General features: G+C 53.5%; 57 protein-coding genes (2 of these 57 running past the window's edge). 24 read left to right on the top strand and 33 right to left on the bottom strand.

Annotated elements, in window-relative coordinates:
- The 4 genes in view from MCP_RS09135 to MCP_RS09150 are tightly spaced (at most 54 nt apart) and all read right to left on the bottom strand, a layout consistent with a single transcriptional unit that may run on beyond the window.
- A protein-coding gene (locus tag MCP_RS09135; protein ID WP_012900555.1) for a magnesium transporter crosses the window boundary here: on the bottom strand, nt 1-1,237 show its 5' portion. Its footprint begins 128 nt before the window's first position; 1,237 of the gene's 1,365 nt are visible here — the first part of the coding sequence; the start codon lies at nt 1,235-1,237; its stop codon lies beyond the left edge, outside the window.
- A gap of 51 nt (nt 1,238-1,288) precedes the next feature.
- Nucleotides 1,289-2,290 (bottom strand): SWIM zinc finger family protein, encoded by a 1,002-nt coding sequence (locus tag MCP_RS09140; protein WP_012900556.1) that lies wholly within the window; start codon nt 2,288-2,290, stop codon nt 1,289-1,291.
- A gap of 54 nt (nt 2,291-2,344) precedes the next feature.
- Complete coding sequence (locus MCP_RS09145) at nt 2,345-2,563, bottom strand: DUF2769 domain-containing protein (protein ID WP_012900557.1); 219 nt, start codon at nt 2,561-2,563, stop codon at nt 2,345-2,347.
- A gap of 50 nt (nt 2,564-2,613) precedes the next feature.
- On the bottom strand, nt 2,614-3,624 hold the full coding sequence (locus MCP_RS09150; protein WP_128567132.1) for a radical SAM protein: 1,011 nt from the start codon (nt 3,622-3,624) through the stop codon (nt 2,614-2,616).
- A gap of 259 nt (nt 3,625-3,883) precedes the next feature.
- Here MCP_RS09150 and MCP_RS09155 point away from each other — a divergent pair, with 259 nt between their 5' ends.
- A complete protein-coding gene (locus MCP_RS09155) occupies nt 3,884-6,586 on the top strand; it encodes a PAS domain S-box protein (RefSeq protein ID WP_012900559.1) in 2,703 nt (900 codons plus the stop codon).
- A 57-nt stretch (nt 6,587-6,643) separates the two neighbouring features.
- Here the strand turns inward: MCP_RS09155 and MCP_RS09160 are convergent, their stop codons facing one another.
- A complete protein-coding gene (locus MCP_RS09160) occupies nt 6,644-7,300 on the bottom strand; it encodes a DUF2284 domain-containing protein (protein WP_012900560.1) in 657 nt (218 codons plus the stop codon).
- 368 nt (nt 7,301-7,668) lie between these two features.
- Between MCP_RS09160 and MCP_RS09165 the strand changes: the two genes are divergently transcribed.
- Together MCP_RS09165 and MCP_RS09170 are read left to right on the top strand one after the other, a co-directional pair.
- The gene (locus tag MCP_RS09165) at nt 7,669-7,833 is read left to right on the top strand and encodes a hypothetical protein (RefSeq protein WP_012900561.1); all 165 of its coding nucleotides are present in this window, start codon (nt 7,669-7,671) and stop codon (nt 7,831-7,833) included.
- 172 nt (nt 7,834-8,005) lie between these two features.
- Nucleotides 8,006-9,271: an MDR family MFS transporter gene (locus MCP_RS09170; protein ID WP_012900562.1), complete on the top strand. Its 1,266-nt coding sequence runs from the start codon at nt 8,006-8,008 to the stop codon at nt 9,269-9,271.
- A gap of 63 nt (nt 9,272-9,334) precedes the next feature.
- On the opposite strand, the gene MCP_RS09175 is transcribed toward MCP_RS09170, so the two are convergent.
- On the bottom strand, nt 9,335-9,670 hold the full coding sequence (locus MCP_RS09175; protein WP_012900563.1) for a rhodanese-like domain-containing protein: 336 nt from the start codon (nt 9,668-9,670) through the stop codon (nt 9,335-9,337).
- Nucleotides 9,671-9,887: 217 nt separating this feature from the next.
- Here MCP_RS09175 and MCP_RS09180 point away from each other — a divergent pair, with 217 nt between their 5' ends.
- On the top strand, nt 9,888-10,079 hold the full coding sequence (locus MCP_RS09180; protein ID WP_231845049.1) for a DUF2769 domain-containing protein: 192 nt from the start codon (nt 9,888-9,890) through the stop codon (nt 10,077-10,079).
- A 9-nt stretch (nt 10,080-10,088) separates the two neighbouring features.
- On the opposite strand, the gene MCP_RS09185 is transcribed toward MCP_RS09180, so the two are convergent.
- The 8 genes from MCP_RS09185 to MCP_RS09220 all read right to left on the bottom strand — a co-directional run bounded on the left by MCP_RS09185 (nt 10,089) and on the right by MCP_RS09220 (nt 17,222).
- Nucleotides 10,089-10,856, bottom strand: coding sequence for an SPL family radical SAM protein (locus MCP_RS09185; protein WP_231845205.1), 768 nt, complete (start codon nt 10,854-10,856; stop codon nt 10,089-10,091).
- Nucleotides 10,857-10,896: 40 nt separating this feature from the next.
- The gene (locus MCP_RS09190) at nt 10,897-12,183 is read right to left on the bottom strand and encodes an Nre family DNA repair protein (protein WP_128860016.1); all 1,287 of its coding nucleotides are present in this window, start codon (nt 12,181-12,183) and stop codon (nt 10,897-10,899) included.
- A gap of 572 nt (nt 12,184-12,755) precedes the next feature.
- Entirely contained in the window at nt 12,756-13,733 is a 978-nt protein-coding gene (gene uppS, locus MCP_RS09195; RefSeq protein ID WP_012900567.1) for a polyprenyl diphosphate synthase, read from the bottom strand.
- A gap of 21 nt (nt 13,734-13,754) precedes the next feature.
- Nucleotides 13,755-14,072 carry a DUF2551 domain-containing protein gene (locus MCP_RS09200; RefSeq protein WP_231845050.1) on the bottom strand — a complete coding sequence of 106 codons (318 nt, stop codon included), beginning with the start codon at nt 14,070-14,072 and terminating at the stop codon, nt 13,755-13,757.
- A complete protein-coding gene (locus MCP_RS09205) occupies nt 14,056-15,126 on the bottom strand; it encodes a radical SAM protein (RefSeq protein ID WP_012900569.1) in 1,071 nt (356 codons plus the stop codon). Before MCP_RS09205 ends, MCP_RS09200 begins: the two co-directional genes overlap by 17 nt.
- A 56-nt stretch (nt 15,127-15,182) precedes the next feature.
- A complete protein-coding gene (locus MCP_RS09210; RefSeq protein ID WP_012900570.1) occupies nt 15,183-15,659 on the bottom strand; it encodes a hypothetical protein in 477 nt (158 codons plus the stop codon).
- A 12-nt stretch (nt 15,660-15,671) separates the two neighbouring features.
- Nucleotides 15,672-16,517 (bottom strand): S-methyl-5'-thioadenosine phosphorylase, encoded by an 846-nt coding sequence (mtnP, locus tag MCP_RS09215; RefSeq protein WP_012900571.1) that lies wholly within the window; start codon nt 16,515-16,517, stop codon nt 15,672-15,674.
- A gap of 9 nt (nt 16,518-16,526) precedes the next feature.
- Nucleotides 16,527-17,222, bottom strand: a complete 696-nt coding sequence (locus MCP_RS09220) for a phosphoribosyltransferase (RefSeq protein WP_012900572.1) — start codon at nt 17,220-17,222, stop codon at nt 16,527-16,529.
- A 303-nt stretch (nt 17,223-17,525) separates the two neighbouring features.
- Here MCP_RS09220 and MCP_RS09225 point away from each other — a divergent pair, with 303 nt between their 5' ends.
- The 6 genes from MCP_RS09225 (at nt 17,526) to MCP_RS09250 (ending at nt 27,169) form a co-directional block, all read left to right on the top strand.
- Nucleotides 17,526-21,920, top strand: coding sequence for an ABC transporter substrate-binding protein (locus MCP_RS09225; protein ID WP_158301478.1), 4,395 nt, complete (start codon nt 17,526-17,528; stop codon nt 21,918-21,920).
- A 1-nt stretch (nt 21,921) separates the two neighbouring features.
- On the top strand, nt 21,922-22,506 hold the full coding sequence (locus MCP_RS15955; RefSeq protein ID WP_012900574.1) for a carboxypeptidase regulatory-like domain-containing protein: 585 nt from the start codon (nt 21,922-21,924) through the stop codon (nt 22,504-22,506).
- 46 nt (nt 22,507-22,552) lie between these two features.
- Nucleotides 22,553-24,715, top strand: a complete 2,163-nt coding sequence (locus MCP_RS09235; protein WP_012900575.1) for a Calx-beta domain-containing protein — start codon at nt 22,553-22,555, stop codon at nt 24,713-24,715.
- A gap of 98 nt (nt 24,716-24,813) precedes the next feature.
- Nucleotides 24,814-25,104, top strand: a complete 291-nt coding sequence (locus MCP_RS09240) for a DUF211 domain-containing protein (protein ID WP_012900576.1) — start codon at nt 24,814-24,816, stop codon at nt 25,102-25,104.
- A 3-nt stretch (nt 25,105-25,107) separates the two neighbouring features.
- Nucleotides 25,108-25,644, top strand: coding sequence for a VIT1/CCC1 transporter family protein (locus tag MCP_RS09245; RefSeq protein ID WP_012900577.1), 537 nt, complete (start codon nt 25,108-25,110; stop codon nt 25,642-25,644).
- Between the two features lie 379 nt (nt 25,645-26,023).
- A complete protein-coding gene (locus MCP_RS09250; RefSeq protein WP_128859930.1) occupies nt 26,024-27,169 on the top strand; it encodes an IS256 family transposase in 1,146 nt (381 codons plus the stop codon).
- Nucleotides 27,170-27,555: 386 nt separating this feature from the next.
- Here the strand turns inward: MCP_RS09250 and MCP_RS09255 are convergent, their stop codons facing one another.
- Nucleotides 27,556-28,062, bottom strand: coding sequence for a DUF6789 family protein (locus tag MCP_RS09255; protein ID WP_012900578.1), 507 nt, complete (start codon nt 28,060-28,062; stop codon nt 27,556-27,558).
- Between the two features lie 93 nt (nt 28,063-28,155).
- Between MCP_RS09255 and MCP_RS09260 the strand changes: the two genes are divergently transcribed.
- Nucleotides 28,156-29,154, top strand: a complete 999-nt coding sequence (locus MCP_RS09260; protein WP_012900579.1) for a replication factor C small subunit — start codon at nt 28,156-28,158, stop codon at nt 29,152-29,154.
- A 2-nt stretch (nt 29,155-29,156) separates the two neighbouring features.
- Here the strand turns inward: MCP_RS09260 and MCP_RS09265 are convergent, their stop codons facing one another.
- From MCP_RS09265 to MCP_RS09275, 3 genes are read right to left on the bottom strand one after another with little or no spacing between them, the layout of a single operon-like run.
- Nucleotides 29,157-29,621 carry a DUF2240 family protein gene (locus MCP_RS09265; protein WP_012900580.1) on the bottom strand — a complete coding sequence of 155 codons (465 nt, stop codon included), beginning with the start codon at nt 29,619-29,621 and terminating at the stop codon, nt 29,157-29,159.
- Nucleotides 29,618-31,234: a transglutaminase domain-containing protein gene (locus MCP_RS09270; protein ID WP_012900581.1), complete on the bottom strand. Its 1,617-nt coding sequence runs from the start codon at nt 31,232-31,234 to the stop codon at nt 29,618-29,620. Before MCP_RS09270 ends, MCP_RS09265 begins: the two co-directional genes overlap by 4 nt.
- Nucleotides 31,235-31,252: 18 nt before the next feature.
- Nucleotides 31,253-31,738: a hypothetical protein gene (locus tag MCP_RS09275; RefSeq protein ID WP_012900582.1), complete on the bottom strand. Its 486-nt coding sequence runs from the start codon at nt 31,736-31,738 to the stop codon at nt 31,253-31,255.
- Between the two features lie 182 nt (nt 31,739-31,920).
- Here MCP_RS09275 and MCP_RS09280 point away from each other — a divergent pair, with 182 nt between their 5' ends.
- On the top strand, nt 31,921-32,175 hold the full coding sequence (locus MCP_RS09280) for a hypothetical protein (RefSeq protein WP_012900583.1): 255 nt from the start codon (nt 31,921-31,923) through the stop codon (nt 32,173-32,175).
- Nucleotides 32,176-32,226: 51 nt separating this feature from the next.
- On the opposite strand, the gene MCP_RS09285 is transcribed toward MCP_RS09280, so the two are convergent.
- From MCP_RS09285 to MCP_RS15870, 4 genes are all read right to left on the bottom strand, one after another.
- Nucleotides 32,227-33,363: an SPFH domain-containing protein gene (locus MCP_RS09285; protein ID WP_128567279.1), complete on the bottom strand. Its 1,137-nt coding sequence runs from the start codon at nt 33,361-33,363 to the stop codon at nt 32,227-32,229.
- Between the two features lie 84 nt (nt 33,364-33,447).
- Nucleotides 33,448-33,888, bottom strand: a complete 441-nt coding sequence (locus MCP_RS09290) for an NfeD family protein (protein WP_231845207.1) — start codon at nt 33,886-33,888, stop codon at nt 33,448-33,450.
- 44 nt (nt 33,889-33,932) lie between these two features.
- Complete coding sequence (locus MCP_RS09295; RefSeq protein WP_231845052.1) at nt 33,933-34,553, bottom strand: CRISPR-associated protein Cas4; 621 nt, start codon at nt 34,551-34,553, stop codon at nt 33,933-33,935.
- A 219-nt stretch (nt 34,554-34,772) separates the two neighbouring features.
- Nucleotides 34,773-34,946, bottom strand: coding sequence for a hypothetical protein (locus MCP_RS15870; protein WP_173332320.1), 174 nt, complete (start codon nt 34,944-34,946; stop codon nt 34,773-34,775).
- A gap of 249 nt (nt 34,947-35,195) precedes the next feature.
- Here MCP_RS15870 and MCP_RS09300 point away from each other — a divergent pair, with 249 nt between their 5' ends.
- Complete coding sequence (locus MCP_RS09300; protein ID WP_012900588.1) at nt 35,196-35,546, top strand: NifB/NifX family molybdenum-iron cluster-binding protein; 351 nt, start codon at nt 35,196-35,198, stop codon at nt 35,544-35,546.
- Between the two features lie 69 nt (nt 35,547-35,615).
- A complete protein-coding gene (locus MCP_RS09305; RefSeq protein WP_012900589.1) occupies nt 35,616-36,767 on the top strand; it encodes a TIGR04083 family peptide-modifying radical SAM enzyme in 1,152 nt (383 codons plus the stop codon).
- A gap of 38 nt (nt 36,768-36,805) precedes the next feature.
- Here the strand turns inward: MCP_RS09305 and MCP_RS09310 are convergent, their stop codons facing one another.
- Together MCP_RS09310 and MCP_RS16165 are read right to left on the bottom strand one after the other, a co-directional pair.
- Nucleotides 36,806-37,945 (bottom strand): pyridoxal phosphate-dependent aminotransferase, encoded by a 1,140-nt coding sequence (locus MCP_RS09310; protein WP_012900590.1) that lies wholly within the window; start codon nt 37,943-37,945, stop codon nt 36,806-36,808.
- Nucleotides 37,946-38,067: 122 nt separating this feature from the next.
- Nucleotides 38,068-38,193 carry a hypothetical protein gene (locus MCP_RS16165; protein WP_269445981.1) on the bottom strand — a complete coding sequence of 42 codons (126 nt, stop codon included), beginning with the start codon at nt 38,191-38,193 and terminating at the stop codon, nt 38,068-38,070.
- Nucleotides 38,194-38,439: 246 nt separating this feature from the next.
- Between MCP_RS16165 and MCP_RS09315 the strand changes: the two genes are divergently transcribed.
- Both MCP_RS09315 and MCP_RS09320 read left to right on the top strand, forming a co-directional pair.
- A complete protein-coding gene (locus tag MCP_RS09315) occupies nt 38,440-38,898 on the top strand; it encodes a GNAT family N-acetyltransferase (protein ID WP_012900591.1) in 459 nt (152 codons plus the stop codon).
- 18 nt (nt 38,899-38,916) lie between these two features.
- The gene (locus tag MCP_RS09320; protein ID WP_012900592.1) at nt 38,917-39,471 is read left to right on the top strand and encodes a nitroreductase family protein; all 555 of its coding nucleotides are present in this window, start codon (nt 38,917-38,919) and stop codon (nt 39,469-39,471) included.
- Here MCP_RS09320 and MCP_RS15960 read toward each other — a convergent pair.
- Nucleotides 39,468-39,749, bottom strand: a complete 282-nt coding sequence (locus tag MCP_RS15960; RefSeq protein ID WP_128860018.1) for a hypothetical protein — start codon at nt 39,747-39,749, stop codon at nt 39,468-39,470. The genes MCP_RS09320 and MCP_RS15960 overlap by 4 nt on opposite strands.
- Nucleotides 39,750-39,897: 148 nt before the next feature.
- On the opposite strand from MCP_RS15960, the gene MCP_RS15700 reads away from it, so the two are divergent.
- The gene (locus MCP_RS15700) at nt 39,898-40,089 is read left to right on the top strand and encodes a hypothetical protein (protein ID WP_012900594.1); all 192 of its coding nucleotides are present in this window, start codon (nt 39,898-39,900) and stop codon (nt 40,087-40,089) included.
- Between the two features lie 64 nt (nt 40,090-40,153).
- Here MCP_RS15700 and MCP_RS09330 read toward each other — a convergent pair whose 3' ends face one another.
- Nucleotides 40,154-40,960: an ABC transporter permease subunit gene (locus MCP_RS09330; protein ID WP_012900595.1), complete on the bottom strand. Its 807-nt coding sequence runs from the start codon at nt 40,958-40,960 to the stop codon at nt 40,154-40,156.
- A complete protein-coding gene (locus tag MCP_RS09335) occupies nt 40,957-41,880 on the bottom strand; it encodes an ABC transporter ATP-binding protein (protein ID WP_012900596.1) in 924 nt (307 codons plus the stop codon). Before MCP_RS09335 ends, MCP_RS09330 begins: the two co-directional genes overlap by 4 nt.
- Before the next feature lie 70 nt (nt 41,881-41,950).
- Here MCP_RS09335 and MCP_RS09340 point away from each other — a divergent pair, with 70 nt between their 5' ends.
- Entirely contained in the window at nt 41,951-42,760 is an 810-nt protein-coding gene (locus tag MCP_RS09340; protein ID WP_231845053.1) for a hypothetical protein, read from the top strand.
- A 42-nt stretch (nt 42,761-42,802) separates the two neighbouring features.
- Here MCP_RS09340 and MCP_RS09345 read toward each other — a convergent pair whose 3' ends face one another.
- A complete protein-coding gene (locus tag MCP_RS09345) occupies nt 42,803-43,183 on the bottom strand; it encodes a 30S ribosomal protein S8e (protein WP_012900598.1) in 381 nt (126 codons plus the stop codon).
- A 167-nt stretch (nt 43,184-43,350) separates the two neighbouring features.
- Between MCP_RS09345 and MCP_RS09350 the strand changes: the two genes are divergently transcribed.
- From MCP_RS09350 to MCP_RS09360, 3 genes are read left to right on the top strand one after another with little or no spacing between them, the layout of a single operon-like run.
- Nucleotides 43,351-43,824 carry a peroxiredoxin family protein gene (locus MCP_RS09350; protein WP_012900599.1) on the top strand — a complete coding sequence of 158 codons (474 nt, stop codon included), beginning with the start codon at nt 43,351-43,353 and terminating at the stop codon, nt 43,822-43,824.
- A gap of 44 nt (nt 43,825-43,868) precedes the next feature.
- Nucleotides 43,869-44,402 (top strand): redoxin domain-containing protein, encoded by a 534-nt coding sequence (locus tag MCP_RS09355; RefSeq protein ID WP_012900600.1) that lies wholly within the window; start codon nt 43,869-43,871, stop codon nt 44,400-44,402.
- Nucleotides 44,403-44,445: 43 nt separating this feature from the next.
- Entirely contained in the window at nt 44,446-44,991 is a 546-nt protein-coding gene (locus tag MCP_RS09360; protein ID WP_012900601.1) for a DUF531 domain-containing protein, read from the top strand.
- A gap of 651 nt (nt 44,992-45,642) precedes the next feature.
- Here the strand turns inward: MCP_RS09360 and proS are convergent.
- The 4 genes from proS to MCP_RS09380 form a co-directional block, all read right to left on the bottom strand.
- The gene (gene proS / locus MCP_RS09365) at nt 45,643-47,067 is read right to left on the bottom strand and encodes a proline--tRNA ligase (RefSeq protein ID WP_012900602.1); all 1,425 of its coding nucleotides are present in this window, start codon (nt 47,065-47,067) and stop codon (nt 45,643-45,645) included.
- 59 nt (nt 47,068-47,126) lie between these two features.
- Nucleotides 47,127-48,104: an aminopeptidase gene (locus tag MCP_RS09370; RefSeq protein WP_012900603.1), complete on the bottom strand. Its 978-nt coding sequence runs from the start codon at nt 48,102-48,104 to the stop codon at nt 47,127-47,129.
- A gap of 1 nt (nt 48,105) precedes the next feature.
- Nucleotides 48,106-49,596, bottom strand: a complete 1,491-nt coding sequence (locus tag MCP_RS09375) for a hypothetical protein (RefSeq protein ID WP_012900604.1) — start codon at nt 49,594-49,596, stop codon at nt 48,106-48,108.
- A gap of 211 nt (nt 49,597-49,807) precedes the next feature.
- Nucleotides 49,808-52,207 (bottom strand): PAS domain S-box protein, encoded by a 2,400-nt coding sequence (locus MCP_RS09380; protein ID WP_012900605.1) that lies wholly within the window; start codon nt 52,205-52,207, stop codon nt 49,808-49,810.
- Between the two features lie 637 nt (nt 52,208-52,844).
- On the opposite strand from MCP_RS09380, the gene MCP_RS09390 reads away from it, so the two are divergent.
- The 3 genes from MCP_RS09390 (at nt 52,845) to MCP_RS09400 (ending at nt 56,327) form a co-directional block, all read left to right on the top strand.
- Complete coding sequence (locus MCP_RS09390; RefSeq protein WP_128567139.1) at nt 52,845-54,803, top strand: PAS domain-containing protein; 1,959 nt, start codon at nt 52,845-52,847, stop codon at nt 54,801-54,803.
- Between the two features lie 364 nt (nt 54,804-55,167).
- Complete coding sequence (locus tag MCP_RS09395; RefSeq protein WP_128860019.1) at nt 55,168-55,761, top strand: DUF1214 domain-containing protein; 594 nt, start codon at nt 55,168-55,170, stop codon at nt 55,759-55,761.
- A complete protein-coding gene (locus MCP_RS09400) occupies nt 55,761-56,327 on the top strand; it encodes a DUF1254 domain-containing protein (protein WP_012900609.1) in 567 nt (188 codons plus the stop codon). The genes MCP_RS09395 and MCP_RS09400 overlap by 1 nt, the downstream gene beginning before the upstream one ends.
- 224 nt (nt 56,328-56,551) lie before the next feature.
- Here MCP_RS09400 and MCP_RS09405 read toward each other — a convergent pair whose 3' ends face one another.
- Nucleotides 56,552-56,648, bottom strand: partial view of an ATP-binding cassette domain-containing protein gene (locus tag MCP_RS09405; protein ID WP_012900610.1) — the final stretch only. The gene runs 593 nt beyond the window's last position; only the last 97 of its 690 coding nucleotides appear in the window; its start codon lies beyond the right edge, outside the window; it ends in the stop codon at nt 56,552-56,554.

The raw sequence follows: 56,648 nt of genomic DNA on the forward strand, positions 1-56,648 counted from the left end.
CCACCGGGAGCGCCAGCAGGTCGTAGCGGGACATGACGTTAGCGACCTCCTCCCGGGAAGACGTAGGGAGGACCGTGATGACCTCGGCGAGCATGATGTCTTTTACCAGCTGCTGAGGGTCGGCAAGCAGTAAGTCCCTTAAAGAGAAGACGCCCAGCAAGCGCTCTTTCTCGTCGAGGACATACAGGTAGTATATCATGTCGATGTCCCGGCCTTCCGCCCGAAGCTTCGCAAAAGCGTCCGAAACCTTCTGGTCACGATGAATATGGATGAATTCGGTGTTCATCATGCCGCCTGCCGAGTTCTCCCGATACTTCATAAGGTCGCGGATATCGCTGGCATGCTCTTTACTGACGGTGCATAACTGCCTGAGGACCTCGGTCGCGCGGTCTTTGGGCATCGTGATAAGAATGTCAGCGGCATCGTCCGGGTTCATGTTATCCATGATCTCGGCCACTTCCTTCTCCGACATCTGGCGCAGCATGATCGTACGGATGTCGGGCTCGACCATCTCCAGCGTTTCGGCGGCCGTCTCCTCGTCCAGGGACTGCAGGATCGTGAACCGGCCCTTGTTGTCCAGTTCTTCGATGATGTCCGCGATGTCGGCCGGATGCAGGTCGTTCACGTTCTTCCTCGGTATCCGGAGGTGGACCTTCCGGAGCGCCGGGTTCAGCGGGTCGATGTATGACCAGGAGATGATATGCTCTGGAAATTTTAAAATATTTAAGCGCCGGGGCACCCACGTGAGGCCCAGGCGGCGCATGATGCCGTTGAAGCCCACGTCCACGCCCACAAGGCAGAGCGAGCTCTTGATCCATGCCAGCAGCACGTCGTTCACCCGCACGACCTTCAGGTCGTCGATATCAACGATCTGTTTGTCGAGGATCGTATCCGTGATGAGCATCTCGTTCTCCGAGAGCCTTCCGGGCGGTATGTCTTCCCTGGCGACCTTGAGCTTGATCTCGCCATCAATAGAGCTGACATTGGCCATGCCCACGATGACGTCATGGCCCAGCACCTCGCTCAAGAGGCCTTCCCCGTAGACGACACCGGAGACTTCCAGTAATGACTCTCCGGGCTTGATGCTGAAGTCCTTTAGCCTGCCCAGTATATGGCCGTCCTTATCGACCACATTCCTTCCAAGGAACAGGCTAAAGAATGTGGCGCGGCCGCTCTTCAGCAGCCCGGATAATTCCTGCCTGGTGCCATCGTTCCTGGCGCCCTTCGCCTCGCTCATCGTAGTTGATTTTTCAAAGAATGAAAATAAATAGGGTACTGCTAATTAATGCTAAATATGCCCCTTGATGTCCGCACGAAGCCCCTCGAGCCGCTCCAGCCGCTCTTCCACGTATTCGTACTCCTCCGAGTACTTAGGGCCCATGGTGATGAAGCTCTTCTTGTAGTCGGCCAGCCGTAATTCCACGGAGTTGACCATGAACTTTTGTTCCTTGAGGCGCTCGGTCTCTTTCCTTATGAAGTTCCGCAGCACTCGCTCAAGCCCCCACTCGGCCAGCATGTACCATTCCAGGGCCTGGTTCATGAACCGGCGACGCTCGCCTTCCATGCGGTAATTTGGTATGATGTCGCCGTACAGGTCCATGACCGCGGCGAAGAAGTTGCGCATGAGGCCGTCAGTATCGTCTAAATTCGTATAGTTATCGATGATGGCCTCGATTACCGGGCGCAGCACGACCATGGCCGTCCCGATATCGCCTTCCTGGTATATGTCCGAGGCGTACTCCCTGAATATATCGAGCTTCTTCACGATCTCCCGGACGTTGAGGTAATCGACGAACTCCTCCGAAAAAATGTTCTTCATTTCCCGCTCCACGAAGCCCGGCAGCTCGGGCCGGGGCAGCAGGCGCAGGTTAATGACATAAACGACGTCCGGGTCATACTTGATCATGTCGATGATGGTCTCGACCAGCGGGCCCTTATCCATCTTTTTTAACAAGTCCTCCGACTGCCCGAGGTCCTTGAACATGCCCGGCTTCTTGAGCCAGCCGTACAGCACGGCGGCGATGTGCTTGCAGTAGCCTAAAGCATAGGGGCAGGTACAGGAGGCCACCATATTGCCGCCACGCAGGTCGACGCGTATATAATAATTCTCGGGGAGCGTGCCCTGGCACTCGGCCATGATGCTGTCCCGGTAGACGAAAGGCCGCAGTATCCGGCCCTGCTCAAAATACTTGATGCCCCGCTCCATTATCCGGTCCTCAAAGAGCTCGCTGACCTGCTCGTCGGTCAGGCTTTTGAGGTCCCTCAGGGCGGGCGGAGCACTCGCTGGCATGATTGAGAGTATTAGCCGGGAAAATATAACGTTAAGCAGAAAAATATATTGTTTTTACTTCGCCTGCCCGTAGACGCAATAATACATTTCTTTGAGCTTGTATTTTTTATATACCGGACAGCCGGCCGGGCAGATACAGCCCTCCATGTTCACCTTCAGCGGGCTCTTACCGTGGCCGCAGTACTGCTTCTTATCGCCCTGGCCGGGGTAGCTCGGGCAGCCGTCGCAGATGCATTCGCTCGTGTTCTCGTCATTTACGGGTGGTGTCGTCATAGGCTATCAATAATAAATCGCTTTTTTATTATAAAAATGTGCTTTCGCTTTTAGACAAGGTTCGTGAGCCCCGCCTCTTTTGCTATCTCCCGGGCCCGGGTTATTTCGGCGCCAGTGAGCATGCGGTCGATCTCCGGGAAAGTGTGAGCCCGGTACTCGGGGAAATACTGGAACATCATGTTAAACCGCACGTCTTTTTCTAAATTTTTTGCGCACCATTCCACGATGGGCTTCGTGCAGCACTCCACATGGCCGGGAAGCACGAGCTGCCGGACCAGGACGTCGGCCTGGGCTTTAGCTGCCAGGAAGGCCCTCGTGGTGACGGCCCAGTAGTTGGCGCCGCTCGAATACCGGGAAGCGTGCTCATCGTTGCCGTATCTAAAATCGCCCAGGTATACGTCCACCACACCCTCCAGCAGCCGCATGGACTCAGGCGTCATGTACATGTTCGAGTTCCAGACGACCGGAATATTGGAGGTCAGGTAATTGACGATCTGGAGTATGGTATGCAGGTGAGGGGTCGGGTCGCCGCCCACCAGGTTCACGTTCTTGCTGCCCTCCTTATGGCGTATTTCGATGACCTCGGCGAGCTCCCGGGGATCGACCAGATGGCCCCTGATCTCTGTGGCGATGGTCCAGTTCTGGCAGTAGGCGCAGGCGAAGGTGCAGCCCTCGAAAAAGATGGTGTGCGAGGGGATCAGCTCGGGCTCTTCGCCCCGGTGTAAGAATTCTGAATAGTAATGGGAGGTGGCGTCGACGCCGCAGGCTCCAGGGCGCTTATACCGGTTCGCGCCGCACCGGATCTCACAGAAGTAGCAGTGCTCCATGATGCGGGCGGCCAGCTCGGCTTTTACGTCAAGCAGTGAGGGCTTTTTTCCCGTAGGGAGCGTATTATTTTTATCATATTGCTCGTTTAGCTTACGATAATCGGCCATTCGCTCATCGTGCAACTCCCATAACGCCCTGGCCCCGAGCGAGCTGTAATCAGAAGGCACCGCTATGCTCTTGAGCAGGATATGCCTCGACGGCGCCCCTTTTAATATTTGCCTGTAACGCTCCATCTCTTTACAATAATATGAAAACAATCAAATCATATACTTTTGGCGTTGGCTTCACGCACGGCCTTTTGATGGGGGCCCATCGCGCCGGGCGAAGCAACTATCCGGGTTTTGATGAGTTGACCGGCCGAACATTAAGGGAGAATTACGCTAATATAAATATAAAATTATGCAAGCTATGGCCTCGCTTTGGATAGCCCTGAAAATTTTTATATTTACACATCCCAGAATACTAATAAGAAGTTTTTTGGTCAGGAAGGGCATGCCGGGAAAAAAAGAGAAAGCTCCATCGAAGCGATCGAAAAAAAATGAGGGCATTAAGTTACCGGATGCTGATGCCAAAGAGCGTAAGCAGGACGAGGAAAAGCAATTTTTCAACGAGTATTTGGTAGATCAACTCAGGGATATGGCTTTTTGGACGTGGGCCGATGGGCGCATTTTTTTCGTGAACGAGGAGGCCTGTCGATCCCTGGGGTATACCAGGTGTGAGCTATTATCGATGAATATACCGGATATTGACGTGGATTTTACGGCGGAAAAACTATCTGAGTTCATAGAAAGGAATAAACATTTAGGCAAAATATTAGTGGAGTCGAGGTTTAAAACAAAGGACGGCAAGGTTTTTCCCGTAGAAATAAGCTCCAATTATTTCCACGCTGATGGTAAGGAGTATATGGTTTCCCTGTGTCGGGATATCAGCGAGCGTAAGAAGACTGATGAGGCCCTGCGGGAGAGCGAGCGCCGCTTGAAACGGACCGAGCGCATATTATACCGGTCCCAGGAGGCAGGGAAGGTCGGGAGCTGGCACCTCGACCTCCGGAATAACGATCTGTGGTGGTCTCCGGAAACGTACCGGATTTTCGGGCTTCCCCCGAACACGGGGCTCTCTTATGAGGACTTCCTGGCGATCGTGTACGAAGAGGATAGGGCCGGAGTGGACCGTGCATGGAAGGAGGCCCTTGCCGGTAAGCCATACGAGATCGAGCACCGGGTCTTCGCCAACGGCCAGGTTAAATGGGTGTACGAGAAAGCGATCATCGACTTCGACGCGCATGGCACCCCCATGTTCGGGATTGGAACTGTTGTGGATATCACCGAGCGCAAGCGGGCCGAGAATGCGATCGTTCAATCGAAAATAATACTACAGCTAGTCATGGATAACGTTCCCCAGGCGATCTTCTGGAAGGATCGGAATTCAACCTACCTGGGATGTAACAAGATCTTTGCCAGGGCAGCGGGCCTGAAAACTCCGGAGGACATACGGGGGAAGACGGACTACGACCTCCCCTGGTCCCGGGAGCAAGCCGACTCCTTCCGTGAGCACGACTTCAGGGTGATGGAGAGCGATACGCCGGAGTATCATATCATTGAGCAACAGCGGGAAGCCAGTGGAAGGGTCGCCTGGCTCGAGACCAGCAAGGTCCCCCTGCACGATCTCGAAGGCAATGTGACGGGCATCCTCTGCACATACGAGGATATCACCGAGCGCAAGCTGGCTGAAGAAGCCGTCAGGCTGGCAAGTGCGTATAACCGCAGCCTCATCGAAGCAAGCCTGGACCCGCTCGTGACCATCTCCCCGGCCGGGGTGATCACTGACGTGAACAAGGCCACAGAGATGGTAACCGGCTTCGCGAGGGAGGAGCTGATAAACACCGATTTTTGCGATTATTTCACCGAGCCGGATAGGGCGAAAGAGGGATACCGGACTGCGTTCGAACGGGGGTCGGTCACGGATTATGCGCTGGAGATATGGCATAAGGACGGGCATATTACTCCCGTCATATACAATGCTTCGGTCTATCGGGATGATACCGGCGAGGTCATCGGTGTCTTCGCGGCCGCCCGGGATATCACGGAGCGCAGACAGGCCGAAGAAGCCTTGAAGAAGAGCGAAGCCAATCTCGAGCGGGCTCAAAGGATCGCTGCACTGGGGAACTGGGAATGGGACCTGAAGACAGACCAGCTCTCCGGCTCCCGGGAATATTTCCGTATGTTCGGCCTCGACCATCAGGAGGCGGTCCCCTTTGAAAAATTTGCCCGCATGCTCCACCCGGATGACCGCAAGTGGGTGAACGAGGCCATAAAAGACATCCGTTATGATAATCTTCCACGTGACTACGAGTTCAGGATACTACTCCCGGATGGGAAGGAAAGGTACATACACTCCATCGTGGAGGTCATTTTAGACGAGAACGGCAGGCCCATAAAGGTCTTCGGCACGATGCAGGATATTTCGGAGAGAAAGCGGGCCCAGAATGCATTGCAGGATGCCAAAGACCAGGTTGAACTGTACGTAGACTTGATGGGCCATGACATCAACAACATGAACCAGATCAGCCTGGGGTTCCTGGAACTAGCCCACAATATCATCGAGATGGAGGGCAAGCTCGGCGAGGACAACATCGTTTTACTGGACAGGGCGATGGATTCGCTGAATAACAGCTCGCAGCTCATCGATAGCGTGCGGAAGCTCCAGCGGGAGAAGATGGGGCTGTATGAGCCCGAGGTGCTCAGCGTCGGCAGCATCATCGAGGACACCATAAAACAGTTTAAACGCATCCCGGGCCGGGACGTCAAGATCACTTGCAATGCCCCCGGCGATTACCGCGTCCGGGCCAATGTCCTGTTGAAGGACGTGTTCACCAACCTCGTGGGCAACGCGGTGAAGCACTCTAAGGGCGCTCTCGTGGTCAACATCGGGGTGAGCCGGGTCATCGATAACGGTAAAATATATTGCCGCATCGACGTGGAGGACGATGGCCCCGGCATCCCTGACACTCTTAAGAGCACCTTGTTCGACCGGCTAAGCCTTACGACGACGAGGGCGAAGGGTAAAGGCTTCGGCCTATGCTTGATCAAGATGCTCGTAGATGACTACCGGGGAAAATTCTGGGTCGAGGACCGCGTGGCGGGCGACTATACCCGCGGAGCCAGGTTTGTGGTCATGCTTCCTGCCGTCGAGTGATCATCTTAAAAAGGTAAAGCTCTCTCAATATTACCTGGCCTATCATGCTTATCTGATTTATCGTATGAGCAGTAGCCCGTAGGAGTCGAAGCGCGAGTGCATGAACTTCCCGTACTCGTTCTTCCTGCAAGGGATGACCTCTATGGGAAGGCCCTGCCCCCTTACCGTAGTGAACACGTCGATGCCCACGGCCTCCATGGAGGTGCGCACCTTCTCTGCATGCCTGCACTCCCTCTTCATACTCACGTCAACGACGCCTTTAGCCTGCTCGGCCACGCACTCCTCACAGAAGTAGCACGGGTATGCGCCGAACGCCAGTGCCTTATAGTACCCCGAATAAAAGGCGTGCTGCTCCAGCTCATAAACGGTATTGTGTATCCACAATATCAGCCCCGAGAGGAAGGCATGCCAGTTCGCGGGCACCCTGTCCGGGTCAAGCTCCGTCATTCCGGGAATGCCCTTGAAGTGGACCAAATAGGCTTTTTGATATTCTTTCAGCAGTTTCCTGGTGTCCTCTGGCCCCGGAACATAAGGCGGACAGCTCAAATGCTTACCATAGCCCTTACAGCCGAACATGCACTTCCAGCGCACCCACTCGCTCACCACTATGTCGTCCGGCGATACCGGGTATATTTCCACCTTGTTTTTCTTCGCCAGTTCCTTGAGCTCTTTTTCTAGCTTTCCATAATCCTTTTCCACATGATGCAGGGCCATAACACAAAATATATTTTATAAGGGCTTATAATATTTGCCCAGGGGGCATGTCTATAAATGCCGGGCCGTTCCGGAGCAGACAATTCGTAACTACTATACCTCGGAGAACGAGGGAAAGAAGCCGTAAAGCGTTCGAAACCGGTAAAAAGGCCACAAATCCACAAGAAATTAATTTCTATCTAATTTTATGCCATATTAAAGTGATATAACATTAAAACGTCGATTATTCATCATTTTAAAGATAAATTCTAATTACAAGAGCCTCGATGCCCTGCTGGCATTCTTCGACGTAATAGGGGGCTATGATACGATTTTCGCAGGATAAGGCTATTAACATAGGATTTAAAGTCTGTTTTGGTGATTAACCTATGGCAAGGAGAGAAGAACGTGGAGACATGACTGTCAGAGAGGCGGGCAGGAAAGGCGGAGAGACCACGAAGAGGACCCATGGCCACGACTTTTACGTTCAGATCGGCCACAAGGGTGGGCAAAAGGTAAGGGACCTGATCAACAGGGCGAAGAGGTCCGAGTAAGCAGGCTTACCGAGTAAGCAGGCTTAATTAAAGGCCTTTTATCGGGCGGTCCTCGCGGGCCGCCGAGATCTTTTATAATGTTAAGCTATTACTTTTAAACTACACATCAGGTAATTATATATAACCAAAGCTCCTTTTCAAGTAAGCCCTAAATGGCAAGGCGGCCGTAAAAATGCTTAAAGGATTTAAGGAATTGATCTCGCGATTCGACAGGCAGGTATGGGGCCTCGTCGGCGCGGCCATCATAGCGGTAATGGGCAGCTCGCTAGTGATGACCTTCATGTCCATCTACATGTATGAGACCCTTGGCATGTCCATGACCCAGGTAGGCATCGCCGACTTCATTACGGCGATCGCCGGGGCAGGGGCCGCGTATATAGGCGGGGCCGCCTGCGACGCCTATGGCCGAAAAAAGCTTTTAATAGCCGGCCTTTCTCTCCAGATCGTCTCGTATCTCCTGATCAGCCTGGCCATCGACACGAACGCTGCCATTCCGCTCTTCATTCTTGCCCTTGCGTTCAACTCGTTCAACGGGGGCCTGTACAGGGCCATACCGGACGTCATGGTAGCCGACGTCGTGGAGCCCAGCCAGCGGGTAGAGGCCTATGGCTTATTGCGTATCGGGTCGAACCTGGGATGGGTGGTCGGGCCCGTACTGGGCGGAGCATTCATCATGTTCACGTCCTACGGGAACCTTTTCCTGATCACGGCGCTGACCACGTTCACGTATTTGTTGATCGCGATATTCCTGCTCAGGGACACGAAGCCGAAGACAAGGTCGGAGCACTTATCGCTGAAGGACGTTATCGTAGTCGCGAGCGACCGGCCGTTCCTGGCGTTCTGCCTCATCATGCTCTTCATGACCATCCCGTACCAGCAGATGTACACGCTGTTCTCGGTCTATGCGTCGTCATACGTGGGCCTGAACGAGTTCTGGATCGGCGTGCTGTTCGCCCTCAGCGGCCTGATGGTGGCGCTTTTCCAGTACCCCCTGTCGGTCCGGGTCGGCCAGCACCGGATGACCTCGATGCTGGCGCTGGCCGCGGTCATATTCGCCTTCGGCTTTGGCCTGCTGTCGATCTCGACGGCATTCTTCGTGCCGTTCATCTGCATGGCCATCATCACATTAGCCGAGATGATCTGGGCACCCTCGAGCTCTACATTGCAGGCGAACCTATCGCCGGAGGCCATGCGGGGCCGGTATTTCGGCTTCAGCGGGCTTACGGGGAACATCGGCTGGGCCGTGGGGCCGCTCTTCGGGGGCGTACTGAAGGACTCGATGAATAACAACGTCCCCTCCATGTGGACCGTCATCGGCGCGATGTTCATCATTTGTGCGGTCGCGATCCTGGGCCTGAAGCGCCTGGTCCCTGATAGTGCCAACTCATCAGCTAATTCGGTAAAAGAAAAGGAGATGGAAGCGCCTTTGAAGGCTTAGGCGCTTCAGGATATTTTTTAGCCCTGTGAGGCGTCCCTCTGCCAGGAGACCTGTACGTCCGGGTCAGCTGCTCTCCGTCGGGTAGCGCTTCTCGGACCATTCCTGTATGCCGCCCTTATAGTCCAGCACGTCCTTGAAGCCCAGGCTCATGAACTCTTTGGCCGCCATCGTGCTGGCGGGGCACTGGAAGCCGCCGCAATACGTTATGATCTCCTCGTCCTTGTCAAGCCGTCCCGCATAGTCTCGTATCTCCTCGACCGGGATGGATAAGGCGCCCGGTAAATGGCTTTTATCGTAGTCCTCCCCCGAGCGGGCATCGACCAGCACGAACCGTTCGTTATTCTTGAACTTTTGAAGCAGCTCGTCGAAGCTTATTGTCCGGACTTTTTGCTCATACATGGCATATCTCCCGCGATAACTCGACCTCGACGTTAAAATATTCTTCACCGGTAAAAAACAGGCTGCGCGAAAAAGGCCTTACGGGGCTTATGTAACATTTTTTCTACCGTTGTAGCTAAGACTCGACTTTATATATATTAAATAATTAATAATATGCTGTAAATGGTCGGGTGTTAAGATGTTCGTTGAAAACAGCCCAGAGAATAAAAGCATATGCATGCAATATTGTGGCACCTGCCCCAGCTATATAGACTGTGGCAGTAAGCTGCTCTTCTGCTCTCGCGGTAATCTTAATGGTAAGATCGAGATGAAGGGCTGTAAATGCGGCATGTGCCCGGTCTCCATTCAGCACAGGCTCGACGGAGGCTATTATTGTATCCACGGGAATCTGGACACTTTAGTCGATTGATCCTTCTTTTTAATAGTTTAATTCGCAGGGCAGCTTTAGCTCAAGGCATATTCGGGCGGCATCGGACCTCAGGGCCTCGAAGGTGCCATCATTCTTGAACAGCGCCCGCTTACAGGCCTCGGCGATGTCCGGCGCTTTTTCCATCAATATAGGCTCCATCCGTCCCCACAGCCCGGGCTTGAGCCTGAGGCGATCGAGCATGACGTGTGAAGCGCCTGCCTCCTGCACTCTGGCCAGGAGCTCTTCCAGGCGCTCTTTATCGATTATTCCGGGTACCATGGGCCCTACGAATGCCCACGTCGCTATACCGTTATCCGAAAGCGTTTTCAGGGCGTCGAGACGTGCGGCCGGCTTCGATGCGCCGGGCTCCATGATGCCGCTCATGCGCTCGTCCAGCGTCGTGACCGTAAAACCGACCTCCTTATCCTTAAATTCCCGCAGCAGGTCGATATCTCTTACCACGAGCGCAGACTTCGTCTGAACACAGATCGGAAGATCCTTCGCCAGCAGCACTTTAAGGCAGCTCCGGGTCAGCCGGTACTTTTCCTCAACAGGCTGATACGGGTCCGTGACCGTGCTAATGCCTACGACGCCCCGCTTTTTCGTCCTGACCTCTTTTTCAAGGACTCGAGGGATATCAGCCTTCACGTTAACGAAAGAGCCCCATGCATCGGGGCCTGCATATCTTAGCGTAGAAGGCGCATAACAATAGATACAGGCGTGGCCGCAGCCCATGTACGGGTTCAGCGTGTAGTCTAATCCTGGCAACCCCGACATGCTCAACGCAGATTTACAGCTTATTTCCCTGCATATCATATTAGAAATCCGTCAGCCTCTTCTGGAAACGGCTGTCCTTCAATACGAAGCTGTTCAGCGTCCAGCGCTTTATCGGTATGTCGAAGCGGCCCTGGATGTGCGTGAGCGCGGCCTCGAGCGAGTTAAAGGAGTTATACGCCCCCCGCAGGGCATTACGGACGTTCTCGCGCACGTTCCACACGCCCACGGGCATGATGTAGCCGGAATGAGCCTCCCTCAGGATAACCACCTTGGCCTGCCGCTTCTCTTTTAATAAGTATTCTGAAGTCGCCAGACGGGCCGCATAGTAGCAGCCCCCGATCTTCGCGTACGTAGTGCGGCCGCCGCTCAGCTCGTGGTCCGAAATGACCATGATGTCCCGCCCGGCAGGATTCCAGATGGTATCCGGGTACCACGCCTCCACGAGCTCATAGCTCCAGGGCTCGGGCGCCATCAGGACGATAAAGCGGTTATCCAGCTGCCAGCTCTCGAACACCCGGTATTCGTTGATGAGCGGCAGGCGCTTGACCTCCTCTACCAGCGTCTCGCCGATGATGCTGTCCACTGCCGTGATGCTCTGCCTCGTGGGCACGAGCCGGCGGGTCTTTTTGGCGCCGAAGGCGCCCATGCTGAACGCCCGCTGGATGCGGGTGACGAGCGTACTGTCGTGATAAAGTCCTAGAACAGCGTCCCTGGCCATCAGGTCCTTATCATAAAAAGCCTTCTCTATCCGGTCGTCGAGCCTGAAGTTGCCGACCTCCATCTTTTTAAGCGGCGCTGAAGGGCCGAAGGGCTGCACTTCGTCGTCGAGCTCGATGCGCCCCGAGGGCTTCCTCAGGAACTCGGCACTCGTATCGATGGGCTTATCCGCCATCGAAAGGAGCTGCAGGTCAGTGACCAGCTTTTCGGACTTCTCCGGCTTCTTCACATTGACAGTGGACAATCCCCGGACAAGAGCGCTCCTCATCCCCACGATATCGTCGATGGTCTTGCCTATCCACATCTCGGGGGTGTCAAGCTCGGCCGTATCGCCCACGATGGGAGGCAGCAGCGGACCCACAGACACCGCCGGATACCCGTAACGTCCCACGAACACGCCCGGGGCCGAGCCGAAAATCGACGTACTATCGATGGACCGCTTCTGCCTGACGGCCGCATAGTATTTCACCAGCAGCGGGCACCTCGTCTTGGCGCAGAGCATCTTCGTGCCCTTGCATTCTACGCATAGCGAGCGCTCCCGTTCTCCTAAAAAGCCTCCGCTGGCCTTTTCATTAAAGAGCGCCGGGGATGGCATTAGCGTGCTTTCCATGGATGTTCGATAATATGGCCGTCCTCGATATAAAGGAATTTAAAGGGGTCTGAAAGTAATATTTTATAGAGTGATAAAAAATGGTTCTTGTGCGTTTTTGGGATGATATATTGCTTTGGCGGATGCCTTCGCTCGTTTTTATGTTATGCCGTCGTTGAGTGGTCCAACCACAGGGGCACGGAGAGCGCTGAGTTTCACGGAGTTTTCTTATAAAGGGAGGCTCGGAGGGCACAGGGGACGGGTTTATAACATTCCCGGGGCACGGAGTATAACGAGGCACTGGCGAGGATAAACCGCTTAATTGTTTATTGGTCAACCGAGCCTCAATAAACTCTGTGCCCCAGGCAAACTAATAAACCGGCCTCTGAGCTCTCTGAGTCTCAAATTATTAAAAAATAACTCTGTGAAACTCCCGTGCGCTCCGTGCCCCTGTGGTTGGACCACTCAACGACGGCATAACTAGAAAAGGATAAAAAAATATTCATCCCAAAACCGCGAAATAATCAAAAAAATATTCTGTCGTATTATTTTCGATGGCCATCGAGACTTGGTCAGGCCACATGATACCACTATCAGCTGATCTTAGCCAGCTCTTTCTTCACAAGAGGGCTCGCCAGGATCGATTCGGCCTCCTGCGGGCTTACTTTCAATGCCGATACCAGGCTGTCCCGGAACTCATCACGGTTGAAGCCACCATTATGACGCTTCATCTTCAACATGCTCACGGCCAGCTTCACCCGGTGCTCCTTCTCCCGGCTCTGGTATGCCCGGACGGCCCGGATAAAGTCGATCTTCCGGAACTCGGGCCAGAAAGGAGCGGCGATATAGATGGCGCACTCGTTGCCGCTGGCCTGCCAGGGCAGGAAATTCGAGGTCCGCTCGTCGCCGCCCGTCCGGATGATCAGGTCGACCTGCGAGCGAGTCTCACTGCCGAAGTAAAGGTACTTATCCACCATCTCCTCGGTGATGTTCTCGGGCTCCAGAGAGCCGCTCTTAACCTCTTTGGCCATCTTCCGGGCGCCGTCGACGATCTCCTGGCGGCCGCCGTAGGCCACGGCGACGTTAAGATAAAACTTATCGTAAGTGGCGGTCGCAGCCTCCGTGAGGGCGATCTCGTCCTTCACGTCCTGGGGCAGCATGGAGATGTCGCCCACCGACCGTATGCGGAGCTTCGACTCGTGCGTGCGCTTGCTCTCACGGGCCTGACGGGCAAAATGCTTAAAAAGGTCAAAAAGCGCCTTCTTCTCCTGTTCGGGGCGCTTGAAGTTCTCGGTCGAGAAAGCGTACAAAGTAAGCTGCCGAATTCCCAGCTCGCCGCACCAGTCGAGCACCTTCTCCGTCGTGTCGGCGCCGTAGATGTGGCCCTGCTCCACGCTCTTGCCCAGCCGCTTTGCGTAGCGGCGGTTGCCGTCCTGGATAATGGCCACATGCTGGGGAATAGAATGCCTTAATACGTCTCTCTTAAGGGAATGCTCGTACCAGCGGTATAGAACGGGTATATGCTCATACCATCCCGCGTACAGGTCCCATAAAAAAGACTTGATTTGCATAATGAGTGTCAGCTTGTCTCTTCAAGCAGTCTCTTCGAGCGCCACTTTCACGAGGCGCTTATATTTTTCCTTGATGGAGTACATGTTGTGGTCGCCGGTGACGTCGACGCTAAGTATGCCGGTCTTCGAGCCCATCAGGCCGACCATGGCCGGCGTGCCTTTGTTCTTTACGTCGAAATTCTGTTCCCTGAGTTTTTCATCGATATCTTTCGTCTCGTATGGGCCGCCATCCAGGAATATCCTTAACACGGCCCTGCGCCGGCCGTCCTTATCCCTGCTCAGGTAGTCTTTGATGCGGGCGAGCACCATTTCGTCTTCAGAGCTATTCAGAGTCACCACTTCCAGATGATCGTAATGGTATTCTTTCTACGACCAGCCCGTTTTCCATCGGGTATCGCTCGACAATGGAGCAATGTGAGGCGCCGCAAAGGCCCTCGGTCTCTTCAAGGAGCCACCACGCGGTCTCGATGCGGCTGCCGTATGAACGATACATGCGCCGGGGTATGTTCGACCTTTTCAGGATTCGAAGCACATCCGTAATATTACCTTCTATTTCCCCGTATATAATTGTTCCATCAGCGCTTATCTCGTCAAAGGGCCTTGCCATATTTTTCGCGATGCGTTTGAGCCGCTCGCGTAACTGGACAGCGTCCTTAAAACGTGACGAGCAATACCTAGTATAGGCTATATTATTTAAAACTATCTCGTGCCCGGTTTTTTCGCTCCCCAGCACTGCATTTGATATATCATCCTTGAGACTGTAGCCTTTTTTCTTGAGGGCCTCACAATTGGTATCGGAAAACTCGAGCTCGTTGAGGTTGAGGAAGCCGCCTGACTCCCGGATCGCTTCGGATATCTCAGGCACGGGCTTTATCGAGGGTATTTCGACCCCCGTGTCCATGCCCAGCTCCTTCGAGAGCCTGAGGGCATGGTAGAACGGCGTGCTCTTAAAGTTGTCCCAGTCCTCCAGGGGCGGGTGGTACCGGATCTCGTCCAGTCCTGCGTCCTTGAGCTTTTTTAGGACGGTGTCGGAGGGGGCGATGCCAGTGTATAAGTGGATATGGTGGCGCTTCCCGAACGTTCCCTTAAGTAGTTTGATATAATGGATGGTACGGTCCAGGACCATCAGCGGCTCGCCGCCGGTAATGCCCGTGCCCAGCGCGCTCATGCGCTTAGCCTCATCGATGACGTCAGCGTCCGAAAGGACCCGCCTCTCGTTAGCGTACACATCGTCTTTGCCTTTTCGCTCCTCCGACAAAGGACAATAAAAACAATCCCTGGAACACGCTCCCGTAACAAATAAGACCAGCTTGGCGCCTTTAAGGCACAGGCGGCATCCCTTACACAGCCTCGTATACAGGGAGCCCGTCACATCGGGAACAGCGACTTTCATGGATGCAGACCTCAAGGGAGAATATACATAAATACGTTCTTATTTCAAAAACAGCATCAGCTTTCCTTATTCGCCTCGATGACCTGCATCTTCCAGTCGCCCTGCAACTCTTCGGAAAGCTGGCTGATCTTCGAGGGGTTGCCGTCCCAGAGAATGGAGAGGTCCGCGTCCCCGGCCATGAGGCGGTCGGACACGTTGATGGCCAGGCGCCGCAGCGCCTTACGGCGCGAGAAGGGCACGCTGAAGATGGTCTTGTACGCGGACGGGCCCGATTTCGAGTAGGAGACCACGACGTAGTCGTCCAGCCTCAGCCGGTTAATATCGTTGTACTGGCACATCGTCTCATACTCGTAGGCGATGTTGGAGTCCACCTTGGAAAGCGATAGCAGGATCTTCGCGAGGATGTCCTTATCCAGGTCCTTTTTCATGCTGACCGTGATCTTGCCGATCGTACAGGTAAGCCTGGCGTTCTTATCCAGGCGCTCGATGATATAAAGCGTCGTATCGGTCTTCTGCTCGAGCTCCACGGTCATGGTATCACGCTATCATTTTATATAAGGGCCGATCAGCGGCTTCAGGTCCCGTTTTACTTTCTCGGGGATGGCATCCGGGCTTGTGGCAATGGCGCCCTCCAGCGCGTGCCTGCACGGGCAGTCCGTATCCTCGATCCGGCCCACGGCCCTGCGGAGGATGTCCTTCACGGCCTCCTCGTTCTTCGCCGCGTACTCGATGACCTGGCCGATGGATACGGGCTCCTCGTACCAGACGTCGTAATCGGTAATAGTGGCGAGGATGGCGAAGCAGATCTCCGCTTCCCGGGCCAGCTTTGCCTCGGGGAGCGCGGTCATGCCGATGACGTCGAAGCCGAGCTTCCGGTAAATGCGCGACTCGGCCTTCGTCGAGAACTGGGGGCCCTCCATGCACAGGTAAGTGCCCCCGTTGTGAACTCTATATTTTTCTTTTGCCGTCTCGTAGAGGATGTCGGACAGCTTCCGGCAGAACGGGTCGGCGAAGCTGATGTGGGCCACGATGCCGCCCTCGAAGTACGTGGAAACTCGCTTCGTGGTGCGGTCATACACCTGGTCCGGTATCACGATGTCCAGCGGCTTCAGGCTCTCCTTGAGGCTGCCGACCGCCGAAACAGAGATAATGTGGGTGACGCCCAGCTTTTTCATGCCGTATATGTTAGCCCGGTAGTTCAGGTCGGTCGGAGAATACTTGTGGCCCCGCCCATGCCTTGACAGGAACACGGCTTCTATGCCATTCATGGAGCCGACAATAAAAGAGTCACCGGGAGTGCCAAAAGGCGTCCGCACCTTCTGCTCCTTCACGTGATCGAACATGGAGGGGTCATAGATACCGCTCCCCCCGATAATTCCCACTTTGACCATGAAGATCCCTCAGTGCTTTAACGGTTCCCAGATGCCGTCGCCAAGCTGGCGAATGATGCCACGGTACTCCATCTCGCCGAGTACCTCCTCCATGCGGCCGGGCTGGGTGATCTCGAAGTACGTGGGCTCGATCTGGTGATATTTCTTGAGGCCGAGCTTGATGTCCTCCAGCGTCCAGGCCTTGAGGCTGTGCTTCGCCATGACCTGGCCGGTGACCTCGCACATGTCCTCCATGAAGTTCCAGGGGAAGATGACCCAGGCCCACTCGTCGAGCAATTCGCCCACATAGTCGGCCTTCGACTGGGAGCACATCAGGTGCTGCAGCGTGGCCGTGCGGACCTCTTTCGGGCCGTACTTCAGGATATATTCCTTAGCGAAGGTCATGCTCTTGCCCGTGTCCGAGATGTCGTCGACGATGAGAACGTTCTTGCCCTTGATCATGTTCTCGTCCATGGGGTAGCGGATCTTCGGCCCGCTGCCCGGGCTCGCAGTGCCTGTGTAATGCTCGATCTTCAGGCTGATAAGGTCGTTCAGGTTAAGAAAGTCACATAATACCCGGCCGGCAAACCAGCCGCCCCTGGCCAGCGCCACGATGACGTCGGGCTTATAGCCCGAGCTTCGTACTTCCTTCGAGATCTTTCGGCAGAGGCGATAGATGTAATCCCAGTTAGTGATAACACATTTGAAATTTTCAGGTAGCGACATTTTGTCACCGGCATCGATGTTATAATAATAATGTAACACATTGGTATGTTTTGAAAATATTTAAGTCTGCCTTTTTATGAGCAAGCGCTTTTTCAGAAACCTATATATTGCTAATTTGTTATATGCTAATGATTAGGTAAATACAATTGCTTACTCACCAGTGGATGTTGGGTAAGGGATCACGAAGGGGGCAAGGTTAAATTGAATAAAAGCAGTTTTACTGAAAGGTTTAGTGTAACTTATACCGGGTTAAACTTTGGTAAAATTTTAAGAAATATATTCACTATTCTGATGATATCTTTGATGCTGACCGTCAGCCTCGACGCTTTCTACATTAATGATTATGGTGCAGGTCTTGGCCCTTCCGCATATAGGACGGCCGATGCCGCGCCTGTCGTTTATCCACCGATGGCTTCCGTTTCCGGTAAGCTGTTGGACGCCACGAGCACCGCAGGCCTGGGTGGGATAGCGGTTACGTTACACGTCATGGACGGTGTGACGGAACTCTATACGATGACACGTACAACAAGTAATTCTATGCCATATATAGGCTACTTCAACTTTGACCACATCGTCGTGAGCACAGCCACCCACGCGTACGTGACGGCAGACCAGGGCACATGGCATGGCAGGAGCGCAGATTTCCCCATATCAGGAGATCTGACTTCGAATTGTATGGTCATTATGACCGACATGCCGACAGCGATGATCATGGGCGGCATGGTCACGGATACTAACGGGAATGGCATAAGCCTCGCCCCGGTCGATGTACATGTCATGGATGCCGCGGATACTGAAATATACACGTTCAGTGTACTCACAGACTCCACGGGATGGTACCTGCATCATAATGGTGTGGTGCCTGTTGGCGCATCATATTTCTATATAACATGCAGCTCTGGATCTTACCAGGGGCGTAGCGTCAACGTCCCATTGAGCTCCCCCGCCCCAAGTTCGTATCTGGCGAATGTCGTCCTGCACGTGCCCGGTGGCTCCGACCCCGTGCAGAGGGCGGCATGGTCTGGCATCGTCGTCGACTCTTTCGGGATGCCATATGGTGGCCTGACCGTCACATTACACGTATTAGATGCGGCCCATACGCCATTACCTGCAACGTATACTATTACCACCAGCAGCGGAGCCCCGTTCTCAGGAGCGTTTAGCTTTGATAACATAGACCTTTCGGGAGGGGCCGCATACGCTTATGTCACCGCTACTGCGAATCTTGGCGACGGGATATCGGTCAGCGGAACTAGCGATACCTATACCCTGGCCGATCAATGCACTTCTGCGGGGTCCATCGTGCTTCGGATACCGTTACCCGATGAGGTCCGTGTGACCTGCGACCCGGACACGATATTGAAGGGCGGAGACACATCCGTAATAACCGCGCAATTATACCTGGCGGGCAACCCTTACCATAGGTCCAACGTCGCTGTCACGTTTTCATCGGACAATGATCCGGTAGCTTACCTACCAACGGTTAAAACGAACTTAACCGACTTTAACGGGCAGACCACCATCCTCCTTACGTCGAATACGGCCCCTGGAACCGTCAATGTAGACGTAAGTTCCACGACTGCCTGGGGCATCCAGATAACCGATACGAAGCCCGTCAATGTGGTCAACTGGGGCACTATAGCCGGCACGGTCATGGATAGCCAGGGCACTGGTGTTCCACTTGCTACCGTTAAGCTACAGTCATATACGACAGGGGCGGGAACCGTAGATGCAGGCAGCATTTACCCGACACCGGAAAATCCTCAGTTGACCGTGAGTACGTCGCGAATAGCAGAGCCGGGCACGTATACTTTCTACAGGATCCCGCAGGGCAACTACATGGTCACGGCAGAAAAGGATGGTTATCTGTATTATTCGCTAGTGACCGTCAATGAGGGCACTACGACGGCCAACATCGTGATCCCGAGCTATATTTACGGGACGAGCCCACCCCAGGCTACTCCTCCCGCATCCTTCGCAACAGGCTCGGGCACGATCTCGGGAATTGTCACAGATAGCGAACGCAACGGGATACCATTGGCGAACGTTGGCCTTTATAATTGTCTCTACAATGGGGTAACGAATACGTGGTCCAACACTGGCCTGGTGGCCGGCGTACCGCGAAATCCTCAAACGTCGAATGACGGTATGACTAACGCCATGGGCGCCTTCGCATTCCAGGACGTGCCGACCGGCACCTACATGGTCCAGGCGGATACCGCAGGAATAACGAGCTATGCCATTGTCGATGTCTCAAATGGGGGTACTAATGGAAATGTTATATGGACGGGTACGGCAGGAGGGTCCATATCAGGCGCCGTTACAGATAAAAACAAGAATGGCATACCCGATGCCGATGTAACATTATATACCACGACCTATGATCCGATCACCCAATCCTGGAGTAGTGATGCCGTCGTCCCGATATCCGGCAATCCCCAGCAAACGAATGAGGGCATAACGGGTGCTATGGGCACCTACACCTTCGAAGGGGTACCCGATGGCACGTACAAGGTCGTCGCCTCAAAGAAGGATGCCGCTTTGAATGACCATTCGTACTATGGCATCGTTACCATAGGCAATAATCGTGGCACAGTGTCGGCCAACATCGCCATACCGGACCTGGTATTCTTCATGGGTTCGAGCTTTGATCCAGACACGATCATTTCCATGGAGATTGGAGAGCCCAGCTCCCTGGACCCGGCGACCGCATACGATGCTTCAAGCCTGGAGGTCGTACAGAACGTTTACCAGACACTCGTCAGTTATAATGGAAATGAGTCTATGCCGTCGAACTGTCTCGCTACGGGAGCGGATGTTTCGGCGGACGGCCTTACCTATAGGATCTACCTGCGTAGCGGTGTCAAGTTCCAGGACGGGACTGACTTTAATGCCGATGCGGTGAAATATTCCTTTGACCGGGGGGTCATTATGAACCAGGACCCCTGGCGGATGTCGATTACACCCCACCTGCTTGGCGGCCAGGAGTACATCGCCACCGGGGATGCGGCCCAATACCTGGCCCATGACACAGTCCAGGTCATCAATTCCACCTGTGTCCAGATCCACCTCGCCGCACCATACACTGGCTCCGTGTTCTTATTCGCGTTCCCCGCCACCGCCATCATCAGCCCCGCCTATGATATGGCGAACGGAGGCTATAGCCCGAATGTGCCGAGCAGTTTCATGGATAGGCACATGTGTGGTACCGGGCCCTACAGGTTCGTTTCCTGGGCGCCGGGCAACTGCGTAGTTCTCAAAAAGAACGATGCGTACTGGGGGACACAGGCGCTTACACAAAATGTGGTCATCCGCTATGTGCCCGATTATACGACCCGGCTCAACGCCATAAACAGCGGCTCGGCCGACCTTATCTGGGCGAGTGCGCTTAATACGCCGGACCTCGGTAACCCGAATGTCGTAGTGGAAAGCGGAAGGCCCACGCTTTCCGTGAATGCGCTATGCTTCAATTTAGCCCGCTGGCGATTCGATGATAAGCGCGTAAGGCAGGCGTTCGTCGAATCATTCGATGATGGCACCTACGTCGACAGCGCCCTCAATGGCTATGGAAGGCGGGTGAACGGCCCGATCCCGCAATACATCGATGGACACGATAACGACATCCCCATATACCAGTTCGACCCGGAACACGCGCGCCAGCTACTGGTGGATGCGGGCTTCAGTAAAAGTACGCCCACCACGGTGAACCTGTATTATAATAATGGTAACGAGGTCCGCAGGATCGCCTGCGAATTATTAAAGAAGCAGATCGAGAGCTATGACCTGGGCATCACGGTCCAGGTAACTCCCCTCGATTGGTCGACATATCTATCCAGGCAGGATGCCGGAGATATGGATATGTACGCAGTGGGTACCATGGCGGACTACCCGTCGGCGGATGCCTGCCTGGCGCCTTACGTACCGAACGGCTATTATGGGTCGCGTATAGGGTACGTGAACGATTCCGTCACCGCCCTTTACCAGCAGGCATTGGCCGAAACGGATCCGGTGAGATCGCAGTTGATAGGCCAGATCGTATCGGGTATGGATGCCGACTATGCCTACATCTGGTTATCTAACGCCATCCAGTTTCAGCCACATCGCATCGAGCTGAGGGGCTATACGTATAACCCGGCCGACACCGGGCTACGCTTCGCCAGTATGTATAAGGATAATTCCGTGCCTTCTTATACGTTCGACCTAAAGGAAGGCTGGAACCTGGTATCATTGCCCGTGGACAATACTATGTTTACGGCGAGCGGCCTGGGCGCGACCAATCCGTATATAACGGACATTGTCATGTTCGACCAGGCGACGGGCGAATACAAGATATTCATGGTGGGCTTAAGTCCGGCCGCGTACGATTTCCAGCTACTGCCCGATAATGGCTATTTTGTCAATTGTGCGGACGATACGACCCTGACCGTTAACGGTAAGCCGCCATCCCTCCGATCCACGGACCTGCAACCGGGATGGAACCTGGTAGGATGGGGGACCTATCACGATACGGATGCAAAATCCCTGTGTGAAATGCTGGACGGCACCCAGGATATTGTCCGATACGACCGGGCCACGGGCGAATACCAGGTCTACATGGAAGGCCTCAGCCCAAGTACATATGACTTTAACAACGGGCCCGGTGAAGGGTACTTCATCAATACGGATAGTCATCGAACACTACGATACGGGGTGATATAAAATGCGAATGGTCTATAAAACTTTTGTAGCGTTGTTAATGACAGCGCTGTTCTGCTCGGTCCTTTCGGCGCCAGTTCTCGCTCTTGGCAAGCCGGCCGGGCTGTATGGATACATAAGCTTTAATGGTAAGCCGATTGGAGGTGTCTCGGTCTCTCTCAGCGATGGCCAGCGGGCGACGACGGACAGCTCCGGCTACTACCAGTTCGGAGTTTTTAACGGCTCGACCTATACGGTCACGGCTTCGTATAATGGAGGCTCAGCATCGCGTTCAGTGACGATAGACCAGGCGAGAGTGCAGGTGGACCTCAATATCGTGCCATCGTCCTCCGGCTCTAAGCCCGCGGCCACTACGACCCCGACAGCTGTCCCGACAGCAGTAACACAGGCCACAACGGTTACCGTTACACCAACACCTGCGCCGACCATTACGCCTACCCCCACGCCTACGCCCACGCCGACTCCAACGCCTACACCGGTCCCCGGCATACCATCTCCTGTGGATTACAGGCTACTGCTATTGATCATTGCTCTGCTGGTGATCATCATCGTAGCAATGGGATATTACATACTGTTCAAGAAGCAGTAGGTGCCGGATATTTTTCTTGATTAATTTTTGGTAAAGGGGGACATGAATGAGGGCACTGGATCGTGGGATTAAAGTGGGGCCCATTGCGATATGCGTGATGGTAATAGCCTGCCTGTGGATACCAATGGCGGCGATGGCCCAGGGATTCACGCCGAGCAGCGTTTATGGCTACGTTAGCGTGGATGGCACGCCGGCCGGGGGCGTATCCGTTTCCATATCGGATGGGCAATCGACGACCACGGACGGCTCGGGATACTACCAGTTCGGCATAAGTGACGGCCTAATGTATACGATCACCGCCAGCTATAACGGTTATTCCGCATCGAGCACTTTTACCGCCAGCGGTCCTAGAAACCAGGTCGACCTGAACATCGTTACTAGTGGCGAGGCCACGCCTACGCCCACGGCCACTCCTACCCCGACAGTCACTCCGATACCAACACCGACGCCGAGTCCGGGAGAGCCGACCCCCGGACCATCACCTACCTACGGGCCCACGGCGACCCCGGATCCATCGGCCGCTGCCCCAAATAGCCCCGGTACATTCCGGTTCGTCAACGACAATATGCATGTGAGTAACGGCACTATAGCTGTCATCGTAACGAGGGGCGACGGCAGCGCCGGCACTGTCACGGTGGATTACTCGACCCGGGACGGGACTGCGAAAGCCGGAACGCATTATGTTCCGATGGCAGGCACTTTGACCTTTAACGATGGCGAGACGATCAAAACGGTAACCGTCACGGTCATAAAAGGAGACACGGACAATCTGTCGTTCGGCATGGCCCTCAGTAATCCCACGGGCGGTGCATCGATAGGCCTGGAAAAATGCACTATTACGATCGATAGTCAAATTCAACCGCCTGCATACAGTTACATCTCGTTCGAAAAGCCGGCCTATAACGCATATGGCTACTACGCTAACCTTACTCTGATCATTGTAAGAGAAGGCGATATCAACACTACGGCCACCATCGACTATACAACGGTCGATGGCACTGCGACCGCATATAAGGAGTACGCGCCCGTATTCGGCACCCTGATATTTAACCCTGGAGAGATCATTAAGACGATCGAGGTAACCTTACTGGATAGCGATAATAATGGCACTTTTTCGCTCATGCTGGAAAATCCATCCCCTGGCGTTACCGTAGCTAATACCGCCCATGTAGACATCTATTATCCTCAGACCACTGTTGAAAAACTTACTTCAGCCATCTCCCAGGCGAGGGGCACCGTCGAATCTGATAATAGTATACCGGTGAGCGAATTCATCGACCAGGAGACCATGACGGAAATGGCGAAAAATTCCGCGGCCGGGGTGGTCATGGGCACGTCCGTCGCCCTTATCGCCGTTTATGGCCTCAGGTTCTTAGAGCCTGCGATCAGGGCCATAACGAGGAATCTGCCGGAAACGCTATTGAAAATGCTAAAGGGATACTTCGACGTCGCGACCGGCTACATCAAGGGCTCGTTCTATTACTTCTATTCAAAATTTTTCACGATCAGCCCGGTGGAGCATACGCATAAGATCCTGGGCATATCGTGGACGGAGATTATCGTGGCCATTTTTAGCATTTTACTGCTCGGCCTGACGTTCTCTTTCGCCTATTCGCCCATAATTTCCGGTATAACGATAGAAACTTTTTCCCAGTGGATGGTGGCGGCAGGGTTTACCGTGGTCGTCTGCGACCTGGCCCGCCGGCTGCTATCGTCGAAGTACAAGGCGATGGCCGAGTTCAAGTTCTGGGAAGTGGGCACCTTCACGCTGCTCCTGACGGCCTTCGCCCTGAACTATCCTTTTTCGCAGCCTGGTAAAACCATCGTTAAGGAAGAGAATAAAGACGATGCGCGGTCGCATGGCATCATCTCGCTCATCGGCCCGTATACGGCGCTTTTACTGACGATAATGTTCCTCTTCATGAAGTTCCTGTCCAATATGCCCGATATCATCGGCGAACTCGGAGGCTATATCGGCTCTATCGCCGATAAGGGGATCTGGATCGGCATGGTAAGCTGTGTCTACGGCCTGTTGCCCGTAGAGCCTATGGCTGGCATAGGGGTATATAAGTGGAGCAAGACCGTGTGGCTCATGGTGTTCATCCCGGCGGTCGTGTTATTCCTGTTCATATCCATACTATTCCAGCCCGTTCCCACTCCAGAAAAATTTTTCATACCCCAGATAAGGGCTCTAATATTCGGCATATAGCATTTTTATAAACACCATTTTTATATCCAAAAGTTGATATTCTAAAATAGTCTAGATACATCTGTCCTTTAGGAACAACTATATTTGAATGATAAGAAATGACTGGCATCAAACGATTGGTATTGGACGTACTTAAGCCGCATCAGCCGTCGATCCTGGAGCTGGCGAAGGCTATAGCCGCGCTGAAGCACGTGAACGGCGTGAACTTAAGCCTGTACGAGGTCGACACGCAGACCGAGAACATCAAGATAACCGTAGAGGGCGTCAACATCGATTTCGATGAGCTGCAGCACGTCATCGAGGACATGGGCGCCGTTATCCATAGCATCGATGAAGTGGCCGCGGGCATCAAGCTCGTAGAAGAGGTCGAGACGCTGCAGGACCGCTAACCTATGGCGCTACTTGAGGAGACCGAGCAGGGCCGCTATATCATTTTAGGCACTATCGACGGCATTCTGGCTATTTTAGGCATCATCGTGGGCCTTTCCTCCGCCACCCTCGACCCGGGCGTCATCATCAAGGCCGCCCTCGGCGGCGGCATCGCTCTTTGCCTTACTAACGGCATCGGCTCCTACTTAGCGGAGACGGCCGTCGAGTACGGTAAGCTGTCCGAGGTGGAGGCGGCACTGCTTCAGGACCTTAAGGATACGAAGATCGAGAAGCTTACTAAGCGTAAGATCATTAAGGACTCGATCACACATGGCGGGTCGAGTTTCGTCGGCTCTCTGGTACCTATTTTGCCTTTTGTCGTTGTTTCTGGCAGTATGGCGGTGTATGTTTCCATTGTTCTGGCGCTTGCGGCGCTGATCGTCCTGGGGCTTTTCTCCGGAAGGATATCGGGGCAGAGCTATTTGAAGTCGGTTTTGCGCATGGTTTTCCTGGGCGCCGTCGTGGTTATAGCCTGCAGCTTGCTAAGGCTGAGCCCATAAAATAAAATTACCGTATTTCCTTTAGGCCCTTATTAGTTCAGTCGGTATCACGAACCTCACCAAAGGAAATAAAGCACTAATTTTTTTTAGATTTTACTCACTAAATCCCTGAGCCTCGAACTCACCATCAATGCTCTAACGGCACTAATCCACAGGGCAGTGCTCGAAATCACTAACGCTCTAACCCGAAACGAAGGCTCTAAAACTCGAATGCACGTCTGAAACGCTAAACGATGGAGCACGAACACTCGAAGGCACGGCTAAGACTCTAACTGCACTAAACGATTGCAGGCGCTGTCCCGAGTTGTCTGTAAAATTATATTTTTGGTGTTATATATTTAGCCCTGTATTCTCATAAGGTATTTTGGAGAGATACAATATGAGAAGTACAAGGCCAATTAGTAGTACGGAGTCTGATGAGAAATATTTTGAGTTTGATAAAGATGCGGTGAGGAATGTTATCAGGGAGTTTTTGAATGGCGTGATGGAGGCCGAGGCCTGTGAGCAGGCCGGGGCCCGGCCTTACGAGAGGACCGATGGGAGGATGGCTTATCGTAACGGGTCTAAGAATCGGGACCTGGTCACTCGGTATGGCAGGGTAGAGTTGAAGAAGCCTCAGCTTCGTGGTGTGCCGTTTGAGACTAGCGTGTTCGCCAGGTACAGTAGGGCGGAGCAGGCGATCGTGAACACGATCTGCGAGTCCTACCTTCAGGGCATTAGCACTCGGAAGATGAAGAACGTGCTGTCACTGCTCGATGTGGACGTGAGCAGAAGTACCGTGTCAAGGATCACTAAGGAGCTTGACGAGGCGGTCCATGAGTTCCTCTCGAGGCCATTGGGGGTGATGCCTTACATCTACGTGGATGCCACTTACATTAAGGTGAGGGATCATGGCATGTACCTGTCCAAGGCAGTGTATACGGCTATGGGCATCAACGAGGAGGGGTACAAGGAAATGATCGGTGTGAGGGTGATGCAACGAGAAGATGAGGACTCGTGGAAGGAGTTCTTCCAGGAACTATTGAAAAGAGGGCTGCAAGGAGTGAGATTGGTGGTCAGCGACGGTCACAGGGGCATAAAGCAGGCTGTTCGAAAAGAGTTCCTGGGGAGTGCATGGCAGTATTGTCACGTCCATTTCAGGAGGAACGTGTTGAAGACAGTGCCAATGAAGGAGAGGAGGGCGGTGAATGAGCTTCTTAAAGAGCACATGGAATCCCCTCACCTGCTGGCAAACTTTTCAGAAGAGTTGAAGGCTAAGGGGTATGAGAAGGCGGGGAGTATCATCGAAAAGAACCTGGAAGACCTGTTCAATTATCTTGCGTTCCCCGCTTACCAGTGGCCGAAGCTTAGAACAACAAACACCCTGGAAAACATCCACTCAGTGATCAAAAAAAGAATCAAGCCCATAGGAGCCTTTCCAAACGACGATTCAGTACTGAGAGTCGTGGTTTCCATGCTTATCGACGTAAATGAAGAATTTGCCACGGATAAAAGACATATCAACGTATACCGAAACGAACAATGAGAACCACGGGGCTAAAACACCAATTTACAGAAAAAACGGGACAGTCCCCGATTGCACATAAAACTCGTGGTTCCAACCGTGTTCTTAGAGTGTTGGTGCAAGGCTGTTTCGAGTTTCAAGCGTGTTTTTGAGCTTTATAGCCTTCCTTTCGGGTTAGAGCGTCCGTGTCTTCGAGCACTGCCCCGCGTATTCGAGAGTTCGGGCGTTGACGGTGTTTTAGGGCATTCGGGGCTTCGTGAGTAAAATCTTAAAGAAAAATTCGTGTTTTAATTCCTTTGGTGAGGTTCGTGATACCAACCGAACAAATCAACGCTACAGAAGCCTTAGAATTATCAAAATATAATTAAAAAAATCGGCCGGCACAGTAGCCGACCTATATCCTGCGCTCAGGGCGGTGTACGGACTACTGGCCTCGTCGGAGCCGCCGCACGCCTGGCCACCCACGTGAACACCGCGCCAAGGATCGCGCCCCAGATGATGGACGCTATGAACGAGGTGACGATGCTCGCGAAGGTCACGCCCGCAGCCCGCGCCCCGGCGCCAAGTCCCAGGATGAGCGGGATCAGCAGGCCGAAGATGACCCAGATCGCCACCATGAAGACGACGCCTTTGCTGACGGCACTGCTCGTCGGTATACGCTCATACAGGGCCCCGAAGACGATGCCCAGTATCAGGCCGACGATAGCCAGGAATATCAGTAAGACGATCGATGCCGATATCGTCAGCCCCGCTCCGCTCACCCCTGGAAGGAAGCCTCCCAGCACGTTATTGATGTTAATATACTGCCCTATGGATGCCAGGCCGATAGCTCCCAGTATGATCGTCAGTAAGCCAATTATGAGCCCCGTAATGGCCCCCGCTATCGCCCCATCCGTGATGTCTCTCGCTGCCATGATTTACCTCCACCTACTGGATGAGACTATCAATTCTCTTTTCATAATGTTTGGCCGAAATTATCACAGTGCCAAGAAAATTTAAAGCGTAGAATGACCATTATAGTGGTGGAAGTTATCGAGATGGCATCGGACGATGTTTGGACAGAGAAGTACAGGCCGAAGACGCTCGACGAGGTCATCGGGCAGGAGCAGATAGTCCGGAGGCTTAAGTCGTACGTGAAGACGGGTAATTTGCCCCACCTGCTGTTCTCGGGGCCGCCCGGCGTCGGAAAGACGGCCTGCGCCGTCGCGCTCGCCAAGGACATGTTCGGCGATACATGGCAGAATAATTTTACCGAGCTGAACGCCTCCGACGAGCGGGGGATCGATGTCGTCCGGAATAACATAAAGAATTTCGCCCGGACCGCGCCCCTGGGGGACGCCAGGTTCAAGATCATCTTTCTGGATGAGGCGGACGCCCTCACGTCGGACGCCCAGTCGGCCCTGCGCCGCACGATGGAGCGCTACACTGCGACGTGCCGCTTCATCATTTCCTGTAACTATTCATCCAAGATCATCGAGCCCATCCAGTCCCGCTGTGCCGTCTATCGTTTCGGCCCCCTTGGCCCTAAGGACATCGAGACCATGGCCCGGCGCATCGAGAAAGGCGAGGGCATTAAAATCACTAAAGACGGCCTGGACGCCATCATTTACGTGGCCCGCGGGGACATGCGGAGGGCTGTTAACGCGCTGCAGTCCGCTTCCACCGTGTCTAAGGACATCACCGCCGAGGCGGTCTACGAGACCACGAGCACGGCCCGGCCTAAGGAGATCGAGGAGATGCTGAAGCTGGCGCTTAACGGGCAGTTCATGGACTCCCGCAACAAGCTTGACGATCTGCTTATCAAGTATGGGCTGTCGGGCAGCGATATCATCGACCAGATCTATGCTTCCATGTTTTCGCTGGGGCTTGACGAGGATGTACTCGTTGCGCTCGTGGACCGTATAGGAGAGGCTGACTTCCGGCTGACCGAGGGCGGTAACGAGCGTATCCAGGTCGAGGCGCTGCTGGCTCACTTTAAGATGCATGGCGAGGCCATGAAAAAATAAACTCAATATTTCTTTTCAAGGACTTGCCGGTACGCTTCATCCACGTAAGGCTCGATATTGAGCTTTTTCTCTTTAGCTATAATAAGTGCGGCCACCTCGGGCGTCACAAGGCCGCCATACTCCTTCTGCTTCTTACCGATCATTTCGAGAGCAGTCGCCCGGTCAATGCCTGCAGAAGCCAGCAGATCCAAAGTCCTGTCAAAAAGGCTCTTTTTTTCTAAAATAGCCATACCGGGCTTAAAATCGGCAGGCACCACGACTCCCTTCACGTTAAAAGTGGGCGCCAGCTTACCGCCTTCCTCCTTAAGCAGGCCCTGCTTCAAGGCCGCATCCAGCACATCCTTACTCTCCTCGGGCGTGAACCACTTGAGCTCGTATGCAAGGGCAAAGGTAAACTCCGTACGATTAAGCCTGGACTTGCCCCGAAGCTGAAAAGCCCGGGCAACGGCCAGCTCCAGGTCGCTCACGGCGCTCGTCCCCTCCGCAGAAGCATGCCGCCGGCCAGCGCGGCAAGAGCGAGCAGGATGCCGGGCGCAGGGGAGGGCTTGGCCGTAGGCGTCGGGGTGGTAGAGTTCGAGAGGGACACGAGCTTGACCTTGACGTCGATGTCCGCATTATTGGGCATGAGCACCTGCTTCTCGGTCATATAGCCTGGCGCGCTCACGCTCAGCACGTACGAGCCGTTGGTCACTGCGTAAAGGAAAGCGAACTTACCTGTCTGGCTGGCCGATATTTCGACCGTGTCCAGCACTACGGTGGCGCCCTGGATAGAAGCGCCCGTGGAGGCGTCGACGATCGTGCCGGAAACGTTGTGTTTTGCATTATCGCCCGGAATTATAGTCGGCTGTGTCGTGGGAACCAACGAAATAACTGGCGATGGCGTCGGCGTGACCGTCGTGTTATTCGGCTTAAGCGTAGGAGCCGGGGTAGGCGCGAGGGACGAGCGAAGCTCGCGGGCGATCATGAACACGCCCTTCGGCGACTGTTTCGTGTATTTATAGCGCAGCGAGATGGAATCCTGGAGGCTGGAGGAGGATACGTCGGAAGTAAAGGTCACCGACGGGCTCGCACCGTCAATGTAGAGCATTCCCACGTCGCCCCGGGTAGAAGCGTCGTCCGGGTTGTCGTCTTTGCCAATAGATAATTTAACGTGCCGGCTATCGACGAACCCCTTGTCCATGAACGGGTCGTACGCCACCCAGGCGCCTTCGTCCGGGTAGTAGACCTCGACCCATACGTGCGGGCCGTTGCCCCAGGTGATCTTCGTCACGCCCTTTCCGCCGTCGACAGTATACGATACGGTATATTCGTCGCCATAGACAAGCCCCTGGACACAGCGTGCCGGTATGCCCGCGCTCCTCAGCAGCGCCAGCGCAAGGTGGGCGCGGTTCACACAGTTGCCCTTCGAGCTGCTCAGTGAGGAAAGCGCATCCTTGGGAACGTCCGGGTCGTCGACGGGGATGCTCGTCTTGACGAAGTTCATGATCCTGTCCACGGCCTCAGCCTGCGATGTCACGCCCGAGAGCAATACGTTTTTCTTGTTGATGATGGCCGGAGCGTCAGACTGCACCATGTCCGTCGGCGCTCTGTACTCGGGATATGCGGACGTGCCAATCGTGTCCTCATAGGAGAGAGGGCTAAGGTCGCCCTTGATGTCCGCATAAAAGCCGGTCGTGACGACGATATCAAAAGACCGGCTCGAATTACTGTCGATGTCCCAGGCGAGCTGCTTGTACTTGTTCCCGTATTTGTCGGTCATGATACCGGAAATGGACGACGGTGCCGGATCGGCGTTGATCTGTACGCCGGATGATGAAATGAAATAGCCGTTAACGTTGGATGAGGAAGGGTATGACGCGTTATAAAGGATCTTCGACCCGTTGGGGATCGTCATCGGGTCAAGGCCTGACACGCTGATTATCGTCGTCTGCGTGATGCGGACCTGTGACCGGGCGGTGCAGTCGAAGATGTAGGTTTCCGCAGAGGCGGAGCCTGCCGTATAAGTGATGATCAGGCAAAAGATGGTAAGGATCGAGAGAATGGCGCGGGCCATCTGTTCTTTTTTCGGTGACGACGGCACTACGCGGCTCCTCCGGTATTATCCCTTGAAGTGTTCCATCACCGTCTCGATGGTATTCGCCACTTCTTCGGGTATGGTCCTGCCCTGGCCGTGGGTCTGGGCGATCTGCAGCGTCAGGTCGGCGTTCATGGTGGCCCTGACAAGGAATACGTCGTCGACGAGGGACATCTTGTCGTAGTTCCTGTCCATGTAGGTGTAGCCGACCGTGAACCGGAAGTCGACAGTACCGCTCGCCGGTATCGAGGGCAGCTCCTTTTGCAGCGTCACCTGGCTCAGCGGAACGAAGTCGAGCCGGTTCTGGACGATGTCCACCTTGATGTCCCGGCGCGCCTTGATCGCATCGGGGTTCCGCTTCACGTTCGGCCCCACCGTGTCGATCTCCATGTGGCCGGACTTGCCGTACATGCTCGCCATGACCCGGGCGAGATATTTCAGGTCGCCGTTAAATCCATAGCGCTGCTCGAAGTCTATCTTCTGAGGAAAACGATAGTAGATCCGATCCATAACCCATGCTCCTACAACATTACTATTAGAAAAAGAAAGGCTTGTTGTGTCATATACTTTACGTAATGGCATGGCGCTTGCCATGCAAGCGTTAAGAACATCGTTTTTTGGCCGAATTTCCGCTAAAAACATAAGTTGCTTTCTAATACTCCCGCGAGGATTTCCAGAATGAGGGTATCCATATGATAAATGTCGTAGAGCTAATAGTCGATAACGAGTTCATGGATGTCGGCCAGCTAAAGTCTATGTACCTGCATGGTATCCAGGAGTACCTGACCCCGTATGGCTTCGACGTTTCGCATGTGGATAAGAGCGACTGGTACAGCTACGAGCAAAAATTGCTCGTGGATACTGACGCCCCGGAACTTTTCATCAGTAAGGCGGTGGACGAGCAGAATAAAAAGCTGAAGAACGCCTACGGTGTGCTCGTTGAGTGACCGCATGACCTATAAAAAAAGGGAAAATGGCATATAACATGCCTTTTCCAATTACTTTTTATCCATAAACTCCGAAGGCTTCTCGGCGCCTAGCTTCTTGAGGTCCTTCGTGGTCTTGGCGGTATCCTCAAGGTCCTTCTTGAGCTGGGACTCGATGCTTGCTACCTCAGCCCTTAGCTCGTCGGGGTTGGGGATCTTGCCGAGCACGTCCTCGGGCTTGCCCACGAGACGCTCGACGTCCATCTCGGCACCAACCTCGGGGACCTTTTCTTCGGATGCGCCCAGGTACTTTGCGGACTGCTCGACGAGCTTCGAGATCTCGAACGGGAATATGATCTTCGTGGCCTGGCCGTTGGACATCTTCGAAAGCGTGTCCAGCGAAAGCACCGTGAGGGCCTTCTTATCCAGCGGCACTGCGCCCAGCGATATGAGCCGAAGCGACTGGGCCTGGCCCTGGGCCTGCAGGATGCTCGATACACGGGTACCTTCGGCTTCCAGGATCTTGGACTGCCTCGAGCCTTCTGCCTTTAAGATCATCGACTGCTTGGCACCTTCGGCCTCCAGGATAGCGGAACGCTTGTTACCGTCGGCCAGAAGGATCGCGGCCCTCCTGCGCCTCTCGGCGGAGGTCTGCTCCTCCATGGCAGCCTTGACGGGCCCGACGGGGTCCACTTCACGGATCTCGACGGCCTCGACCCGCACGCCCCAGGCGTCCGTGGACTTGTCCAGGATGTCCCTCAGGCGGTTGTTGATGAGGTCACGGTTATACAGCACTTCGTCGAGCTCCATGTCGCCGATGACGCTCCTTAAGGTCGTCTGAGCCAGCGCGATCGTCGCCATACGGTAATTGGTGACCTCGAAGTATGCCTTTTCAGGGTCCACCACTTTAATGTATATAACGGCGTCCACGTTCGTGGGCGAGTTATCCTTGGTGATGACCTCCTGTTTCGGTATTTCCAGCACCTGCGTACGCAAGTCCAGCTTGATGACGTTGCTCACCAGGGGAATGACCCAGTTAAAGCCGGGGTTTAAACGGCCCCTGTACTGGCCCAGCAGGATCCACAGGCCCTGCTGGTAGGGCTGAATGATGCGGATGCCCGATACTAATATGAGGATGATGACGCCGATGAAGAACAGCACAACGACGCCAAATAGCACTTCTGCTCCGGTTAATGCTTGTAGTAACATGATCATACCTTCTTAACAATGCACTCCAATGCTTTACCTTCCTAACGATTATAGTTAAATCTAACGAATTGATATATTTTTTTTCTATACCTTCTTAACGAACAAATGGACTCCAGATACTTTAACGACGCTTACCTTCTGGCAGGCATCGATGCACTCGTCAGACGTGGCGCTCCAGACCTGGGAATCGATCTTCACCTTGCCGTCGATGGAATCCGGCGAGACCTGCGTTATGACTTCCCCGACCCGGCCTACGAGCGAATCCATGCTGGTAGTGAATGGCTTCTGGACGGGAGCCAGACGCTTATAGAACGCTATCGTAAGAGCGCTGACGATAATTGTTAACACGACCAGCAGCGCGACACCGAGGGGAGACGTGACCAGCCCCGGGAACAGGATCATCAGCCCGCCCACGATCACCAGGATCGTCCCGGGCACGACCGCAAAATACCCTGGTAAAGCCAGCTCAACCAGCAGGAAGAGCACGCCTGCCACCAATAATATCCAGCCCAGTTCCATATTCATCAAGCTAATATTACGCTTTGTGGCCTCTTTATTGTTACGAGGGTTCATTTGAACAGGCTGCTCAGCAGCGACGGCTTTACGCTGCACGCGTCGGAGTGCCCGCATGCGCCGCACCATTTGCCCCGCTCCGCCTCGGGCATCCTGCCCCGGTCCATGTCCATTACCCTGTTTCGTGCATAGAGAGCCTTTCGTTTATCCTCGTATCTTATCTCTGCCCGCCTCAGACACCATCCGGGCACGTATTCGACGGCGCCTAAAGAGCAGAGAGCGTCGTACTTTTCTCCGAGGAGCATCGCATAAGCGGCGAGCCGTATCCGGTCCGATGCGTAAACCCCGTTTTTCGGGGGCTGTGATGGGGAAATGATCACCGGAACGGGAGCACCCCCGGCCATAACTATCTTATCGACGGTGCCCGATATGCGGAGCTTTTCGGAATATAGCGTGGTGCCCGTTGTGCGAGGAAAGAGAATGCCCATGAGCGCTTCCTCTCCATGCTGGCCCTTTTCCTGTATTAGGCCTGTGACGATCTGCATCGCTATTTCCCGGGCCTCGGCCGCTGATCCCACAATAGTCTGCTCGTATGAGGGACCGTATATGAGGAGCGAGTCGTCACTTGCCCTCGTAATGGCATCGTCGAGGGCCAGTTCCGGCCTCGGGGATAACATGACTGAGCCCAGTGAGTGCGATAACGCTTTAAAAAAATCCGCTCTGACTGCAGCAACGGCCAGGGCATGTACCTGGCGCCGCTGAAAGTACACGAGCCTCGGGCACATATAATATGAAGAGATATCCGAGGCACGGACATACTTAATTTCGTTATGTTGCATATAAGCCCTTATCGCCTTAGCAGGGTAAAAATATTTCGAAAGGCCGGCTCACCGGGGCTATCTACACATGATCATACAATTCTCGCAGCCCTCGCGCTCCTGGCAAAAGAGGTTCTCGTCAAAATAGCACCAGCAGCCATAGTTGCCTTCCTGCTCAGCACGGGTCAGGGCCATATAATTGGACCGGTACATGCGGGATAAGCTTTTATCGACTATCTGGTACTTCCTCATCAAATTATAAAGACATTGAAATAGTGTTTATAAGTAATCGCCGATATGCACACGAAACGTGACCGGTAGTAGTGGAAAAATCGACCACCAGGTCCCGTGTTTAAGGTGTAATCGTTTACCAGGTATGCCTCGTGCAAATGAGTTGGTCGGTATCATGTACATCACTAAGGGCATTTAACCGCAAATTTTTTTATAGAGCAGGCCCGGGACGGTCAACGTTAAGCTGCCACGCGTAGTTAATGTTAATGTATGACCAGGTTCGCCGTGCCCGTCGTATCACCCGAAGGCCTTGGATCGAAGATTAGCGAGCACTTCGCACGGAGCGAATATTTCGCGATCCTGGATGCGAAAGAGGGCAAGTTGGTTTCTGTTAAGGTCGTTCATTGTGTGCCCGACGACGACAAGAAAAAGGCCGGGCTTCTCTCGGACAGGGGCGTAGAGGTCGTGCTCGCCGGCCGCATCGGCTCCTGCATGGTACGCGTTTTTATGGATAAGGGGATCCCGATGTTCAGCGGTGCCGAGGGCACGGTAAAACAAGCGTTTGAGGATTATATGGCAGGAAAGCTGGCCGAAGTAAAGCCCAACCCGTACCAGCTATGACGGGATGCGAAAACTTATTCGTCTTTAGCGGCATACGGTAATCGTTAAAGACCAATAGGGGCGTACCAAATGCCTTTCCATGTGATGCTGATCCCGACCCTGGGCTGCCCGTCTAAATGCAGCTATTGCTGGAGCTCCGATCCGGACTCCCCGAAGATGAGCGTCGACACCATCAAAGAGGTGGTCGAGTGGCTGAAAGAGTTCCGGCCGGGCGAGGCGGTCACGTTCACCTTCCACGGCGGCGAGCCGCTCCTCGCCGGGGCCGATTTTTATAATAAATCGCTTGCATTGCTTTCGAAGAGCTTGAAGGACCGGAAGATCGCGTTCGCCATGCAGACCAACCTCTGGCTCATGACGCCCGAGATAGCGAAGGTCCTGGCGAAGTATAATATCCCGATCGGCTCCAGCCTGGACGGGCCCAAAGCGCTGAACGACATGCAGCGGTCGGAGGGCTACTACGACCGGACCATGAAGGGCTACAGGATCGCAAAAGAGAACGGCCTCGACGTTAAGTTCATCTGCACGTTCACATCCTATTCAGTAAAACAAAAAGAAAAAATATTCAACTATTTCCTGAAGAACGACCTGACCCTGAAGCTTCACCCTGCCCTGCCGTCTTTACGGAGTAACAAGCCCGGGGAATGGGCCCTCGACCCGGAAGAGTACGGCGAATTACTCGTATACCTCCTGGACAAGTACCTCGAGAACATGGGAAAGATCGAGGTCATGAACATCGACCACTTATGCAAGTGCATCTTCACCGGCCATGGTACCGTCTGCACGTATGTGGACTGCATGGGCGACACGTTCGCCATCGGCCCCGACGGCAGCATATACCCATGCTACCGCTACGTCGGCATGCCCACCTACGTTATGGGCAACGTCCACGACCACCCTACGATGGAGGATCTGATGGGCTCGAAGGCGGGGAAGCTGATGCTGAGGTACAAGAAATACGTGGATAAGCACTGCAAGGACTGCACGCATATTAATTATTGCCGCGGAGGCTGCCCCTATAATGCGATGGCGCCTTATGATGGCAAGATCAAGGGCGTCGACCCACACTGCATAGCCTATAAGCGTATCTTCGACGAGATCATCGACCGCATGAATAGCGACATGTTCGGCGGCTCGTCGAGCCTGGAGTCGGCCTCGTTCGGGTTCCCGCCCCAGCAGTCCTCGAAGCAGGGCATCATGGCCATTATGCTCAAAGAGATATAAAATGCGTCCTGGGCATCATCCCCGGGAACCTGCGAGCCTTACTGGCTGTGTAAATATTTATCCAGCCGGTCCATGCCTTCTTCGATATTTTCGAGGCTGTTGGAATAAGAGAACCTGAGGTAGCCTTCGGCGCCAAAGTCGAGGCCCGGCGTTACGGCGACTCCGGCTTTTTCGAGAATGTCCCTGCTGAAGCTGAGCGAGTCCATGCTGTACTGCCGGACATCAGTCAACACGTAGTAGGCGCCCGATGGCTCGCTTTTCACCGGCAGGCCGATCTCGCCAAGCCGCCTCAACATGTACTTTCTACGACGGTCATACTCGGCGACCATGGATTTAATATGGCCCTGCGGCCCCCGGAGGGCAGCCACTCCGGCGTGCTGCACGAAATTGTTGGCGCAGATGAAAAAGTTCTGCTGGAGCTTTTGGAGCGGCCTGACGCAGTCTTTCGGGGCGATGAGGTACCCGAGCCTCCAGCCGGTCATGGCGTATAATTTGGAAAATCCGTTGAGGATGAAGGCGTTGTCCGTGAATTCGAGGATGGAGTGGTCTTTACCTTTGTAAACGAGGCCCTGGTAGATCTCGTCTGAAATAACGGGTATGGTCCCCGCCGCCTCGCAAATATCCCGATATTCTTTCGAGTCCATGACGTGCCCCGTAGGATTGGCCGGTGAGTTAATGAGGATTGCCTTAGTCCTCTGGCTTATTAGCCCTTTTACCACATCGGGCTCTAACCTGAACCCGGCCGTCTCTTTTGTGGGGGCGAACACGGTCTTGCCGCCCACACCGTCGACGAAGTTTGGATAGCAGGCATAATGCGGCCTCGCCATGATCACCTCATCGCCGGGCTCCAGCAGGCCCATGAACAAAAGAAGCATAGCCGGGCTTGTGCCCGAATTTACGATGACCTGGTCGGGGCTGATGTCGACGCCGAACTTTTCTTTATAGGATCCGACGATGGCCTCACGAAGCTCAAGAAGCCCCATGCTATGAGTATATTTCGTATCGCCCCGGCCCAGCGCCTCGTTGGCCGCCTCCACGATATGGGCGGGCGTGGGAAAGTCCGGCTCGCCTACTTCAAGGTGGATGATGCTCCGACCCGAGCGCTCAAGCTCCTGGGCTCTTTCTAAAACTTCCATAACATAGAAAGGGGGCAGCTTCGAAGCTTTAGGCGACAGCATGGTAATAAGCCATTAGGATTTACTATTGATAAGGTTTTCCGGCAGCCCCCAAGGTAACGCGTATAAAAATGATCTACCGTAAGCTTTTGCTGACGGTAATATCCAGCGTAGCGTGAGAGGCCTTATGCTACCCTTAGATGTGCTAACCCGATGTCAGCCAGTAGCGCGTCCGCCGACGAAATGAACTCCTGCTCTACCTGCCTTATATACGAGATATAAAGATCCAGGTTCTCATCATGCAAGCTCAATGATACATCGGCAAATTCTTCTACTGCACATACTTCCATCATATTTGTTCCCCTACTGAACACTATACGTGTTCAAATATATTTACAGGGTAATCCATTAAAAACCTTTCTATTATACTAGAATTTATTATAATGTTTTCGATTGCCAGATAAAAATGATCGCATGCGGAGTTATCCGGAAAGATGGAGTGCAAGCTTGAGCGGCGAAGAAAAATATTATAGCCTGTCAGCCCTGTAAATTACTGGATGAACGGTCTAATATTCAGGAATATTACGGAATGCCCTGGTATACAGGAAACTGTTGCAGGGTGGCTATGGGGCTTCTGGGGCAATCCTCGCAACTTCGAGTTTTACCGGAGCCTGGTCGCCCACGGCAAGGATAACGACATTCCCCTGGTCTACGTGGCATTTCTCGATGGTGCGCCGGCAGGCGCCGTGGCATTACTACGTGCCGACCTGTTCTCCCGGCAGGACCTATTCCCGTGGATGGCGGACCTTTTCGTACTCCCCGAGTATCGTTCCCGGGGTATTGGCTCCTCGCTTCAGGACTTCATCATCGAGAAGGCAAAAGCGCTTGGATACCGGGAAATCTACTTGTACACGCCACTTAAGGGTTATTATGAGAAAAAGGGCTGGAAGTACATGGGCGACGAGATGGACAGGGACGGCGAGATGGTAAGGATATATCGAAAGGATATCATTTGATCACTCGAGGGGCCGCATATGGATGTACTTGAAGCGATAAGTAAGCGCAAAAGCGTTCGAGCCTACGCCGATAAGGACATCGAGAAAGAGAAGCTGTTTAAGGTGCTGGAGGCCGGAAGGCTGGCGCCATCGGCGAAGAACCGGCAGGAATGGCGTTTCATCGTGGTCAAGGACCGGGAGACGCGACGTAAGCTTGTTCCGGCGTGCATGGGCCAGAGGTTCATCGAGCAGGCCCCCGTGACGCTGGTAGGCTGCGCGGTCGGGACCGATTATTATATGCCCTGCGGGCAGCTCGCCTACACCGTGGACGTGTCGATCGCCTTCTCGTTCATGATGCTGGAGGCCGTGGAACTTGGGCTGGGCACATGCTGGCTGGGCGCCTTCCACGAGGACGAGGTGAAAGAGATCCTTAATATTCCTGATGCGATGAGAGTAGTCGTTGTCATGCCCCTCGGGTATCCGGCAGAGAGTCCCGGCGGCTCATTCATAAATAGCTCTATAAGGATGCTTGCGACTGGCTCGTACCGGAAGCCTCTCGAGGATATCGTTTTTTGGGATAGCTACAAGGTTTAAGCCCATGGCGGCATCGTCGGATATGGCGTCGGGATCGGGGAGGCCGTAGGCGTTGCCGTTGGCGTCACCGTAGCAGTCGGCGAGGGCGTAGTGGTCGGAACAAGCGTTACGACCGGCGTTGGGGTCGGCGTAGGCGTCGATATCCACTGCGAATACGGTGATTGCGACGGCACGTTCACCGGCACCGGCACGCAGCAACAGCAACAGCAGCCGCTTATCCCGGCGGCTACCGAAATTAGAAATATTAGTAACAAGTACTTCATGCTGCTCACATTCATTTATTTATATAATTAGCTTATCTATTTAACTGTTAGTGTAAAAGCGTAATCGCGATGGCCATTATCTGGCCAGGTTCAATCGCTTTTTAGTAAAGCGGTAATTATTATATAGAATTGGCATGATAAGTATTTATCAGGTGTTTTACAAATGGGGCGTAAATCTTTGATACTGTTAGTCATAATGATATTTGTCGTTTCGATCGCGATATCGGGCTGTTCCTTCAGCCTGAACCCGTTCGACTGGTCCAACGATGATGGTGGAAATAAAAACCCGGCGCCTTCGAAGGGAAGGCCGACGATCCAGCAATTTTCGCCTAAACCTACACAAAAGTTCGGCTAGCTGCCTTTTTATTGATCATTTTATTCGGTAATTACATTAAATAAAAAAAATGACGCGGTGTGAGTTATTTCCACCGCGTCAGGATCTCTTCCCGGTCAAAAATGAACTTACCCAGACGGACGCTGATGGCATCGACGATGAACACGATGACGATCATCGCCAGCATGATCCTCACGTCGATCATGGCCAGGCCCGACATCTGCATGATGAACAGAGCCATGATCGGGATGATCAGCAGCGCGCTGATCTGCTGAGCGACACGCGGGTCGCTGACTCTCGACGAGACCATCACCGTCGACATGATGCCTAAAAAGGCGATCAGCGGCGCAAAGATCAGCATCCCAAGGCCCCATATCACAAAATCGGGGAGTATGAGCCGGTGCAGGAAGGCGATCGATATGCCCGACGAGATCAACATGTAAATGACCGCCGATATCCAGGTCGCCACGAGCGACGGGATGAGCGATGAGAGCGCCTTGCCGATGATGATGTCGTAAACGGACACGGGCGCCGCCAGTAATGGCTCAAGCGTGCGGTTCTTCTTTTCTCCGATGATGCTATACGACGATATGATGGCCGGCAGGAACGCGGGCATCATCATGAAGAACGGGAGCACGGCGCTCGAGAAATACTTGAACAGCGATCCCTGGACATCATTCTTATCGGCCCCCGGGAGCATGTTGATATACGTCTGCGTCTCGTTATCCGACAGCCCCGCATCGCCCGTCATGAATACCGGCAGCAGCATCGCCAGGGGCATGATGATAGCCATGATCAGGGGCATGAGCAATAGCGACGAGAGGATCATCTTGTTCTTCATGATCTCGTCGAACTCTTTTTCCACGATAGCACGTATCTTTATGAGGCTCATTTCGCCGCCCCCATGATCTTAAAGTACACTTCTTCGAGCGTATGCTTGTTCTCGTACACGAATTGCACATCGGCGCCCATCGAGACCAGCGCTTTGACCAGCGCCGGGTTATCCTGCTCCGGCGAGGCGACGTTCATGGTGATGGTATGGTCTGCGATAGCCACGTTCTTCACGTAGCCGAGCGCCTCGAGCTTTTGCACGAGCCCCGGCTCTATGGTCTTCAGTTGTATGGAAATAGAGCGCCCATACAGGTCGTTCTTGAGCCTTGACGGGGCATCGACGCCCAGCAGGCTCCCCTTGAAGATGCCGATGCGGTCGCAAATACGGTCGGCCTCATCCAGGTTATGGGTACACAGGAAAATCGTGCGGCCTTCGCCCTTCAGCTCCATGATGAAGTCCCTCACCATGCGGGACGCTTCGGGGTCGAGACCGGATGTAGGCTCGTCCAGGAAGAGCACTTTAGGCTCGTGGAGCAGGCAGCGGGCGATGGCCATCTTCTGCTTCATGCCCTTCGAGAAACCTCCGACGGGCTCGTCCCTCTTCTCCCAGAGGCCCAGCATCTTGAGATAATGCTCGATCTGCGCGTCCCTCTTAGCAACGGGCACATCATAGAGTTTCGCGTAGAATTCCAGGTTGCGATGCGCGCTCAGCGTGTCGTACAGGCCAGGCGATTCGGTCAGCAAGCCTATCTCCTGCCTTATTTTCATCGCGTCCTGCTCTTTGCTGATGTCCTTGCCGTCAAGGATAGCGGTCCCCTCGGTGGGGCGTATCAGGCAGGCCAGCATGCGTACTGTCGTAGTCTTCCCCGCGCCGTTCGGGCCAAGGAAGCCGAAGACTTCGCCTTCGTTTATAGTAAGGTTAAGGTTGTTCACGACCCGGTTGTTGCCGAAGGAACGTGATAGCCCTCGCATCTCTATCATCGGTTCACCCGTTTTTTGATTATTATAAGTGTATTATGCTTTAATCAGTAGGGTGGTATTGTATTTATGGATGTTGTTCGAGCGGCCGGTGCGGGTCAGAATAATCGAGGATATGGGCGTTGAGCTTATCGGCTCGGTTCATTCGTTGAGGGAGGCTGCCCGGGATGTGCTCATAGAGGTCGGGCGTTTCTCTCCTGACTATGTTTGTATTGAGCTCTTTGAGCCATTGCAGCCGACCAGGTCGATCGAGCTTGAATTGGTTCGGAAGCGCTACCCCGACCGTATCGTATGTATCGACCGGTCCATTGATGTGACCGTATCCAGGTATTATAGCGGCACGTCTCCTGCCGTGTTTTTAAGTGAGGCACTCGTCCGGTACTTTTTCCTTCCATTCAATGTCCTTTCTACATTCGCTTTCAACCTCCGTCCCGGCATTTTCAAAAAGATGACAGGAGGCAGGTTTTTTACCTTCGGGTGGTCGGAGAGGGACACCATAGCCTACATTTACGAGCGCGATGAGTACATGGCCGGGACGCTTGCTAAATTAATAAGGTCGGGGGAGCTTCGGGGAAAATGCGCCGTCCTTGTCGGCAGACGCCATGTACCGGGAATGACGTGCATCCTTAAAGCGTTCCATACTACCGGCGATATCGGCAGCTATTATGCAGGGGGCCGCATGCACGACCTCTTTAGCCTTGAAGAACTCAACATGCCCTACACGCTTAGTTACGAGCAGAGCAAACGCAATTTTACGGTAAACCGTATCACCGAGGCTATCCTCAAAACAGTCTTTTTACTCGCCTACGTGTTCATACTCTTCTTAATAATAGCAGCTATCCTGCTGATAGCGACAGCTATACTGCTAACAGTATTAAAATAAACAATATAAAGAAGGGGAGTGGCTTACGCCACAAACAAAGATCTACTCGCTAATAAGGACCGCGTTAACTTCGCCATCCTGGCCCGGGCGGCTCGTGATCTTCGCCTTGCCGAGCTCAGTCATGACGACGGCGCCCTTCGTCAGGATGTTACGCCTGACGTAGTTCTTGTTCGCGGGGTTCTCGACCTCAGTGGTCATCTTGGCCTTCTGGGTCTTGCCCGACTTCGGGTCGGTGACGTTCACGACGTTTTCCTTGAGGACCTTGACCTTGGAGCCATTGCCCATTACATTTAGGACTTTTCTGCTGGTAGCACCGATGACCGGCTGCGTGATCTCGCTGCCCAGCTCGAACTTCCTCTTGCCGCGGTTCGGCCTGAGCCTGCCTCCGGTGGGCTTCCTTATAGATTTTCCCTGAGACTTCATTACATTACCTCTATGAGATTTAATTCAGCTCTGATGGCTGGTACAGCCTTGATGGCTGAAGCATATCCGTTTAATGATGGAAGTAATATAAATAAATATTGGGCGCAATCGTGTTTTTCTAAGATTATCATTTTTATGTCATATGCCATTATGCTTATGGTGAGGGGATGTACAGGATCGAGGAGGCTGCCGGCATGGGCGACTTTGCGCCCGACTTCAGGCTGAAGGACTCGCGCGGCGAGGAAGTTATGCTGTCTAACTTCAGGGACAGGGTGAACGTGCTGCTCGTGTTCTACCGGGGCGAGGCCGACCCGTACAGCATGCGCTGGCTGTCGCAGCTTAACGACGACTACCTCTTTTTTCGCAGCCTCGACGCCGATATCCTGGCCATCAGCCCCGACGACGTCGATAAGGCCCGCGACACCGCGACCAGGTATAAGATACCGTTCAAGCTCCTTGCGGACCCCGGGAAGAGCGTGATAAAGGAGTACGGCGTATACGACGACCTGGAGAACGGGGACGACGCCTCGATATTCATCATCGACCGCTCGGGCCGGATCCGCTACAGGTTCGTGAGCAAGTTCCCGGGCGAGATACCGCCGAACGATAAGCTGATGGAAACGCTTCGCCGCCTGACTTAAAATCGGGCCATATTTTTAAACATACGGGTCAACGTATCCATGCTATGGAGTATGGGCATAAGTATGAGCAGCTTTCCGTTGAGCCGGGCTATAAGGCCCCTGACTTTCGCCTGAATGATGAGGATGGCAGGCCTGTTTCCCTGTATGGCTTTTTAGGGGACCGCAGCGTAGTGCTCGTTTTCATCCGTGCCGTGGACGATGCGGACACGGGCAGGCAGCTCGACTATTTGAAGGACAGCTACCAGCGTATCCTGTATCATTGCGGCGACGTACTCGTCGTTTCCTGGGGCAGCGTCGCATTTAATAAGTCCCTCGTAGAGAAGCATAAGCTGCCGTTCCACATCCTGAGCGACGAGGACTGCGCCGTACTTAAAAAGTATGAGATCTATAACCCTTACGATAAGCTGCTCGGCCCGAACGTTTTTATTATGAATTGTGCCGGCCTTATCATGTTCATGTACAATGGCAAGAATCCCGACGACATCGTGACCATGGCCGACATCGTCGCCGTCCTGCACGATATTGCAGAGTCGGGCGGCACGGAGGTCTATGGCGGGGTCGCCAATAGGAATATTTAGCTGACCGATATGGTTTTATGGCGAGATGCCTTTATAGGGAACGATGCTGACGCTGGGCCTTTATAATACATACGACAAGGTGAAGGTAGTTGAGGCACACTACCGTGGCATCGCCCGGGGAGCGCCAATCGCCTATGCCTACGGCTTCAACCTGGCGTTAGTGGGCTTCCCTTATGATTTCAGCCAGCAGGAGCTGGTCGCGTTCGTTAAGGATAATACGACCATCGGCGGCTCGGGCCTTTACCTGCAAAAATTGTACGATGAGAAACGTCTCTACGTCATGGATGTGCCCGAGAAGGGCTTTCCCGCCCAGTTCGGTGCTTTGGTGGCTACTACTTCTAAGCCTGAAAAGAAAAAGAAGGCTTCGGCGGAAGAGATCGCCGACATGATGGTAAAAAATAAGCCACTGTTCATTCTTATTGGCCTGGGCCGCAAGGGTCTGCCCAAGGAATACTTTGAAATGGCACACTACCACCTCGACATCACTGATGGTAAGGGTATCTCGCTAGAGACCTGCACCGCCATCGGGGCGATTGCTGCCAGGTTGTATACGCTGGCTGAGCAGAAGAAAAAGGTAGTAAAAAAATAATCTTCTAATAGTTTATTGGGAGCTGTGGGCGCTGGTTTGTTTGGTCGGTATCACGAACATCTCCAAAGGAATTAAACCACTAATTCATTTTTTAAGATTTTTCTCACGAAGCCTCTAAATCTCTAGCTCACCGTCAATGCCCGAACTCTCTAATACACAGGGCAGTGCTCTAAGCCTCTAACGCGCTAACCCGAAACGAATGCTCTAAGTCTCTAAACCACGTTCGAAACGCCAAACGACATAGCACGAACACTCTAAAAGCCCGGTCGTTCCCCCGTATTTTGGGTGTTCGGGCCGTTGGCAGTTTAGCCGAGCCTTAGAGAGTTTTGCTTCGCAATTCGAGCAGTGCTATGTCGTTTAGCGTTTCAAATGTGAATTCGAGCTTTTGGGAATTCATTTCGAGTTTGAGGCTTCGGGCATTCGGGCACTGCCCTGTGGATTAGCGCCGTTCGAGCATTGACGGTGTTCTGGAGACTTAGTGTTTTAGTGAGAAAAAATTCTAAAAATAAATTTGTGGTTTATTTCCTTTGGTGATGTTCGTGTTACCGACCGAACTAATCAGCGAAAATCGATAACTCTGTTAAGGAACTAAATATAAATATTAAAAGGCTGTGCCAGTAAATTCAAAATATGGAAAAGAAAAAAGTTGCTTTAGTAGGACTTAGCAACAAGCACGACCTTATCCGAAGGCTTACCACAGACGGGGCAAGTACCGGACCCGGTCATACCCTTGGGCTCACCAAGCAGCTTACCGCCAGTGACATTCTCCATTTCCAGGCCGCAGGCCTTCTCGCCGCACCAGGACATACGGGCCCAGCCCGACTCGATCTGGGCTTTAGCCTCATCCAGCGTGGCGCAGTCTTTGATGCGCGACCACATGAAGTCGGAAGCCTTCTTTAATAATTCCGCCTGGAAGTCCATGAGCTTGTTCTGCACAGTCTGCGATAGCCCATCCATGGGTATGGACTGCTTGACACCATCACGGCGCACGAGCATAACGGCGTTGTTCTTGATATCCCTCGGGCCGATCTCGATGCGGAAGGGCACGCCCTTCATTTCCCATTTGTAGTACTTGGCGCCGGGGCGCTCGTTAGTATCATCTAAAACGGCGGTGATGCCCGAATCGTTCAAGATAGCCTTGACCTTCCGGCATACGTCCAGGACCTCTTCTCCGCCGGACTTAAAGACGATCGGGATGATGACCACTTGCGTAGGCGCTGCGTTCGGGGGCAGCACGAGGCCCTTATTATCGCCGTGGATGCCGATGACCGCCGCGATGCACCGCTCGGAGATGCCGTAGCACGTCTGGTTCACGTACTGGCGCTCCCCTTTATCGTCCTCGTAGGTGATATCGTAAGTCTTTGCGAACTTGGTGCCCAGGTGGTGGACGGTGCCGATCTGCAGCGACCTGCCGTTGGGCATTAACGTGTCGAAGGCCATCGTATAGTCGGCGCCCGGGAACTTGTCCCAGTCCGGCCTCTTGTTTATGACGAACGGCACGGAGAGCTTCGTGAAGAAGTCGCTGTACAGGTCCATCGCCTCGTGTACCTGCTTTTCTGCATCTTCCCACGTAGCGTGAGCGGTATGGGCCTCCTTGAACGAAGTGATCTCCCTCAAACGGATCAGCGGGCGGGTCTGCTTCGTCTCATACCGGAACGTGTTCACGATCTGGTATAATTTCAAGGGCAGGTCCGCATGAGACCGGATCCACAGCTTATACATCGGATAAATAGCGGTCTCACTGGTGGGGCGCAGGGCCAGCGGGATCTCCAGGGGAGACAGCCCACCGTGGGTGACCCAGTACACCTCATCCTCAAAGCCCTTAATATGCTCAGACTCTTTAAGCAGTTCCGGCTTGGGGATAAGCATCGGGAAGTAGCACTCCTGGTGGTCGACGTCCATGAGCGCACGCAGCATGTTATAGACCTTCTTACGGATGGAAAAGCCGAACGGGTACCAGACGTAGATGCCCTTGATCGGGTAGCGCACGTCCATGACCTGCGCCATCATCAACAGCTCATTGTACCATTCGCTGAAATTATCCTTAGGAGGCAGTGACTTTGATTCTTCTTCCACGATAACATCCTCGCCTTATGAAAGTTCTAAGCTCCCTATTACTATTTATCATTTTAGGGTTAATAGCCCTGGAACTCGCCGTCCTTCATGAGCACTTCGCCGGAGTCGGTGATGATGCTCGGGGCCTTGAACAGGAAGTCCCTGTGCGTCTGGCTGTTGTTCTGCCCTCCGGGCATGTCGGTGTTGTTGCCGAACGCGATGTGCAGGGTCCTGCCGGCCTTCTCATCCTCGAGCAGGTTTCCGGTGAGCCTGGCCTTCGGGTTCAGCCCGATGCCGAACTCGCCCGCCAGAGACGCCTCGCGGTCGACTTTTATTAATTCCTTGACGCGCTTCTCCAGCGCCTTATCCTTCGACTTTACATCGACGACGAAGCCGTCCTTGACGGTCATGATAAGGGGCTCCTTTACCTGCCCCAGGTCGCCGATGCTGCCGTCGACCACGATGGTGCCGTTCATGCTCTGCTCTACAGGAGCGCACCATATCTCGCCCGCGGGGAGGTTGCCCATGTGGCCGGGCCGGATGGTGATGTCATCGTTAAAGTCGCGGCCCTCGATCTCGAAGCTCAGGTCGGTCCCGGCAGGCGTGGTAAGCCTCACTGACCTCACGGTCTTGAACTTCTTCTTCAGCGCTTCCGCGCGTGCCTTCATCGTCTTGAAGTCGGCAGTCATGGGATACTCGAACATGCCCATCTCGACGCCGGGCGAGTGGCCCACTTTGGCGCCGAACTGCGACTCCTCGTGGTGTAGCGCGATACGGAACGGCGTCTCCTCCGCATAACCCTTCAGCTGATTAAAGAACAGGTCCGGCTTGATCTTATCGATGATAGCTCTTAGGTCTTCCGGAGTATCCTTCAAGGGACGCTTATCCTCAGGTAGCTTATACGAATAAACCTTCACGCCCTCAAGTTCCAGCGCCTTCTTCGTGAGCAGGCTCACGTCCCGGGCATGCTCGTCGTGAACGATCAGGGCCTTCTGGCCAGGGTGAATGTCCATAAGCTCTTTAAGTGAATCGTGTATCTGGTGAACAATATCCGTCATATCAATACCTCAGCTTTCTCTCCATTTCCTTTATCAGCGGGTACTCGTCAATTCCATAGTATCCGAGGCCCTTAGCGTGCTGGTCGGCCGTATACTTCTGGCCCGTACTCCACATCTCTTTAAGATATTTACCGCACCCCTTCTCTTTCCACCATGTGCTCCCGAACTGGTCGGCAAGAACAGTTCTCAGCTGGACTTCGAACATCCAGGCGCGCAGGTAGTTGGCCGAGTAAAAGCCCGAGTCCACGTCGTACAGGTAGTGTATTTCCGGGTGCTTGAACTTGAGCGCGTCCTCCAGCGTCTTAGCGTACAGCTTCTCGGGGTCCTTTGCGCCCGAGTGCAGCTCCAGCTCGTAAAGGAGCTTGGCCGCATACCGCCGGACCATGTAGAGCGTCTGGAAGTTCAGGAATTGCGACACGTCCATGGCGTCGTTCTCGCTCATCCCCATGGTCTCCGAGAGCCAGGCCTTATCGGCCACCAGGTGCTCGAAGAGGAAGGCGAAGCCTTCCGTAACGGAATTATCGCCTAAATACTTGAACTCGAAGGGCATTTCCGCCCTCACGTTGCTAAAGTGCTGGGAGTGGCCCATCTCGTGGAACAGCGCCCGGTAGTCGTCCAGCCCGCCCTTAGGCAGGATGCACAGCATGATCTGGTCGGGCACATGGACCGGGGAGCAGAAAGCCCGCGGGCTCTTCTTTTCCCGGACTTCCGTGTCCAGGCGGATGTTCGGGTTCTCGCCTAGGGACAGGCCGATGCCGTCCAGCGTCGTGTTCAGCGCCTTCATCATGCTCTCCTGGCTGAACAGGCTGTCGAAGCCCTTCGCCCGGAACAGGAAGCCGATGTCGTGCTTTCGTACATCGGACTGGTTGAGCTTCAGGATGTTGCTGCATGCCAGCTTGAAATATCGTGCATAGAGCCGGTCGGTGCGGCTCAGGACGTTCTGCATCTGCTTTTTCAGGCCATAAAGATCGATGCCGCCGGCGTCCCTGCACATCTCCACGTAATTGCCGTACCCGAGCGCCTTTGCCAGTTCGTGGTCCTTGTTCATTACCTCGAGGCGAAGCGGGTTGACGGCTTCGAACACCGGGTCCCGGGCCCTGTCGATGATCTCCCTCTTATTATGGTCGGGCTCATTCGCCAGAGTAACGGCAGAATAGCGGAACGGTATCTTTTTCCCGTCCACCTCGACCTCCATATTGGTCTCCATGGTGCTGATCTTATCGGCCAGCTCCGTGGTGGTCCTCGCCAGGTAGCTCGACAGGATCAAAGAGTATAGGTAGTTCATTCGCATCCGGTCGGGGCCGCGCTGGTACACGCGCCGGTTCTTGACTTCCTCGACCAGCGTCTCGTCCGTAAAAATACCGTTATACTTGCCGTATATGGCCGAAGTGTTCAGATCCTCCTTCTGGCCCGAAAGATTATCGTAATGCTCTTTTTCGATCTCCTGCGTGAACTTTTCTAGCTCCGCCCTGATGGGCTCGATATCCCTCATAAAATGACCTGCCTTTTTAAAGAATTAAAGCGTCGAAAGTAACTTTGACTAGTTTATACCTTAGCGGCTATAAGTCTTTCGACGAATTCACCATCAGGGCCGGCAGAAATGAGTCACAGTAATCGCCCGTTCCTGTACGCCATACGATGCCGGCCCTTATTGAATAAATTAATTATTCTGGACTTTTTCTTATGAAAATAGTCGTATAATATTACTTTTCTAAGGCTGGCAGCAGGACCACGAACCTGGCGCCCTTCGTGTGGTCACCCTGCACCCGGTCTTCGACCCACACCCGGCCACCGTAACTGTCGACGAGCGACTTGACCAGATATAGTCCGAGGCCCATGCCCTTTGCCTTTGTGGTGCCCCGCAGCATCCGGTTAAAGATCTTACCCTTGAAATCATCGGGGATGCCCGGGCCGTTATCCTCCACCATAACTCTGCAATACTTTCTGCCGTTATCCTTTAAAATATCCATGTCGATCACGACGTCCGCACGATCCCCGGTGTGTTTGATCGCATTACCCACCAGGTTGGCGAATACGTCATGTAACAATTCATTGGCATGGACCAGGCATTGATCGCACCCATTCATGTTTAGAGTAATGGCCTTGTTTGGAATTGTACCAAACTCCCGTCGCACACCCATGAGCACCTCGCACACATCGACTTCCTGGGTCTGGAACACGCCCTCCTGGAGCTTCTGAAGCTTCCTCACGTTCAGAATGAGCTGAGTACTACGTTGTAACACTTCAACGGGCTTTTCCAGAAGTTTCGCTTGCTCTTCACCCGGCGGCATAGTACTGGCCAATTCAAGATATCCGAGTGCCACCTGGTGCATGTTGTTGATGTCGTGGCCCATCAAGTCCAGGTACAATTCCGATTGTTGTTTTGCGGTTTTCATCTCCTCTTCAGCTTGCTTACGCCCGCTAACGTCCTGGATAATGCCGTACAGTCGCCTTATCCTTCCCGCATTATCCCGGACCGATTTATCCACGATCGTATTCAAGTATCCCACGGAACCGTTCCGCCTCTTTATACGATAATCGACACTTCCCAGGCTTCCATCTCGAACCCGGGCCACCATGAAATTATCCAATATTGAAAGGTCCTCGGGCAGGACATGGGACCGCACCCATTCACGGCTTAGCTTAACCTCGCCAGGCTCATATCCGAATATCCGGTATACTTCATCCGAGCCCGTGATTTCCCGGGTCTGAAGATCAAACGCCCAATTGCCCACATGGGCCGCTTCCTGGGACTTGGTGAGAATATGCTTCTCCCGGATCAACGCTTTCTCGGCCCGCTTCCGCTCCGTGATGTCTCTTCCGACCGCCTGATACCCTGTGGGCCGGCCATGCTCATCGAAAACGATACGGTTCTTCCAGTCCGTCCACGAGAGGCTGCCGTCGGGTCGCTTTACCCGCTGCTCGATGGAGGCTGCAGGATCTTTCTCGCTGAGCCCGGCGATACTGGCTTTTACGGCCTCCCGGTCCTCCTCCGAGACCAGGGTCAGGAGCGTATGTCCGACCAGCTCTTCCCGCTTCTTCCCAAAATACCTGCAGTAGGCGTCGTTCACGAAAGTGATCACCAGGTCGATATTCAGAAGAGCGATCAGTTCGGTCTGGTCCTCGACGATGTCCCGGTACCGCCTTTCGCTCTCCTGCAAAGCCTTCTCGGCCTGCAAGCGCCGCGTGATGTCCCGGGATATGCCCTGCACGCCCACGATCTTCCCGGCCTCATCGGTAATGGCCGTGGTGACCACCTCCAGGGGAGTACGGCCGCCGTCCTTATTCATGCTCCACGTTAAATAAGGAGCGATCTCCTCTCCACGCATACGCTTAAGCAACTTTTTTCTAATAAAATCGTGGCACTCCGGCGCTATAAAATCCCAGATGGGTTTACCCACCATCTCGTCCGGCCGGTACCCGTTCACCTTCTCCACGTTGCCGCTGACGAACGTCCACCGTGCCTCCATGTCCATCTTCCAGATGACATCCTTCGAGTTCTCCACCAGGAAACGGTACTTCTCCTCGCTCTCCTTTAATGCCTCCTCTGCCCGCTTGCGCTCGGTGACATCATGATTAACTCCGCGATATCCCCGATACCGCCCGGACTCATCGAATAATGGAACGGCGGTCGTCTCTATGGTCGCTATGCTGCCATCCTTCTTGATCAAACGGTTCTCTATCCGTTGTATAGGGTCATGCCTCGCTATGGCGGGCCCGACGATCAATTTTATCCGTTCAAGCTCGTCTTCAGGCATAAAACTGAACGGGAGCCTTCCGATGACCTCGTCCGGTCCATAGCCCAGTATCTCCAGCCCCCTGGGGCTATCGTACGTTAAAACAAAGTCCTGGTTGGTTTCCCATACCCAGGCGCCGGCACTCTCGACAAGGCTACGGTACCTTTCCTCGCCGACACGTAGTGCCTCCTCGGCCCGCTTACGATCGATAAAGTCGATAGGAGCGGTCTTTTCCCGGCATGACCGAAGCTCGTTTTCCAGAATAGCAACGCGGTCTTCAAGTTCTTTGATGCGCCGATCCTTATCCTCGGGAGCTACGCTACGGGTGCTGCTTGTCTTCTTCCGAGACCCCCGTTTCGCAGTCATGCATCGACCTAAACCTAAGAATTAGTGATTAAATAGTTAGCGTTTATATCTATAAAAAATTCCACGAGATAAAACCTCTACGGCTTAATATAAATATTTTATAATAATGTAAGAATAACTTTTCCTGCGGGCAGAGTGACCACGAACCTGGCGCCCTGCGTATGGCGCTTCGTATGCGGTCTTCGGCCTATACCCCGCCATCGTCGCTATACACGAGCGACTTGACCACGTAAATTAACACGGCAGTGCCGTACAAGAAAAAACAATACACTTACCAGTATGTACTTAGAGACAATGTACAAACGCTCGCGAACTATGTACTTGACAAGCAGAAGGAACTGCACTTCAACGTGCCCGGAGTACCCATTAAGCGTAACGACGATACTGCGACCAGAGAGTATATCTTGAACATGACGCCTGAACAGCGAAAAGAATTGGGCATTAATAAATCCACGCTCTGGTGTATCCAAATCCACGCTCTGGTGTATCCAGAAGAACCTACGCGAAGGTAAGAAAGTCAAGTTATACATTAAGGTCAAGGCTAAAATGGTATAATATACTTGTTTTATTAGTGGTTGTTGAGGCCTGAAAATATATATAAATATTCGTATTTTCTATTTCTTTATAGCGGAATTTTATGAATCCTCGATTTTCTTCGGGCATTCAAGAAGATGATAAGGCCAGGGACCAGCTTTTATCCGAGATAAGAGAGCTTAGGGCCCGCAATGCGACCCTCGAAGGCTATAAGGCTCGGGTGGAGAAGCTTGAGTCCATCCTGAGGAGCGGCGAGGAGATGAGCCGGCAGTTTCTCGAGCAGACCTTGTATGGGGTATGGGTCAACGTTGACAGTAGGACCGTCTTCATTAATAAAGAGGGGGCGAGAATTCTGGGGGCATTCCATCCCCGCGACATCATCGGTAAATCTATTTTCGAATTCATCCATCCCGACTACCATGAAGTTGCTAAGGATCGCATCCGCATGATCCACGAAACGGGCGATCCTATGGCGATTGTCCAGGAAAAATGCATACGCCTTGACGGCCGGGCAGTTGACGTTGATATCTGGCTAATGAAGTTCAGGTACGAGGGGAAGCCCGCCATATTCGCGGCGTTCCGGGACATTACGGAGCGCAGGCAGGCTGAAAGAGCATTAAAAGAGAGCGAGGAGAAGTTCCGGGCCCTCGCCGAGTCGGCCAAGGCCGGGATCATACTCACGAGAGCGGATAAGTTCATCTATGTCAATCCAGAGACGATCAAGGATCTAGGCTATACGAAGGATGAGCTGCTGGCCATGAAGTTTTGGGATGTGGTTCATCCGGACTCTCGGGAGCTGGTACGAAGCCAGGGGCTCAAGCTGCTTCAGGGCTTGCCAGCACCTTCCACTTACGAGATCAAGGTCCTGACGAAGGGTGGCAAAACGCTCTGGGAGGAACTAACAGCCACTATTATCGATTATATAGGCGAGCCCACCATCCTTATCACGAGCTTCAACATCACGGAGCGCAAGCGGGCCGAGATAGCACTTCGGGAGAGCGAGTACGAACTGAACAAGGCCCAGAGGATCGCTCACCTGGGCAGCTGGGAGTGGGACCTGGCGAGTAATAAGGTGAGGGGCTCCGATGAACTGTACCGTATGTTCGGCCTTACTCCCGGCCTTGAAACGCCCTTAGATCAATTCATCGAACAAGTTGCTCCGGAGGATCGACAGAGACTCATGAATGCGCTGGGTGAGACGGTCAAGTATAACAAGCCCTTCGACATGGAATACCAGGTACTCCTCCCCGACGGTACCCGGCGGTTTATCGACGACAAGGCCGAGGTGTCCTACGAAGGCGGCAGGCCGGCGACAGTATTTGGCACTGTCCTCGACATCACTGAACGCAAGCGGGTTGAAAATGAGTTAAAAGCCGCCAAGATGCAGGCCGACCTCTACGTCGACCTGATGAGCCACGACATCAGCAACATGAACCAGGTGGGAATGGGATTCCTTGAAATGGCCCTGGACATGCTGGATTTGGACGAGATGGGCCGGGAGATGTTGCTGAAGCCCAAATCGGCCTTCGAGAACAGCTCGAAGCTGATTGACAATGTAAAGAAGCTCCAGAAGGCGAGGTCGGGCAAATATTCGGAGAGGGAGATGGATATCGGACAGGTGCTCGGGAAAGTACGGGACAATTATTCAAAGCAGTATGGCCCGAACGTCACTATTAATTACCTCATGAGTTCTGGATACATGGTCAAGGCAAACGAATTATTATACGATCTGTTCTCGAACCTCGTGGAGAACGCCATAAAACACGCTAAAGCTCATCCCATGATCGACATTAACGTTGAACCGGCGAGGGAAAACGGCCGTGTCTACTACAGGGTTACGATCGACGATCAGGGCCCTGGCATACCGGATGAGCTTAAATCCGTGATATTCGAACGTAAACTGACGGGCGACATTAAATCGAAGGGCAGCGGTATCGGCCTATACATGGTGAAAACACTCGCCGATATCTATAACGGCCGGGTATGGGTCGAGGACCGGGTGCCAGGTGACCGCACGAAGGGCGCAAGGTTCGTGGCCATGCTGCCGGCGGTAGAGAAGTAATTATTATTCACTGATTTTTTTAAGAAAAAGTCAAGATACCATATCTTTCTTATAGAAATGAAGCGGATTTGTCTTTAGTGAAATTGGTAAATTGGGTTTTTATAGGGCTTATTAAGAAAAATAAAATGAAGGTTAAAACATGAATAAGCTGTACGGTACAATAATAGGTGGAGCAGTAGGCTTTATTATAGGCATAACTGGTTTACTACTCTTAAGGGTAGAGTATGGTTCGACACGTGCAGCTCATACGCCGGTAATGATCATATTAACTATAGTCCTACTCATTATCGGCGCTATTATCGGATACTTCATACCAGGAAAAAAGGAGACCATAAAAACGCCCACGAACACAGTGCCGCCCAAAATGACAAAAAGTAGAATCATCGCTGTGATCGCGCTGGGAATTATCGTGGGGGCGGTGCTGGCATTCCTCACCGGAGGCACTCTCATTTACTATGTGGCCCACTCTATGGAAACGAATGTCAATGGCTGGAGCACCACCTTGAATTACGGTGAATGGGGCAACGACATTCTTTTACGGGCAGCATTCGCCCAGGTCCTTTCCGCCGCTAATGTGCCTGAGGAGGCGGTGTACTGGTCGACGACCGTGGACAGCACGGGTAGCAAGCTGAACGGAACACATGACTATATAATGCACTTCCCCGCCGGAGGGCTCCCTCCGAACAATGCCTTCTGGTCGTTGACAATGGAAGACTCAAACTATCTGATGGTGAACAATTCGATAAATCGCTATAACCTCGGTTCATTGTCGAACCTTACGCCGAACGCTGACGGGTCCGTTGACATATACATACAAAACGCACCTCCATCCGGCAACGAGTCCAACTGGCTGCCGGCGCCCTCCGGCAACTTCATGCTATGGCTGCGCGCCTACCTGCCCGGCCCGGCGATCCTGAACGGTTCGTACCAGGTGCCACCCGTCATGGAGGTGAGCTGATGCCGAATATCAAACACAAGCAGCTGCTCTTGTTCGCCTTAGTAATGCTCGTAGTGTGGGGAGTGGGCACCGTCGCCTACATCTACTATTATCCACATCTAATTTACAACGCGTTGGATAATGCGGTAATCAATAACGGCGGGGGAGCAAATTCCTCCGTCCCCGTTAATACGCTCTATACGCTGACAACCCTCGCTTCTCCATCTACACATAACAATTTGGCAGGCGGAAACCACGACACGCTCTACACTCTAGGTGTGCTTGATCTGAGTAAAGGGCCGCAGGTTTTAAGCGTGCCGGACATGGGTGGACGATACTACAGCATAGAGTTCGTCGACCCCTGGGGTGACGCCTCCTATGTCGGCCAGCGCACCACCGGCACCCAAGCAGGCAGCTATCTCCTGAGTGGACCCGGCTGGAAGGGGAACCTGCCCGCTGGGATGAAGCAGATGGCCTTTTCGGACAATACCGTGCTCGTCATGGGGAGAGTGCTCGTGTATAATGACAGCGACCTGACGACCGCCTATAACCTTTCGAAACAGATACAGCTCACGCCACTGACATAGAGGCTACCGGGTGTTTATCCAGGGTTATTTTATTTTTTTATTGTATTCGTCAATACCATTTATAATACTGAAAAAACAGACTTAGTTGCAGTGGCGCCAAATTATAGCAAAATCAGGGGTGCTATATATATCCCCGAAATAGAAGTGGGGGGGTATATGGTATCTTTTAAATCTGGACTTTTTCTTATAAAAATAGCTGAATAATAATTACTCCTGGTTCAACCTTAAATCATATTATGTAAGGCTTGTTCTCGTATCATTCGGAAAGCTTCTTCGGGCGAACCAATGCTGGCTATTTTGCCGTTGTCCATGATGGAATAT

The organism is Methanocella paludicola SANAE (assembly GCF_000011005.1).
In the GTDB taxonomy this organism is placed as follows: domain Archaea; phylum Halobacteriota; class Methanocellia; order Methanocellales; family Methanocellaceae; genus Methanocella; species Methanocella paludicola.

What these genes read in the sequence shown, in the direction of transcription:
- MCP_RS09360 (WP_012900601.1), top strand. Translation starts at nt 44,446, where the DNA reads ATGCTGACGCTGGGCCTTTATAATACATACGACAAGGTGAAGGTAGTT.
- MCP_RS09310 (WP_012900590.1), bottom strand. Translation starts at nt 37,945, where the DNA reads ATGCTGTCGCCTAAAGCTTCGAAGCTGCCCCCTTTCTATGTTATGGAA.
- MCP_RS09205 (WP_012900569.1), bottom strand. Translation starts at nt 15,126, where the DNA reads ATGAAAGTCGCTGTTCCCGATGTGACGGGCTCCCTGTATACGAGGCTG.
- MCP_RS09355 (WP_012900600.1), top strand. Translation starts at nt 43,869, where the DNA reads ATGGAGTATGGGCATAAGTATGAGCAGCTTTCCGTTGAGCCGGGCTAT.
- MCP_RS09170 (WP_012900562.1), top strand. Translation starts at nt 8,006, where the DNA reads ATGCTTAAAGGATTTAAGGAATTGATCTCGCGATTCGACAGGCAGGTA.
- MCP_RS09380 (WP_012900605.1), bottom strand. Translation starts at nt 52,207, where the DNA reads ATGACTGCGAAACGGGGGTCTCGGAAGAAGACAAGCAGCACCCGTAGC.
- MCP_RS09350 (WP_012900599.1), top strand. Translation starts at nt 43,351, where the DNA reads ATGTACAGGATCGAGGAGGCTGCCGGCATGGGCGACTTTGCGCCCGAC.
- MCP_RS09315 (WP_012900591.1), top strand. Translation starts at nt 38,440, where the DNA reads ATGAACGGTCTAATATTCAGGAATATTACGGAATGCCCTGGTATACAG.
- MCP_RS09285 (WP_128567279.1), bottom strand. Translation starts at nt 33,363, where the DNA reads ATGTTACTACAAGCATTAACCGGAGCAGAAGTGCTATTTGGCGTCGTT.
- MCP_RS09160 (WP_012900560.1), bottom strand. Translation starts at nt 7,300, where the DNA reads ATGGCCCTGCATCATGTGGAAAAGGATTATGGAAAGCTAGAAAAAGAG.
- MCP_RS15700 (WP_012900594.1), top strand. Translation starts at nt 39,898, where the DNA reads ATGGGGCGTAAATCTTTGATACTGTTAGTCATAATGATATTTGTCGTT.
- MCP_RS09175 (WP_012900563.1), bottom strand. Translation starts at nt 9,670, where the DNA reads ATGTATGAGCAAAAAGTCCGGACAATAAGCTTCGACGAGCTGCTTCAA.
- MCP_RS09390 (WP_128567139.1), top strand. Translation starts at nt 52,845, where the DNA reads ATGAATCCTCGATTTTCTTCGGGCATTCAAGAAGATGATAAGGCCAGG.
- MCP_RS09255 (WP_012900578.1), bottom strand. Translation starts at nt 28,062, where the DNA reads ATGGCAGCGAGAGACATCACGGATGGGGCGATAGCGGGGGCCATTACG.
- MCP_RS09180 (WP_231845049.1), top strand. Translation starts at nt 9,888, where the DNA reads ATGCAATATTGTGGCACCTGCCCCAGCTATATAGACTGTGGCAGTAAG.
- MCP_RS09150 (WP_128567132.1), bottom strand. Translation starts at nt 3,624, where the DNA reads ATGGAGCGTTACAGGCAAATATTAAAAGGGGCGCCGTCGAGGCATATC.
- MCP_RS09340 (WP_231845053.1), top strand. Translation starts at nt 41,951, where the DNA reads ATGTTGTTCGAGCGGCCGGTGCGGGTCAGAATAATCGAGGATATGGGC.
- MCP_RS09345 (WP_012900598.1), bottom strand. Translation starts at nt 43,183, where the DNA reads ATGAAGTCTCAGGGAAAATCTATAAGGAAGCCCACCGGAGGCAGGCTC.
- MCP_RS09290 (WP_231845207.1), bottom strand. Translation starts at nt 33,888, where the DNA reads ATGAATATGGAACTGGGCTGGATATTATTGGTGGCAGGCGTGCTCTTC.
- MCP_RS09165 (WP_012900561.1), top strand. Translation starts at nt 7,669, where the DNA reads ATGGCAAGGAGAGAAGAACGTGGAGACATGACTGTCAGAGAGGCGGGC.
- MCP_RS09395 (WP_128860019.1), top strand. Translation starts at nt 55,168, where the DNA reads ATGACAAAAAGTAGAATCATCGCTGTGATCGCGCTGGGAATTATCGTG.
- MCP_RS09305 (WP_012900589.1), top strand. Translation starts at nt 35,616, where the DNA reads ATGCCTTTCCATGTGATGCTGATCCCGACCCTGGGCTGCCCGTCTAAA.
- uppS (WP_012900567.1), bottom strand. Translation starts at nt 13,733, where the DNA reads ATGCAAATCAAGTCTTTTTTATGGGACCTGTACGCGGGATGGTATGAG.
- MCP_RS09210 (WP_012900570.1), bottom strand. Translation starts at nt 15,659, where the DNA reads ATGACCGTGGAGCTCGAGCAGAAGACCGATACGACGCTTTATATCATC.
- MCP_RS09185 (WP_231845205.1), bottom strand. Translation starts at nt 10,856, where the DNA reads ATGTCGGGGTTGCCAGGATTAGACTACACGCTGAACCCGTACATGGGC.
- MCP_RS09295 (WP_231845052.1), bottom strand. Translation starts at nt 34,553, where the DNA reads ATGTTATCCCCGAGGCCGGAACTGGCCCTCGACGATGCCATTACGAGG.
- MCP_RS15955 (WP_012900574.1), top strand. Translation starts at nt 21,922, where the DNA reads ATGCGAATGGTCTATAAAACTTTTGTAGCGTTGTTAATGACAGCGCTG.
- MCP_RS15960 (WP_128860018.1), bottom strand. Translation starts at nt 39,749, where the DNA reads ATGAATGTGAGCAGCATGAAGTACTTGTTACTAATATTTCTAATTTCG.
- MCP_RS09320 (WP_012900592.1), top strand. Translation starts at nt 38,917, where the DNA reads ATGGATGTACTTGAAGCGATAAGTAAGCGCAAAAGCGTTCGAGCCTAC.
- MCP_RS09250 (WP_128859930.1), top strand. Translation starts at nt 26,024, where the DNA reads ATGAGAAGTACAAGGCCAATTAGTAGTACGGAGTCTGATGAGAAATAT.
- MCP_RS15870 (WP_173332320.1), bottom strand. Translation starts at nt 34,946, where the DNA reads ATGAGGAAGTACCAGATAGTCGATAAAAGCTTATCCCGCATGTACCGG.
- MCP_RS09145 (WP_012900557.1), bottom strand. Translation starts at nt 2,563, where the DNA reads ATGACGACACCACCCGTAAATGACGAGAACACGAGCGAATGCATCTGC.
- MCP_RS09275 (WP_012900582.1), bottom strand. Translation starts at nt 31,738, where the DNA reads ATGGATCGGATCTACTATCGTTTTCCTCAGAAGATAGACTTCGAGCAG.
- MCP_RS09245 (WP_012900577.1), top strand. Translation starts at nt 25,108, where the DNA reads ATGGCGCTACTTGAGGAGACCGAGCAGGGCCGCTATATCATTTTAGGC.
- MCP_RS09240 (WP_012900576.1), top strand. Translation starts at nt 24,814, where the DNA reads ATGACTGGCATCAAACGATTGGTATTGGACGTACTTAAGCCGCATCAG.
- MCP_RS09400 (WP_012900609.1), top strand. Translation starts at nt 55,761, where the DNA reads ATGCCGAATATCAAACACAAGCAGCTGCTCTTGTTCGCCTTAGTAATG.
- MCP_RS09235 (WP_012900575.1), top strand. Translation starts at nt 22,553, where the DNA reads ATGAGGGCACTGGATCGTGGGATTAAAGTGGGGCCCATTGCGATATGC.
- MCP_RS09330 (WP_012900595.1), bottom strand. Translation starts at nt 40,960, where the DNA reads ATGAGCCTCATAAAGATACGTGCTATCGTGGAAAAAGAGTTCGACGAG.
- MCP_RS09300 (WP_012900588.1), top strand. Translation starts at nt 35,196, where the DNA reads ATGACCAGGTTCGCCGTGCCCGTCGTATCACCCGAAGGCCTTGGATCG.
- MCP_RS09220 (WP_012900572.1), bottom strand. Translation starts at nt 17,222, where the DNA reads ATGTCGCTACCTGAAAATTTCAAATGTGTTATCACTAACTGGGATTAC.
- MCP_RS09190 (WP_128860016.1), bottom strand. Translation starts at nt 12,183, where the DNA reads ATGGAAAGCACGCTAATGCCATCCCCGGCGCTCTTTAATGAAAAGGCC.
- MCP_RS09225 (WP_158301478.1), top strand. Translation starts at nt 17,526, where the DNA reads ATGCTGACCGTCAGCCTCGACGCTTTCTACATTAATGATTATGGTGCA.
- mtnP (WP_012900571.1), bottom strand. Translation starts at nt 16,517, where the DNA reads ATGGTCAAAGTGGGAATTATCGGGGGGAGCGGTATCTATGACCCCTCC.
- MCP_RS09260 (WP_012900579.1), top strand. Translation starts at nt 28,156, where the DNA reads ATGACCATTATAGTGGTGGAAGTTATCGAGATGGCATCGGACGATGTT.
- MCP_RS09370 (WP_012900603.1), bottom strand. Translation starts at nt 48,104, where the DNA reads ATGACGGATATTGTTCACCAGATACACGATTCACTTAAAGAGCTTATG.
- MCP_RS09155 (WP_012900559.1), top strand. Translation starts at nt 3,884, where the DNA reads ATGCCGGGAAAAAAAGAGAAAGCTCCATCGAAGCGATCGAAAAAAAAT.
- MCP_RS09280 (WP_012900583.1), top strand. Translation starts at nt 31,921, where the DNA reads ATGATAAATGTCGTAGAGCTAATAGTCGATAACGAGTTCATGGATGTC.
- MCP_RS09140 (WP_012900556.1), bottom strand. Translation starts at nt 2,290, where the DNA reads ATGCCAGCGAGTGCTCCGCCCGCCCTGAGGGACCTCAAAAGCCTGACC.
- MCP_RS09335 (WP_012900596.1), bottom strand. Translation starts at nt 41,880, where the DNA reads ATGATAGAGATGCGAGGGCTATCACGTTCCTTCGGCAACAACCGGGTC.
- MCP_RS09375 (WP_012900604.1), bottom strand. Translation starts at nt 49,596, where the DNA reads ATGAGGGATATCGAGCCCATCAGGGCGGAGCTAGAAAAGTTCACGCAG.